Genomic DNA, 56620 nt, shown 5'->3' with positions numbered 1-56620 from the left:
GGACCTCACCGCCCTTGAAGCGTGTGCGCCGGAAATTCACCGTCACGCCGTTCGAGAAATGCAGGCGTGTGAAGCCCGGGGCGGTGATCTCCTCCCGGCGCACCAGCTTGCCTTCGGGACCGAAGCGAACGTAGGGCCAGGTCGGCTCTGCCTTCGCCTTCGCCGAGGTCGCCGGCGCCGCAGCGGTCGCGCCCTGCTCCCAGGCCGCGCGCACAGCGGGCTGGTCGACAACTTCCGTCGAGGTGACCGCCACCAGCGGGCCCCAGCCGGACCAGCTGGTCTGGAACGCCGCCTTCACGTCGGCCGTCGTGACCCCCTCGACCAGTTGGTTGAACGCGCGCATGCCCTCTCGGGCGGCCGGTGACGGCAATCCTTCCAGCAGTTCGCGCATCAGGGTGTCGGCCCGGGCCGGCGCGCGAACCGTCGGCTCCTCCGCGATCAGGCCGCGATAGCCGGAGCGGACCTCGGCGATGGCGGCGTCCAGTTCGGCGTCGGTCGGCCCGTCCCGCTCGAACCGCGCCACCTCGCTCTTGACGATGGCCAGCGCCTCGGCGAGCCGGCCGGGCACCGGGGTCACCTGCACGCAGATGCGTCGAAGGTCGACCAGGCCGTCCGCGGAGGTGTTCGAGAAGAGGATCGCAGGACCCCGGCGCGCCGCCAGCCGCGCGTTCAGCACGTTCATCCAAAGGATCTCCGTGGCGGAGGCCCGGAAGGCGTCGGCCGAGCCCGGCGCGGGACGCGCCGCCTGCAGCCGGCAGGCGCTGGCGGCGTAAGGCGCCTGGGGATCGACGTCGAACAGATAGTCCAGGCCACGCTCGCCCTTCGGTCCCTCGCGGGCGATCCGAACGCCCGCCGGACCCCGACCCTGCCAGTCGGCGAAGGTCGTGCGGACGAGGGCCTCCAGACGTTCCGGCGGCAGGTCGCCGACCGCGATCACCAGAGCGTTCTCGGGTCGATACCATCGGTCATAGAAGGCCTTCAGCCGATCTGCGGTCACCGTTCGGATGATCTCGACGTCGCCGATCGGCTGCCTACGATTCGACCGCAGATCGCGGAAGGCGAAGTCGGAGAGCCTTTCGCGCCAGCCGTCGCCGGCTGCGATGCGCGATTCGCGCTCCGCCAGGATGACTCCTCGCTCCCGATCCACGGCTTCCGGCGCGAACAGCATGCCGTCGGCCGCGTCGCGCAGCCACCTGAGCGCCGGATCGACCTGCTCGGGCGCGACGGACTGCAGGTCGATGTGGAAGCTGGTCCCGCTCAGCGAGGTGAAAGCGTTGTGGTCGCGGCCGAACCCCACGCCGAGGGGCGCGAACACCCGCTCGACCTCGTCTTCGCCGAAGCGGCGGGTGCCGTTGAACGCCATGTGCTCCACGAAGTGGGCCACGCCGCGCTCGTCGTCCTGTTCGTCATAGCTGCCCACCGCGATGGCGAGGCGCAGCGAGAGCGCGCCCTTGGGCGCCGGATGGCTGATCACCGCATAACGGAGGCCGTTGGAAAGCTGGCCCTGGCGAATAGCCGGGTCGGGACTCAGGCTCAGGGCCATCGCCTGCGCCGGGAACGGCGCCAGACCGCAGGCGACAAGCAGCCCGATGACCGTGAACACCTTCAAACCGACACGCCCCCAACCCCGCCCCGCTCCCGGCCGAGGCGCAACAAAAAGAGAACACATACTGCCGGGAATATGAAGCCTCGCGCCGCGATGGCCGCGCAACTTTCTTCCCGCGTACGGCGAGCCTGGCCGAAACTGGGGCGGGAATTTGCGTTCGAACGGCGCCATGCTCTGGCCTATGAGCGCCGATGGCTTTGCGAACGGCCCGCCGCCCGGCGCGCGGGCCGACTGGACGATCGACCAGGGTTGGGAGAGCTACACCCAGGCCGAGCACGACGTCTGGATCACCCTCTACGAACGCCAGGCGAAGCTCCTGCCCGGCCGCGCGGCGGACCCGTTCCTGAAGGGCCTTGAGGCGCTGGACCTGCACCGCGCCGGCATCCCCGACTTCCACCGCATCAACGAGGAGCTTCGCCGGCTGACCGGCTGGAGCGTGGTGGCCGTGCCCGGCCTCGTGCCCGACGACGTCTTCTTCGACCACCTGGCCAACCGGCGCTTCCCGGCCGGCCAGTTCATCCGCAAGCCGGATGAGCTGGACTACCTGCAGGAGCCGGATGTCTTCCACGATGTGTTCGGCCACGTGCCGATGCTCACCGACCCGGTGTTCGCCGATTACATGCAGGCCTACGGCGAGGGCGGCCGCCGGGCGCTGGGCCTCGGCCAGCTCCACAACCTCGCGCGCCTCTACTGGTACACGGTGGAGTTCGGCCTGCTCGACACCGCGCAGGGCCTCAGGATCTACGGCGCGGGCATCGTCTCCAGCTTGGCGGAATCGGTCTTCGCGCTCGACGACCCCTCCCCCAACCGACTGGGCTTCGACCTGGAGCGGGTGATGCGCACGCCCTACCGCATCGACGACTTCCAGCAGGTCTATTTCGTGATCCCGTCGCTGCAGAGCCTTCTGGACGCGACCCTGCAGGACTTCGGGCCAATCTACCGCCGGCTGGAGGGCGCGCAGGAGATCCCGATCGCCGCCATCGAGCCCTCGGACCGGGTCTTCACCCGCGGCACCCAGGCCTATGCGAACGCCGGCGGGCGGGCCGCCTAGTAGTCCCGCCGCCAACGTACGGCAAGCTTGGTCTCGCCCTGCTGGGTGACCCGTGAAATGAGGGCCAGCGTGCGCCGCACGCGCCATTCGACCTGGGCCACGCTGCCCTCGCGGCCGCCGCCGATGATCTCGAGATAGACGTCCTCGGTGATGTACTTGCCGCCGGAGACCGTCAGGGCCGAATCCCCGCCGCCGGCGAAGGCCAGGCGATCGAGCCCAGCGAAGGTCCTGAGGTTGCCGATTACGTCGAAGCCGCCGCCGCCCGCCAGCGCCGAGATGGCGGACGCGAGCTGGGCCGCCTCGATCGGCGAGAGCTGCGACGCCGAACGCCCGAACAGAACCTGGGACAGCACCTCGTCGTTGGGCAGCGTCGGGGACGACGTCAACGTCACCTCTGGGCGGGCCGCCGTCCCGCGGATCCGCACGACGGCGATCAACGACGGGTCGTTGCGGATGGCCTGCAGGTCGACGCGGATCTCCTCGGGCCGGGTCGACAGATAGACGACGCTGCGCGGATCGAACTCGAAGCGCTTGCCCGCGAAGTCGTAGTCCCCGCGCACCACCCGCGCCGTGCCGGTCAGGTCGGGCCGCGACGTGGAGCCCGTCACGCGGGCGTCTAGCGACAGCTCGACGTCCAGTCCCCGGCCCCGCAGGAAGACCCGGCCCGGCGCGCTCAGCTTCACGTCGAGCGCCCAGCCGTCGCCGCGCCGCTTGACGGGCGGCAAGGCGGCGACGAGCTCCACCGGCCGGTTGCGTTCGACGACATCCATGGGCACCACGCCCGACGGGATCGGCAGATCGGCGGCCACGTCGGCGCGGTCGATGGTCAGGTCGCCCGAAAGCCGCACGCGTCCATTGGAGCCCCGGTCGATCGTCACCGGGCCGCTGGCGGAGGCGGTGGCCTGTTCGTTGTCGATCAGCCGGAAGCCGCTGAGGTTCAGGCGGAAGCTGGAGACTCCGTTCTGGGCGAGGCTGATCTTCCCGGCGCCCGCCACCGAGCCGCCGTGCCCGTCGACGCCGCTGGCGCGCGAGACGTTCATCTCGCTCTGGGCGAAGTCGGCCCGAAGCGCGATCTGGCGGAGCGAAAGCCCGGTCTGGCCGTCGTCGAAGCGGCCGTCCGCCACGGTGATCCGGCCCGCGGCCTGCGGCGCGGCCAGCGTGCCGCCGAGCGTGCCGGCGGTCGCGACGTGGCCCTTCAGGCTGCGCTCGCCGCCGACCAGCAGGTCCCACAGCGGTCCGATCTCCCCGTCGGCGGCGAACCGGCCCTGCATCGGCCGTTGCCGGGCGACCGCCAGGCGGAACGGCGCAGCCGACGCCTCCACCGGCAGGACAAGATAGGAGGTCGCCTTCAGGCCCTGCTCGTTGGTCGCCGAGGCCTCCACGGTCATGGAGGCGTCGCTCAGCCGGCCCCGCACCGTGCCGTCGATGCCGGCATTGACCGGCAGCCCCCGGCCGCGCGCGTCGGTCAGGCGGGCGTCGAACTGGCCGGTCAGGGCTTCGCCGCGGCCCTGAAGGCTGAGCGTGCCTTCCACCTGGCCCGCGAGATCCTGGTCGAAGAGGCCAAGACCGAGGCCCGCGACGCGCGCGTCGACATCGGCGGACTGGGCGTCGAGGCGGCCATCGAGGTCGATCCGGCCGCCGTTGCTGGCGGCGAGACGCAGGCGGGCGCTCCGCTCCGGCCCGTTCATGCGCAGGACGGCGGTCTCCACCGTTCGCAGGTCGCGCTCGCCCAGCCGCCCTGAGCCATCGAAGGTGAGCGCATAGCCTGGCCCGGCATCGGACAGCTCGCCGCTGCCGTTGAGGTTCCAGCGCTCCGCTCGGGTGACGCCCTCGGCACGGGCGGCGTAGGGCAGCCGCGCCAGCGGCCCGTCCGCCTGGAAACGGAGCGCCTTGATGCTCGTCCCCCCGACCCCCGCCAGCATCAGGTTCTGGCCGCCGAGGTCCACGTCGGCCCTGGCGCCCCCCGCCCCGTCGACGATCCGCACCGCGCCCTTGACCTCGCCCGCCTGAAGGAACGCTCCGGGGCCGACGGCAAGCGTCAGGTTGGCGGCCGAGGGCGTGCTGCGGCGCAGAGACAGCGACCCGTCCGCCTTCACCCCGCCCGCATCGACCGAGAGGTTGGTGAGGTCGACGCCTCCCGCCGGAAAGCGGAAGTCCGATCGGGCGCGCGCCGGGCCGTAGGCGCTCTGGGCCGCGACCGCCACAGCGCCGGTCGATCCGTCCGCCCGTCTAAGGAAGCTCAGCGTCACCTGGGCGTCGTGCAGCGGCAGGCGCGGGACATCGATCTCGTCGATCCGGGCTGTGAGGTCGGCGCGCGGTTCGCGCAGGGACCCGGCGATGGTGCCGTCGCCGCGGGCCCGGCCGGTGATCTCCACCGGTCCGGCGCGGAATGGTCCGGTGGCGCTCCAGTCCACCTTGAAGGCGAGCCCGCCGTCCGGCGCCAGCGCGCCCGCGGTGTTGGCGTCGAAGGCTGCGCCGTCGAGCGCGGCCTTCGCGACCGTGATGCGCCGATCCTGCCAGCTCGCCTGGCCCGAAAGCCGCGGCGCGGCCCCCAGCAGCCTGTCGAGCTCGGCGAAGCCCAGGGCGAACTTCTCGCCCCGCGCATCCACATCGAACACCCAGGGCTTGCCCGCCCCACCCTGGTTGGCGGACCAGGTGGCGGTGACCTGGCCCGACGCGCCCGGCCGGGCGGCGGCGAGGTTGGACAGCAGAGCTCGTCCCTTGAAGTTCAGGCCGCCCAGCAGGCTGCGTCCGCCGCTGGCGTCCACGTCGAGCCCGCGGCCGTCGACCTCCAGCTCGCGGAAGGCCAGGCGGCCGTCCGCCAACCGGGACCCCACGAACCGCGCCCGGGGATTGCCGCCGAGGAGGGCGGCGATCCAGCCCTGTCCAGCGCCGCCGGCGCCGGAGAGCGTGGCGGCGACATTGACCGCGCCGCCGCGCGTTTCCAGCTGGATCGGGCCCATCACGCGCGACAGGCTGTAGCCTGCGAGCGACAGCCGCTCGACGGCGCCGGTTCCGGCGAATCGGTAGCCCACCCCGCCCCCGGTGAGCACGCCGTTCACCTGCGTCCGGCCCATGGGGGGCCGCCGGTGATCCGTGAGAGGTTCGGGGAGACCGCCACCAGGGTGACGCCCCGCGGCCCGAGCTGGCGCTTGCCCGGGTCGCCCTGCCCGCGGGCCTCGAGGCCGAGGTTCTCGGCGTTCAGCCGGGCGTCGAGGTCGAACAGGTTCTCGCCCGCCCTGCGGCCGGTGACCAGGAATGTGACCTCGGGCCCGAGGCGATCCATCCAGCCCCGGGTGAGCGTCGAGGCCGCGAGCGACAGCCGCCCGCGCGCCTGACCGCCCTGCGGCGTCCACGACCCGCTGGCGTCCAGCGGCCGGGCCGCGCCCGAGGTCGCATAGGCGCTGAACGTCCCCTGGGACTCCTTCCCGTCCGCGTCGATGTCCACGGCGAACGGCTGGTCCGCTGGCAGGCCGATCGCGCCGGCCAGCGCGCCGCCGCGCGCTTCCAGGGCGTCAGCCCGGACCTTCATCGGGCCGTCGCCGCCAATGTCGAGGTCGACGTTGAGGTGATCGCCGGGGTGGAGAACGCTCAGCGCCTTCACCGTCGCCCGCCGCCCCCCGCGCCGCTGGACGTCGAGCGCCACGTCGAGGTCGTAGACGCCGCGGCGCAGGCTGAACTCTGGCAACATCTCCAGTCGCGCCGTCGCCCTGTCGATGCGGAACGACACGGGCAGGCCGCGATCCTTGCCCTTGGGCGTCAGCGTCGGGCGGCGGAGCACCCGGATCGACTGGGCCTCGATGCTCTCGGCATAGAGATCTCCGCCTCAGGAGTTCGAGGTAACGCCATGACATGTGGACATTATCGGCTTCCAGCCACACGCCCTTCTCGTCGCGGATAGTGAGCTTGCGGATCCGGAAGTCGCTCCAGATGTCGCCGGAAAGGCCCTCGACCCTGAGCCGGCCGAAGCGGCCGACCTTGAGGCCGTCCGTGCGCGCCTCGATGAGCAGCCGGGCCTCGGGGAGCAGGACGCCATACCGCGCGCCGGCGAAGATCGCCCCGACAGTCACGACCAGAGCGATGGCGAGCACCACCAGGGCCTTGGGGAGGACCTTGCGCTTCAGCACCTCGGCCGGCGCGGACGTGTCGGCGGCCTCGCTCAAAAGCTCTGCCCGATGCTGACGTAGATGTAGAACGGCGCCCCGCCCTGGCGCTTGGTCACCGGCGCAGCCACATCGACGCGCACCGGCCCGAAGCTCAGATGGTAGCGGACGCCGATCCCGGCGCCGATGGAGACGTCCTGGAAGTCGATGGCCGGGTCGGAACCGACAGCCCCGGCGTCCACGAAGGCCGCCACCTCCCAGGTCTTGGTGAGCTGCCGGCGCAGTTCCACCGAGGTTTCGATCAGCGAGGCGCCGCCCTGCGGCGTGCCATCGTCCAGCTTCGGACCCACGTCCTGATACCCGAAACCGCGCACCGAGCCCCCGCCGCCGGCGTAGAACCGCCGCGACGCCGGAAGCTGCGGAATCTGGCCGTTCAGGATGCTGCCCAGCCGCAGACGGCCCGCGGCCACGGTCCGGCCGCTCTCGAACGGGAAGTAGATGCTGCCCTGCCCCTGGAGCTTCAGGTACGGCAGGTTGGTCTCGCCGACGATCAGCGTGGGTTCGGCCCGCACGTCGCTGCGCCAGCCGCTGCGCGGGTTGAGCGGATCGTTGGTGCGGTCGAGAGCGAAGGCGCCCAGCAGGCCGCCGATCAGCAGGTCGCGGCCCAGCGGATTGAGATCGTCGGGGTCCAGCTCCTGGGTCTGGGTGAGGTCGAGCGTCGCGCCCACCGTCACATAGGATCCCTGGACGAGCGAGGTGGTGCGGCCGTACCGGCGGGTGACGTCTGTGCGGATACCGATGCCGTTCTCGTCGTAGGCGTCCGTGCGCACCCTGTAGCCCGCTGCGCCGAGGGTCAGCGTCTGCTGGGGCCGGCGCCAATGCGGTAGGGTGAGGGTCGGCGCGATCCGGCTGTCCAGTTCCGACAGGCGCCCGAGCGCCGTCAGGGTGTCGGCCCGGCCGAGCCAGTTGTAGCGGGTCCAGCGGGCCTCGGCGCCCGAAGCCCTCCTCGGTGGCGACGCTGGCGCTCAGCTCGATGGTGCGACGGTCCCGCTCGGCGAGGCTGACCACCACGGGCCGCCAGCCTTCCGGCGTGGCCTGCGCCACCGGCGCAAGCGCCACCGTGACGCTGTCGAAGACCCCGGCGTCGAGCAAGCGCCGCTCGAACTCGGCCACCGCCTCGGGATCGTAGGCCTGACCGGGCTTCCACGGGGCCAGCCGGGTGACCCAGTCCCGGTCGGTGCGGCCGTTGGTGGTGAGGTCCACGCCGTCGAGGCGGACGATGCCGCCCGCGGCGATGCGATAGGTAGGCCGGACGGTCTGGTCTGCGTGGTCGACCACCACCTCGCGGGGCTCGGCGCGCACGTCGGCGTAACCGCGCTTCTGGATCGCCGCCACCGCGCGGCCCTCCGCGCCGATCACGTCCGCCGCGCGGCCGGGCTGGCCGGCCTTCAGCGCCAGGGCGTCGGCCGCCGCCTGGCCCGCCGTGGGCTCGGGAGGCTCGCCCACCCAGCTGATCTGCGGCGCGGCGATGCCGAATCGCGGACCCGGCGTGATCCGAACGATGGCGGTCGGGGGTTCGGCCTCGCCGACGTCGGCTTCCACGGAATAGGCGTAGTAGCCCTCCGACCGCAGGACGGCGATGGCGTCCTCGGCGGCGGCCCTGGCGCGGCGACGAGCTTCGAACCGGTTTCCGGTCGGGCGGTCGGCATCGCCCAGCGCGCGCAGGATCGCCGTCCGCAGCTCGGGATCAAGCTCGCCTTCAATGGTGGCCCGAGGCTCCGCCGCCAGCGCCGGCCCAGCCAGGACGGCGCACAGGGCCGCGGAGGCCGACAGGGCGAAAACCAGCCGACTCAAAGCGTTCTTCTCTCCGAGCGCCCCCCGGGTCCGGTGTGTAGCGGCGCGGCCACGGCCTGTCACGGTGGGGGGCGACCGCCCGCGGGCCTCGCAGGCGACGCGAGCTGCGGCGTTCTGCGGCGGCGCGGTCGGCTGGCTAAGCAGCTATGAAATTCAATAAGTAAACAAGCTTGACCTGTTACTGATGTGAGTCAGTCAATTCGTCCGAAATTGGGCGACCTGGCTAATCCGGCTCGATTATCCCCTCACAATAGCTTGTGACGAAAAGAACAAGCGTCGCAACAAACTCGCGTTGCGGCACGGAAACGTGACCCGTATCTCGGGAACATCGCAGGGGGGAGCGCCGCACGGCTGTATGGCCGGCGGGGACTTCCGAACAACTCACCAGAACCAGCAAGGGTTTCCGCATGGCGTATCGGAATTTCGCGGGCGCATGGCTGCCCGACACCAACCAGGCTGGCGTGAAGTACGTGAACGGGTCGTGGTTCGGTGAGACTCTCTACGGGTCCTCTGGCGCAGATCAGTTCGAGGGCGGCGGCGGCCGGGACACCTTCGTCGGCGGCGCAGGGGACGACTTCTACTGGGTGCGCGACACCCGCGATGTCGTTGTCGAGGAGGCCGGCGGCGGTGTCGACACCGTCAAGATCTGGTCCTCCTACGTCCTCAGCGCGAACGTCGAAAACCTCATCGTCTTCGGCCACGGCAGCTACGCGGCCGGCAACGATGGCGACAACATCATCCAGGGCCTGGACGGGGATCAGTTCCTGTACGGCGGCAAGGGCCAGGACGTCCTCATCGGCGGTCCGGGGGCCGACACCTTCATCGTCCGCCAGGGCGAGGGCAACGAGGTCATCGAGGACTTCCAGTCCTGGAGCGACAAGATCCGGCTGATCGGCGGCAGCCTCAACACCTTCGACGAGGTGAAGGCGGCCATGACGCAGCAGGGCGCGGACGTCGTGCTCACCGACGGCGCCACGCAGATCGTGTTCCGCAATGCGACCGTCGGGCAGTTCGCGGCCCGTGACTTCCAGTTGCCGCTGGAATACGGCGCCCTCGGCGCGCCCACCTTTGTCGACAACTTCGACAGCCTGCAGATCGGAAGCGTCTGGAAGACCAACTTCGGGTACGCCGGCGACGGCCTGAACAGCTTCACCCTGCCGCGCAACGGCGAGCAGCAGATCTATGTGTCGCCGGACTTCAAGGGCACGGCGGACTGGTCGCTCGGACTCAATCCCTACGCGGTCAAGGACGGCGTCCTGACCATCACCGCCCAGCCCGTCTCGGCCGAAACGTCCGGCAAGATGTGGGGCTATCAGTACGCCTCGGGCATGCTGGATTCGCACTATCAGCAGACCTACGGCTACTTCGAGATCCGGGCCGAACTGCCGCATGGCCAGGGCCTGTGGCCGGCCTTCTGGCTCCTGGGCGAAAACAACGACGAGATCGACATTCTCGAGGGGCTCGGGTCTGACACCAAGGTCCCCTACAACGCCATCCACTCCAACAGCGTCCCGGCGGCGGGGCTTCAGAATTTCACGCCGGACGACAACGGCTTCCACACCTACGGCGCCCTGTGGAGCCCGCAGGACATCATCTTCTACATCGACGGGACCGAGGTCTGGCGCACGGCCACCCCTGTCGACATGCATGAGCCGATGCACATGATCGTCAACCTTGCGGTCGGCGGGCACTGGGCCGGAGCGCCGGACGCCACCACGCCGTGGCCGGCGGCGATGAAGGTCGACTACGTCAAGGCCTGGAATCTCCCCGATCCGAACTACACCCCCGGGACAGGCGGCCCGCCGCCCAGCCCGCCGCCGGCCGGCGATGCAGGCCGGGTGCTGACCGCCACGCGGGCCGGCGACACGCTCGTGGGTGGAACCGGCGCGGACACGCTCAACGCCAGCCAGGGCGCCGACCAACTGACCGGCGGCGCCGGCGCCGACAGCTTCGTCTTCAGGCAAACCCCGTGGAGCGCCGGGCACATCAAGGACTTCCAGGTCGGCGTGGACCGGCTTGACCTCTCGGCCCTGCCGAACAACGGCGCGGTGACGTTCGAGGGCGACGGCGCGGGCGGGACGAAGGTGATGCTCGACACCGATGGGCCGGGCGGCGAGTGGCCGTTCCACATCGTCACCCTGAACGGCATCGCCCCTGCCGGCCTCACCGCCGCCAGCGTCTACGGACAGGGCGGTGGGACGACACCGCCGACCACGCCGCCGCCGGCCACCACGGGCCAGCATCTCGTCTCGAAGACCTATGGGGACGTCCTGGTAGGCGGCGCGGACGCCGACACCCTGACCGCAGGCCAGGGACCCGACCGGCTGACGGGCGGCGCCGGCGCAGACCGGTTCGACTTCGACGCCCTGCCCTGGACCGCCGGACTCGTGACTGATTTCCGTCCGGGCGAGGATAAGCTTGACCTCACGGGCCTGCGCGGCGTCTACACGGGCGGGAACCTTGCGCGGGACCTGGCCTTCGTGGACGACGGCGCGGGCGGCGCGAAGGTGATGCTGGACATCGACGGACCGGGCGGCGAGTGGCCGTTCCACATCACCACGCTCGGCGGCGTCGCCCCGGGCAATGTGACCGCGGCGGACTGGCTGCTTTGAGACCTAGAGGCCTTGCCTGAAAAACGGGCAGGGCCTCGCCGAAATGCGCGCAAGGGCTCCGCAAGGCCGTTCCAGGCGTTAGGGTCCTTGGACGGGGTATCGGCAGAAAGGTGCGACGGGGCGTGGCAAGGGACGAGCAGATGGTCGAGGCGCGGGTCCCGACGCTCGAACCCTATGACGAAATGCGCGGCCCCGACGGCAAGGTGCGCCCGCACTACGCCGAACTGGCCGCTCGCCTGGACACCCTGAGCGCCCAGGACCTTGCCGAGCGTCAGCGAACCCTCGAGCGCTTCTTCCTGCTCCAGGGCATCACCTTCACGGTCTATGGCGCCGAGAGCTCCACCGAGCGGATCATCCCCACCGACCTGCTCCCACGGATCATCGCCGCCCAGGAATGGGCGGTCATCGAGGCGGGGCTCACCCAGCGCCTGAAGGCGCTGAACATGTTCCTGTCGGACATCTACTCCGAGCAGCAGATCCTGATGGACGGGGGTGGTGCCGCGCGACCTCGTGCTTTGCGCGCCCTCGTACCGGCGCGAGATGCAGAACCTCTATGTGCCGCACGGGGCCTACGCCAACGTCTGCGGCTCGGACCTGATCCGTCAGCCGGACGGCACCTTCGCCGTGCTGGAGGACAATCTGCGCGTCCCGTCCGGCGTCTCCTACATGCTGGCCAACCGCGAGGCGGCCAAGCGCGTGTTCCCGGGCGTGTTCCGCGGCGCGGGCGTACGGTCGATCGACCGCTACCCGGACCTCCTGCTCTCGACGCTGAAGGGGATGGCGGCGGACTGGCGGCCGAACCCGCAGGTCGTGGTGCTGACGCCCGGGGTCTACAACTCCGCCTACTTCGAGCATGCCTACCTGGCCCGCCTGATGGGCGCGCCCCTGGTCGAGGGCCGCGATCTCGTGGTGCACGACAACATGGTCTACATGCGCACCACCACCGGGCTGCGCCGGATCGACGTGATCTACCGCCGTGTGGACGACGATTTCATCGACCCCCTCACCTTCCGGCGGGATTCCGGCCTGGGCTCGGCCGGGCTCTTCAACGCCTACCGGGCCGGGAATGTGGTGATCTGCAACGCCCCCGGAACCGGCGTCGCCGACGATAAGGCGGTCTACGCCTACGTCCCGGAGATCATCCGCTACTACCTGGGCGAGGACCCAATCCTGCCGAACATCGAGACCTTCCTCTGCCGTGAGCCGGCGCAGCTCAGCCACGTGCTGGCCAATCTCGACAAGCTGGTGGTCAAGGCGGTGGGCGCGTCGGGCGGCTACGGCATGCTCATTGGGCCGCATTCGACCCGCGCCGAGCGCGCGGAATTCGCCGACGCCCTGAAGGCCGACCCGGCCAACTACATCGCCCAGCCAACCATCCAGCTTTCGACCGCACCCTGCCTGATCGATTCCGCCATCGAGCCCCGGCACGTCGACCTGCGGCCATTCATCCTGTCCGGGGAGAAGATCGCGGTGACCCCCGGCGCCCTGACGCGCGTGGCGCTCCGGCGGGGCTCCCTGGTCGTCAACTCCAGCCAAGGGGGGCGGCTCGAAGGACACCTGGGTCATCGCCGAAGGCCGTGAAGAGCCCGACATGACCCTCGACGTTTCAAGCCCGGAGGCTTCCGCATGATGCTCGCGCGCGTCGCCGACAGCCTCTACTGGATCGGCCGATACGTGGAGCGGGCCGAGCACATGGCCCGGCTCTCCGACGTCATGCTCACGGCCACGCTCGACCGGACCGAGGCAGCGACAGAGGTCGCCCGCATTGCGCTCGCCGCCGTCGGCGACACCGAGCCCGAGAAGGCGCTGGCGCCCTTCAAGGCCACCCAGGCGCTGGTCCTCGACCGCGAGGACCACGGCTCCATCGCCACCTCGCTGGCCCGCGCCCGCGAAAACGCCCGCCAGGTGCGCGACCAGATCACCACGGAAACCTGGGAGCGGCTGAACCTCGTCCACTTCCGGATGACCGACCCGAACGCGGGCCGCGTGTTCCGCGACGGATCACAGGCCTTCCTGCACGACATCATCGCCGACCTGCACCTGTTCAAGGGCGCGGCGGACGCCACCATGAGCCACGGCGAAGGCTGGCGCTTCCTGCTGCTGGGCGTCTACCTGGAGCGGGCCCAGCTCATCGGGGCCCTGCTGGAGGTCTGCTTCGGCGACGGCAAGCGCAAGCCGATCACCGACCATTTCGCGCTCACCAGCGTGCTGCGCATGGCCTGCGCGCTTGAACCCTACCTCAGGGTCTACACCGCGGACATGCAGCCGCGGTTCATCCTCGAGTTCCTGCTGCTCGACGAGGACTTCCCCCGCTCGCTCAGGTTCTGCACCGACCGCATCGAGGAGCACCTGGCGGTCATCGCCCGCAACGTCGAACCCGGCCATGCCAACCCGGAGCGGGTCGCCGGCCGCCTGCGCGCCCGCCTGCAGTACGCCGACATGGAGGAGATCCAGGCCCAGGGGGCCAGCGCTTTCATCTCCGGCGTCCTGGACGAGTGCGCCGCCATCCACCGGATGGTCTACGAAACCTTCGTCGCCTACCCGCTCGAACAGCGGCTGCCCGCGTGAGAGAGGCCTGATCCGTGCTGCTCGAAGTCCGCCATGTCACCCAGTACCAGTACGAGGAGCCCGTGCGCGAAAGCGTCATGGAGCTCTGGATGCAGCCGCAGCGCGGGGCCAACCAGCGGCTGGTCAGCTTCGAGCTGGAGCTCGACCCGCCGGCCAAGGTGTTCTCCTACGCGGACGCCTTCGGCAACGCCGTCTACCACTTCGACGTGCCCCAGCCGCACGACCGGCTGACGATCACCGCAGTGTCGGCGGTCGAGACCCATGCCCCCGCCCATCTGCCCGAGACCCTGGACACCGGGGAGTGGGATCGGCTGCGCTCGGACTTCGTGCGCGGCGACAACTTCGAGTTCCTGCACGCGCACGGTTTCGCCCGCGAGACCGAGATGCTGCACGCGTTCGTGGAGGAGCATGACCTGAACCGCCTGCGCGCCGCCTGCCCGCTCACCGCCGTGCGCACCCTGTCATCGGAAATCTACCGCGCCTTCGACTACGAGGCCGGCGTCACCCGCGCAGACAGCCCGATCGACGACGTGCTCCAGCACAAGAAGGGCGTCTGCCAGGACTTCGCCCACGTGATGATCGCCATCTGTCGGTCCTGGGGCATCCCGGCGCGCTACGTGTCCGGTTACCTGTTCACCGACCGCAAGCAGGGCGATCGCTCCGACCCGGACGCGACCCATGCCTGGGTGGAGGTCTTCCTGCCGAGCACCCGCTGGATCGGCTTCGACCCGACCAACAACATCCCGGCGGGCGAGCGCCACGTCCCCCTGCGCGGTCGGCCGGGACTATTCCGACGTGCCGCCGTCGAGAGGCGTCTACAAGGGCGAGGCCGAGAGCCAGCTCGCCGTCGGCGTCAGCGTCCGCCGGGCGCGCGCCGCACCCGCCGAGCCTGAGTTCCTGCGGGTCTCGCAGCCGGTGCCGGGCCGCGGCGGCGGGCGGCGCCAGCGCGCAAGCGCCCTGCTGCACGAGCAGCAGCGCCAGCAACAGCAGCAACAGCAACAGTAGGGCGCTGCGGCGGGAGAGCGCGCTTACGCAGGACGCTCTGCCCCTCGGTCCGAGGTGGGGCCGGAAGTGGCGCGCCCGAGGGCCGTCGTAGCCCGCCGCAGCGGTCCGAATGTAGGGCGCGGGCCGCTGCTGCGCCAGCCGCCGGGCTTGGCCCGTCCCGCCGGCCTCGCTAAGCAGTCCCGATGGCAGAGTCCCCCCTACGCGTTCACGACCGACTGGTTCTCCCGGTTCGCGCCGACCTGGCGGGAACTCCTGCGCCGACATCCAGCCTCCTGCATGCTCGAGATCGGCTCCTGGGAAGGGCGATCGGCCTGTTTCCTGGTGGAGACCTGCGCCCAGTCCCGGCCCATCGAGCTGCACTGCGTCGACACATGGGCGGGCGGCATGGAGCACGATCCCGCCCAGATGGCCGCGGTCGAAGCCCGTTTCGACGCCAATGTCCAAGCCGCCATCGACGCGGCGCCCAACCCGGTGACCTTCGCCAAGCACAAGGGACTCTCTCACGACGTCCTGATCCGCCTGCTGGCGGACGGGCGCGCCGGCGACTTCGACCTGGTTTACGTGGACGGTTCCCACCAGGCGCCCGGACGTGCTCACCGACGCCGTCCTGGCTTTCAAGCTCCTGAAAGTGGGCGGGCTCCTGATCTTCGACGACTACCTGTGGAAGCACGAGAAGAACGGCCAGGAAGACTTCTACAACATGCCGAAGCCGGCCATCGACGCCTTCGTGACGCTGTACCAGCGCAAGCTGACCGTGTTCGGAGCGCCGCTCTACCAGCTCTACGTCCGCAAGACCGCCGCCTGATGGGCCCCACGCTCGAGCTTGGACGCTACTTCCCCGACCGCGCGCCGGCCCAGGAGATCGCCGATGTCGCGGTGGTCATCCCGACTTTGATGCGGCCCAGCATCGTCAACGCGGTGCGTTGCATCTACGGCCAGGAGCTTGGCGGCCGACGCGTGCAGATCGTCATCGGCGCTGACCTGAACCCATACCGCACCCAGGACCTGTACGCCGCCCTTGCCAGCCGGCCGGAGCATGTCTCGGCCCTCGTTCTGACCCCGCCGTTCTCCACCTCGGTCCGGCACGGGGCGTGCATATGTCCATGGACGGCGGCGCGCTCCGCTCGATCCTCAGCTTCCTGGCCAACGCCCGCACCGTGGCCTACCTCGACGACGACAACTCGTGGTCACCCAACCACCTGGGCGCCCTGCTGGACGCGATCCAGGGCAAGGCGTGGGCCTTCTCGCACCGGATGCTGGTCGACGAGGAGAGCGGCGCGGAACTGGGCGTCGACCGCTGGGATTCCGTGGGGCCGGGAAAGGGCCGCTTCGCCGCGGATGGGGGATTCGTCGACACCAACTGCCTGCTGGTGGACAAGGTCGCGGTCGGTCCGGCCTTCGGCCTCTGGTCCGATCCAGGCCGCGGCTTCGCGAGCCAGCGGGCCGACCGCCGCTTCGTCCGCGAACTCATGACCCTGCCCTACGGCGAGGTCCCGAAGGCGACGGTCCGCTACGGCATCCGCAAGACCAACATCCTGCAGACCTTCATCCGCGACGGCATCGAGTTCTAGGCATAGGCCCGGGCGATCGAGGCCACGGCCCCCATGGCCTCCTCGCGGTCCACCGTCTCGTTCGGATCGTTGTAGCCCCACGACTCGTCCGGGCCGGTCTGCTGGATGACGATGCCGTCGCGCCGGGCGATCATCGAGACATTGTCGTAGACGATGCCGTAGCTCGCCTCGGGCTGCGGGATCAGCCAGGCGATCTGGCCGCGCACCGGGACAACGCTCTCGTCCTTCCAGAGCGCGCGGGCGCCGTAACCGGTGCAGTTGATCACCACCTTCTGCTTCAGCTTCGAGAGGTCGGCCGGCGTGTGGAACTCCATGGTCTCGATGCGGCCGCCGGCCTGCAGGAATTCCTCGGTGAGCACCCGGCCGAGCTCCGAGATGTTGAACATCGGCAGCGAGGTGCGCCGGGCGATCGGCGCCGGGAACGGATGGCTCCCCCGGGCAGGGCCTCAGTGGGCGGTGTCAGGTCGGCGATCCGGCTGCCGTAGTGGGCGAAACCGACCGGGTCGGCGCGGCGCCCGGGCGGGGCGTCGAACAGCACGTAGCGGTCGATCCACTCCACCGGCGAGCCTGGCAGGCCGAGGTAGTGGTGGAAGGTGCGGAAGCTGTCCCGGGCCATCTGCTCCCAGATCACGGGGAAACCCGCCGGTGCGGCCGCCTCGGTGGAGATCCGCGATTCCGGAGACCACACCCCGGTGGCCCGGGCCGAGCGCACCTCGGGCATTCGGTCCTTGGCGTAGATGGTGACGTTGGCCCCGGCTCGCTGGGCCGTGATCGCCGCGGTCAGCCCCAGCGCGCCGCAGCCGATGACGGCGATGTCCTTCTGGCCCGTCGAAAGCGCCTTCGGGACTACGACCTTCGCCGAACCCCAGGAAAGCGACCAGCCCGAGCCGCCGTGGCCATAGTTATGGACCACGAGCTTGTCGCCGACCGTCTCGGCGTCCAGCCTGGGGCCGGCGGCCCGGAACGGGCGGAGGCAGACGGTAATGTCGAAGATCCGTTCGGGCTTCGCATTGATCCGGGCAAGCGGCGGCACGGGGCGGAACGGCGGGCGCGCGAGGCTCGCCGCTACGGGCGGGGCCGCCGTCGCGCAGCCCCCCAGCCCCAGCATGACGCCGCCCGCCGCGGCCTGCCTCAGAAACGCACGCCGTCCCACCGTCACCGCATCACTCCCCGAAAGCGTCACAGTCCTTTGCCCTAACATGCGTCGGCCCGTCGTCCACCGGGAACCGGCATCCCGGGCTCGCGAGGGGAATCCGTGCGTTTAGGATGCACATCCAGAGGGCGACCAAGATGATCCGCAGCTTTCCTGCCCTGGCGCTGGCCGGCGCCGCGCTGCTCGCGCTCGCCGCCTGCGACGGCCCCGGCGCCCCAAAGGCCGTGCCCCCCACCGCCGCAGACCTCAGGTCCGATCCTGGCGGCTCCGTCGGGCGAGGCGCCGACCTCCTTCGCGCCGATCGTCAAACGGGTCTCGCCGGCCGTGGTCTCCATCGACACCCTGTCGGTCGGCGGGGCGAGCATGCAGCTGCCGCCAGGACTGGCCCCGGTGCGGCGTGGCGCCGGTTCGGGCTTCATCATCAGCGCCGATGGCCTCGTGGTGACCAACAACCACGTGGTGGACGGCGCCCAGCAGATCGTCGTGGCGCTCGCCGACGGACGGCAGTTCCCGGCCAGGCTGGTCGGCCGCGACCCGCCGACCGACCTCGCGGTCCTGAAGCTGGACGCCAGCGACCTTCCCTATGTCCAGTTCGCCGCCGACGCCCTCCCCGAGGTCGGCGACTGGGTGGTGGCCGTCGGCAACCCCTTTGGCCTCGGCGGGACGGCGACGGCCGGCATCGTTTCGGCCCACGGCCGCGAAATCGGCGAGGCCTATGTGAGCTATTTGCAGATCGACGCGCCCATCAACAGCGGCAACTCCGGCGGACCGTCCTTCGATCTCCAGGGCCGGGTGATCGGCGTGAACACCGCCATCTTCTCGCCCAGCGGCGGCTCCGTCGGCATCGGCTTCGCGATTCCCGCCGACCTAGCCCAGAACGTCACCCGTCAGATCGTCGAGACCGGCCGGGTGACCCGCGGCTATCTCGGCGTCGGCGTCATGGACCTCACGCCGGCCCTGGCCTTCCAGCTCAACATCCCCGGACAGCGGGGCGCCCTCATCGCCGAGCTCTCGCGCGGGGGTCCGGCGGCGAGCGCGCTGCGCGCCGGCGACGTGGTCACCACGGTGAACGGCGAGGCGATCATCGGCTCCGGCGGCCTGACCCGCGCCATCGCCGGCGCACAGCCGGGGTCCGACCTGACGCTCGGCGTGATCCGTGACGGCCGCAAACGGGATGTGACGATCAGGGTGGCGCGCCGACCGGACGATCTCGCCCAGTGAGGCGCGCGATGATGGTAGGCCGGGTGAGGTTCGAACTCACGACCATTCGATTAAAAGTCGAATGCTCTACCACTGAGCTACCGGCCCACGTCGCTGGGATGGCGTGGGCCGGCCCGGGCGAAGCGGCGCGGAACCTATGCGCAGGCCCGTGCGGGCGCAAGGCGTCTTCCGCCTTAACTGCGCCACAGGTCGCACTAGGATGGCCGCGATGCGCGACCTTGCCCTTGCCGCCGCCCTGATTCTGTCGGGCGCGACCCTTTCCGCCTGCGCCACCTCCGGGCCCGACGGACGCGTTCAGACGCGCGGCGAGGCCACCCGCGAGGACATCACCGGGGCGGTCTCCGCGCCGCTCCGCGACGTGAACGTGCTGCGCTCGAAGATCCCGGTCGTACTGCTGAAGGCCATGGCCGATCCCTACGAGCGGCCGCCGAACACCCGGTGCGCGACGCTGATCGCGCTGATCCAGCCGATCGACCAGGCGATGGGCGCGGACATCGACACCCCGACCACCGACGAGGAATCGCTGATGAGCCGGGAGACGGCCTATGGCGCGGTCGCCAGCGTGGCCAGCAGCGCCATCCCGTTCCGCGGCTTCGTTCGCACCCTCTCCGGCGCCGAGCGCCACGACGCGTTTGTCCAGCAGGCGATCCTGGCCGGCTCCGTCCGCCGCGCCTACCTGAAGGGCCTGGGGGAGGCCAAGGGCTGCAAGCCCCCCGCGACCCCCAGCCACGTGAAGGCCGGCTCCTCGGTTCCCGAGGTGTCGGGCGAGCTCAAGCCGCGCTATCCGACCCGGCGGCCCGGGACCTGAAGGCGGCTCGGAAGGCGTCCAGCCGTCCCTCGGCGATCGCCGTCCGCATCTCGGCCATGAGGCGCTGGAAGAAGGCGATGTTGTGCCAGGAGAGCAGCACCTGGCCGAGGATCTCGTCCGACTTCACCAGGTGGTGGAGGTAGGCCTTGGAATAGTCCCGGCTGGCGGGGACGTCGCTCGCGGGGTCGAGGGCGTCATCGTCCTCGGCGAAGCGGGCGTTCTTCAGATTGACCGGGCCGTCCCAGGTCCAGGCCTGGCCGTGGCGGCCGGAGCGGGTGGGCAGGACACAGTCGAACATGTCGACGCCGCGATAGACCGCCTCCACGATGTCGATGGGCTTGCCGACGCCCATCAGGTAGCGGGGCCGCTCGGCGGGAAGCTGGCCCGGCGCGAAGTCGAGCACCTCGCACATCGCCTCGTGGCCCTCGCCGACCGCCAGGCCGCCGATGGCGTAGCCGTCGTATTCAGTTTCGATCAGGCGGTCGGCGGATTCCTTGCGGAGGATCTCGGAGGTTCCGCCCTGCTGGATGGCGAACAGCGCTTGCGTATCACGTTCTCCGAACGCGTTCTTCGAACGTGTTCCCCAACGTGCGGAGAGGCGCATGGCCTCGGCGACCTTCTCCTCAGGGGCCGGGAGGCCGACGAGCTGGTCGAGCTGCATGACGATGTCCGAGCCGAGCAGGTCGGCCTGGATCTCGATGGAGCGTTCGGGCGAGAGGACGTGGCGCGAGCCGTCGAGGTGGCTCTGGAAGGTCACGGCCTCCTCGGTGACCTTGGCGATCTTCGAGAGGCTCATGACCTGGAAACCGCCGGAATCGGTCAGGATCGGCTTCTCCCAGCGCATGAACCGATGGAGGCCACCGAGCCGCCGGACGCGCTCGGCCGTGGGCCGCAGCATCAGGTGGTAGGTGTTGCCGAGGATGATGTCCGCGCCGGTCGCCGCCACCTGGTCGACGGTCAGCGCCTTGACGGTGCCCGCCGTCCCCACCGGCATGAAGGCGGGCGTGCGGATTTCGCCGCGCGGGGGTCGAGAGCACGCCGGTGCGCGCCTTGCCGTCGGTCGCCTGGATAGTGAAGGGAAAGGCGGCCATCAGGCCCTCCAGAGCAGGGACGAGTCCCCGTACGAGTAGAAGCGGTAACCGGTGTCGATGGCGTGGGCGTAGGCCGCGCGCATCGTCTCCACGCCCGCCAGCGCCGAGACCAGCATGAAGAGCGTCGATTTCGGCAGGTGGAAATTGGTCATCAGCCCGTCCGCAGCGCGGAAGCGGTAGCCCGGCGTGATGAAGATCGCCGTCTCGTCCAGGAACGGCCGCACCACCCCGTCCTCGCCGGTGGCGGACTCCAGCAGCCGGAGCGACGTGGTGCCCACGCAGATGATCCGGCCGCCGGCCGCGCGGGCGGCGTTCAGCCGGTCGCAGGTCGCCTGATCCACCTCGCCCCATTCGGCGTGCATCCGGTGTTCGGCCAGGTTCTCGGTCTTCACCGGCAGGAAGGTGCCCGCGCCCACGTGCAGGGTGACGAAGGCGGTCCCGACGCCCGCCGCCTCGAGCCGTTCGAACAGCTCCGGCGTGAAGTGCAGGCCGGCGGTCGGCGCGGCGACCGAGCCGTCCTCCTGGGCATAGACGGTCTGGTAGTCGGCCCGGTCCTGGGCGTCCTCGGCCCGCTTGGCGGCGATATAGGGTGGCAGCGGCATGTCGCCCCGCTCGGCGATCGCGGCGTCGAGGTCCGGCCCGGCCAGGTCGAAGGCCAGCGTGATCTCCCCGCCGTCGCCCTTGTCCTTCACCGTGGCGCCGAGAGACCCCAGGAAGCAGGCTCTGTCCTCGGGGTCACCGAAGGTGATCCGATCGCCGGGCTGCAGCTTCTTTCCCGGCCGCATGAAGGCGGTCCAGACGCTCGGCGAGACCCGCTTGTGAAGGGTGGCCTCGCAGGCGATCCGGCTCTCGCCCCGGACACGCACGCCCTTCAGCCGGGCGGGGATCACGCGGGTGTCGTTGAGCACCAGGATGTCGCCCGGGCGCAGCTCGCCGGGCAGGTCGCGGACCTGCAGGTCCCGCATCGGCTGGCCGGGCGTCACCACCAGCAGGCGCGCCGAATCGCGCGGGACCGCGGGGCGGAGCGCGATCGCCGTCTCGGGCAGGTCGAAGTCGAAGTCGGCCAGTTGCATGGAGGCGGGTGAAGGCCACGGGGCCGCAGTCGCGTCAAGCGTCCGCCGTGCTAGAGGCCGGACATGCGCTTCGTGCGACTCGCCGCCCTGGCCCTCGTGGCGCCGCCGCTGTTCCTCGGGACCGCGCTCTGCGCGGGCGCGGCGGTGGCCTCGCATTTCGGCCGGACGAGCCTCCAGTGGGACATCCTCGCCCATTTCGCGCCGATCTGGTTCGGCGGCGCCCTGGCGGGCGTCCTCGCCGGCCTGCTGTTCCGGGGCTATGCCCGTGCCCTGATCGTCAGCATGGGCGCGGTGGGCCTGGTCGCGGCCGGCCTGCTGATCGCCCCGGAGCTTCTCCGCGACACCGGGCCGAAGGCGCCCGCCGATGCGCCCGGGCAGTTGAAGCTCGTCCAGTTCAACGCCTGGTACCGCACCGGCGCGGCCGACCGCTCCGTCGACTGGCTGATCGCGCAGGACCCGGACATCGTGGTGCTGGAGGAATCGTCGCCGGCCATCCGCCGCGTGATCGCCGCGCGCACCGACTGGCACGCCACCTGCGCCGAGTGCGAGACGACGATCTACAGCAAGGCCGCGCCGATCCGGCAGGGCTCGCCCCGCGTCCTGGGCGCGCCCGGGCCCTCACCCGCGCCCGCTACCGCGACGCCCGCGGCGAATACACGGTCATCGGTGTGCACTATGCGTGGCCGACCGATCCGCAAGACCAGCAGCCGCAGGAGGAACGCCTCGCCCGGGTGCTGGCGCAGACGGACCGGTCGCGCGCCATCGTCGCCGGAGACCTCAACTCCGCGCCCTGGTCGTTCTATCGGCGGAAGTGGGACGCCGAGTTCGGGGTGATCCGGCGCGACCGCGCGCTCTTCACCTGGCCGGCCCGGCAGTACAAGCGGCTGCGCTGGCTGGGCGTCTTCCCGTTCCTGGCCATCGACCACGTCTACGCGGGATCCGACTGGGCCACGGTGAAGGTGGAGCGCGGTCCCCGGCTGGGCTCGGACCACTATCCGGTGGTCGTCACCCTAGCGCCCGTCGCGCAGCGCTGAGGGCATCCTCGATCCGCGCGCGCTGGCCCGCGTGCTCCTCGCGCGCGGCGGCCAGGTCTTCGGCGATCCGCGCCTGCTGCCGCTCGAGCTTTGCGATCGCCTTCTCATGGTCGGCGTCGAGAGCCGCCAGGCGCGTCTCCAGGTCGGCGACCTTCTTCAGCGCCGCCTTCGATGGCCCGGCCGGAGCGGAGGCCTTCTTCGCGGGCTTCAGCTTTGCGAGCTCCCCGCGCGAGTTCGCGGGCCGGCGCAGCACTTCGCCGGGCTGCGCCGTCGCGGCCTTCACGAGCGCCGCGTCGTCGGTCTCATGGGCGAGACCGGTCTTGAACAGATCCTGATGGCTCCCCCCAGGCGGCCAGCGCCTTCGCCTTCGAGCTCACCGCCACGATGTAGTCGGTGAGCCCGTCGGACGTGACGAAGACCTTGAGCCTGCGGGCCATGGACGCCTCAGGCGTCCGCGCCGACCTTCATGGAGACGATCTTGCCCGGGGAGCGCGGCGGCTCGCCCTTCGGCAGGGCGTCGACGTTCTCCATGCCTTCCACGACCTCGCCCCAGACGGTGTACTGGCCGTCGAGGAAGGTAGCGTCGTCGAAGCAGATGAAGAACTGGCTGTTGGCCGAGTTCGGGTTCGGCGTGCGGGCCATCGAGCAGACGCCGCGCACGTGCGGCTCGCGGCTGAACTCCGCCTTCAGGTTCGGCTTGTCCGAGCCTCCCGAGCCGGTGCCCGTCGGGTCGCCGCCCTGGGCCATGAAGCCCGGGATCACCCGGTGGAAGACGACGCCGTCATAGAAGCCCTCGCGGGCCAGTTCCTTGATCCGCTCCACGTGGCCGGGGGCCAGATCGGGGCGCAGCTTGATGGTCACCGGACCGGTATCCAGCGTCATGACCAGGGTGTTCTCGGGATCCATCACTTCACCTCGACAGGAATGTTGACGTCACAGGCCGTGAAATCGGCCCCGCGGGCCGCACGGACCCGGGCGATCTCGGCCTTGAACCACGCGCCCTTCGGATCGATCACGCGAATCTTCGGGCGCTCCGCCTCGGGCAAATCGGCGAGCAGGCGAACCCGTTCCATGTAGTCCTGCGGATCGGCGACCGGCTCGCCCACCTTGATCGCGCGCACGGCCTCCTGGCCCGAGATCACCCGGCCCCAGGCGGTGTAACGCTTCTCGAGCGACGGATAGGCCTGGCGCATCAGGAAGAACTGGCTGTTGGCCGAGTTCTCGGCCTCGGCCCGGGCCATGCCGGCGACACCGGGGCAATAGAGCGCCCAGGCGGAAATCTTGCCGTCCCGGGTCATGGGGGCCAGCATCATCGACTGGGTCATCACCGGCAGGGACTTGATGAAGCCGATCTCGGCCACGGCCTGGTCGGCGGCGAGCACGAAGGGAGTCTCCGGCCCGCGGCGGAACATGAACTCCGCGGCGATATCCGGCTGGGAGGAGCCCCCCTGGCCGCTGTTCTGCGGGTCGCCGGTCTGGGCCATGAAGGCGTCGATGACGCGGAAGAAGCGATGGCCGTCGTAAAACTTCTCGCGAACCAGGCCGCGCACGCGCTCCACGTGGCCGGGCGCCACCTCGGGCAGCATCTCGAGGATGATCCGGCCCTTGTTGGTGTCGATCACCAGGACATCGTTGGGATCCGGCGTCCGCCAGTCGGCGGCGGTCGGCGCGGCAGGTCCGGCGGCGGCCGCGGCCGGCGCGGCTTTCGGCGCCGGGCGGCGCTGGGCCACGGCGGAGGTCGCGGCGAGCGCCAGCGCCGCGGCAAGGAGAACAGTCGTCTTCATGGGCGCACCGTTAGCGGGACGCGCCGTGAGACGCTAGCCCCGGCCGACCTTGGCCAGCAGCTTCTGCTTCACCGGCTCGCTGACGAACTTGGTGACGTCGCCGCCCAGGACGGCGATCTCCTTCACCAGCTTTGACGCGATGGCCTGGTGGCGCGGATCGGCCATCAGGAACACCGTCTCGATCTCGCGGTCGAGCTGCTGGTTCATCGCGGTCATCTGGAACTCGAACTCGAAGTCCGCCACGGCGCGCAGACCGCGGACGATCACCGAGGCCCCGCATTCGCGCGCGAAGTGCATGGTCAGGCCCTCGAAGGGCTGGACCACGATCTCGGTGCGGTTGCGGAGCGGGGCCACCGCCTCCTCGACGATCGCCACCCGCTCTTCCAGCGAGAAAAGCGGGCCCTTGCCGGCGTTGATCGCCACGCCAAGGACGAGCTTATCGACCAGCTTCACCGCACGCCCGATGATATCGGTGTGCCCATTGTGGATGGGATCGAACGTGCCCGGATAGAGCCCGATGCGCGTCATGCGGCGTGGTCCCCCAACTGTCCGTCCCTGGCCTTTCGCCGTCGTCGCGCGATCTGGCAAGCGCAATCTTGCGACAGGCGAACGCGACGGCAAGCGGCCACCCCCGGGGAACAGGATGGTCGCCTGAGGCTTTTCACGGGCCGAACCCTCCGGAGGATTATCAAATGAACGTCAGCGACGTCATGACCGCCCAGGTGGCCACCGCCACGCCCCGTACGACGATCGCCGAGGTGGCCCGCACCATGGCGAAGATCGAGACCGGCGCCGTGCCGGTGACCGACGACGGCAAGGTGGTCGGCCTGATCACCGACCGGGACATCGTGCTCAGGGTCGTCGCCGAGCAACTGGGGCTCGACACCCCCGTCGCGGAGGTGATGACCGAGGGCGTCGAGACCTGCCGCGAGAGCGACAACGTCGCCGACGCCGTGGCGAAGATGGGCTCCAAACAGATCCGCCGGCTGATCGTGCTCGACGAACGTGGCGACCTCGCCGGGATCCTGTCGCTGGGCGACGTGGCGCAGGACTACGGCGCCAAGGCGGTCGGCAAGACCCTCGAAGAGATCTCCGAGAACACGCCGGCGTCCCACTAGGGCTGGAGGCCGCCGGGCCCTAGCCCGAAATCCACCGAACCGTCCGAAAAAGTACTGTCATCCCGGCCGGAGGGCCGTCTGCGGCCTGACGGGCCGGGATGACAGCGCTTATCTATCTCAATCGATCTTCATCTCAGGCGACCCGGGCAGGCGCCCTCAGCCTTCCCCGGGGCCCGTGTCGGGCGCATCGCCTTCGGGCGCATCGCCCTCCGGCGCGGGGTCGACGCCGATCTCGTCAGGCGCCGCCTCGTCCTCGCCGGTGTCGGCCAGGCGCTCCACGGAGACCACGTGCTCGTCCGCCGAGGTGCGGAAGATGATCACGCCCGAGGTGTTGCGGCCGACCATGCGGACCTGCCGGACCGGCGTGCGGATCAACTGGCCCTGGTCGGTGACGAGCAGGATCTGGTCGCTCTCCTCCACCGGGAAGGAGGCGGCGAGCTTGCCGCCGCGCTTGGTGAGGTCCTGGGCCAGCAGGCCCTGACCGCCGCGGCCCGTGCGGCGGAACTCATAGGCCGAGGTCCGCTTGCCGTAGCCTTCGGTCGAGACCGTGAGGATGACCTCCTCGGCGGCGCCCAGTTCGGCGATCCGCTCGGGCGACAGGGCCGCGTCGCCGGCGGCTTCCTCCTCGTCGTCCGCCGCGGCCGCGACGTCCTCGGCGTCCTCGCCCTCGCCGACCGCGCGGCGCATGGCGTTGGCGTGCTTGACGTAGGCCGCGCGCTCGTCGGGCGTCGCCGCCACCGAGCGCAGGATGGCCATGGAGATGACCGTGTCGCCCTCCGCCAGGCGGATGCCGCGCACGCCGGTGGAATCCCGGCCCGCGAACACCCGCACCTCTTCCGTGGCGAAGCGGATGGCGCGGCCGAGCGCCGTCGTCAGCAGGATGTCGTTCTGCGACGCGTTGCAGACCCCGACCCCGACGATGGCGTCGCCCTCGTCGAGCTTCATGGCGATCTTGCCGTTGCGCTTGATGCCGATGAAGTCGCTGAGCTTGTTCCGGCGGACGTTCCCCGACCGGGTGGCGAACATCACGTCGTACTGGTCCCAGGTGGCCTCGTCCTCGGGCAGCGGGAGGATCGAGGTGATGCTCTCGCCGGGCTCGATGGGCAGCAGGTTGACCCAGGCCTTGCCGCGGCTGGTCGGCGTGCCGATCGGCAGGCGCCACACCTTGAGCTGGAACGCCTTGCCGCCGGAGGAGAAGAACAGCATCGGCGTGTGGGTGTTGGCCGAGAACACGCGCGTCACGGCGTCCTCGTCCTTGGTCGCCATGCCCGAGCGGCCCTTCCCGCCCCGGTGCTGGGTCCGGTAGATGGCCAGCGGCGTGCGCTTCACATAGCCGCCGTGGGTCACGGTGATGACCATGTCCTCGCGGGCGATGAGGTCCTCGTCCTCGACGTCGGCGTCGCCTTCGACGATCTCGGTGCGGCGCGGCACGGCGAACTGGTCGCGGACCGCCACCAGCTCCTCGCGCACGATGGCCATGACCCGCTCGCGGCTGGCCAGGATCTCCAGGTGCCCGCTGATGGCGCCAGCGAGTTCCCGGGCCTCGCCGAAGATCTCGTCGCGGCCAAGGCCGGTCAGGCGGGACAGCGTCAGCGCCAGGATGGCCCGGGCCTGTTCGTCGGTGAGGCGGATCCGCTCGGCCTCGACGATCACGGTGCGCGGATCGGCGATCAGGTCGACGAGCGGCATCATGTCGCCCGCCGGCCAGTCGCGCGCCACCAGGCGCTCGCGGGCCTCGGTGGGGTCCTTGGACGAGCGGATGATGTGGATGAACTCGTCGATGTTCGCGACGGCGATCGCCAGGCCGACCAGGACGTGGCCGCGGTCGCGGGCCTTCGAGAGCTCGAACTTGGTCCGGCGGACCACCACCTCCTCGCGGAAATCCACGAAGGCGGTGATCATCTCCTTCAGGCCCATCTGCTCGGGCCGGCCGCGGTTCAGCGCCAGCATGTTGACCCCGAACGAGGACTGCAGCGGCGTGTAGCGGTAGAGCTGGTTGAGGATCACCTCGGCCGAGGCGTCGCGCTTCATCTCCACGACGATGCGCATGCCGTCGCGGTCGCTCTCGTCGCGCAGGTCGGCAATGCCCTCGACGCGCTTCTCGCGCACCAGTTCGGCGATCCGCTCGACGAGGCCGGCCTTGTTCACCTGGTAGGGGATCGAGTGGATGACGATCGCTTCGCGATCCTTGCGGATCTCCTCGATCGAGGCCTTGCCGCGCATGACCACCGAGCCGCGGCCGGTCATCAGCGCATTGCGCGCGCCGGTCCGGCCGATGATCTCGCCGCCGGTCGGGAAGTCGGGGCCCGGCACGATGTCCAGCAGGTCGTCGAGGCTGACGTCCGGGTTGTCCACATAGGCCAGGCAGGCGTCGACCACCTCGCCGAGATTGTGCGGCGGGATGTTGGTGGCCATGCCGACGGCGATGCCGCCGGCGCCGTTGACCAGCAGGTTCGGGACGCGCGACGGCAGGACCACGGGCTCCTGCTCGGAGCCGTCGTAGTTCTCCTTGAAGTCGACCGTGTCCTTGTCGAGGTCCGCCAGGATCGCCATGGCGGCGCGGGTCATGCGGCTCTCGGTATAGCGCATGGCCGCCGGCGGATCGTTGTCCACCGAGCCGAAGTTCCCCTGGCCGTCGATCAGCAGCAGGTTCATCGAGAACGGCTGCGCCAGGCGCACCAGGGTGTCGTAGATCGCGACGTCGCCGTGCGGGTGATACTTACCCATCACGTCCCCGACGATCCGCGCCGATTTCACATAGCTGCGGTCAGGCGTATGCCCCTGCTCGTTCATCGAGAACAGGATGCGGCGGTGGACGGGCTTCAGGCCGTCGCGAACGTCCGGCAGCGCGCGGCTGACGATCACGCTCATGGCGTAGTCGAGATACGAGCGCTTCAGCTCGTCTTCGATCGCGATAGGGGCGATGCCCCCGCGGCGTTCTTCCGGAGGGGTCGTGTGCTGATCGGTCAAGGGAGGGATTAAGCCGTTAGAATCGGACGGGTTACGTAAGCATTCCTGTTAGCATTTGCGAGCCGCCAGCGCCAACGCTCGCGCGTGCGCACGCGCGAGGCTTCAACGGTGCGGGCGCCGAAGGAGGCGTGACCTCGCGCGCCGGGGCCACTAGGTTCCGCGCCATGCCGCTCAAGCCCGGGGAGCCGGCGCCGTGGTTCACGGCCCCCACCCCTCCAATCCCGAGTTCGTCTTCGACACCGCCGCCGGACGCTACGTCCTGCTGGTGTTCCTGCCCCTGGACGAGGACGCCCGGCGGCCGGTGCTGATGGAGCTGGCCGCCCGCCAGCGGCTGTTCGACGGCCGCCATGCGGCCGCCTTCGCGGTGGCGCGCGATCCGCAGACCATCGCCTCGGCCAAGGACATGCTGGGGCTGCGCTGGTTCCTCGACGCCGACGGCGCGATCAGCCGGCGCTACGAGGTCGCGGGCCCGGCGGACGGCGACCGTCCGGTGGCCCTGCTGCTCGACCCGTCCCTGCGCATCCTCGCCGTCGAGCCGGCCGCTCGCCTGTCGGTGGTCCTCGACCGGCTGGAGCAGTCGCCGCCGCCCGGGGAGCATGCGGGGGTGCCACTGCACGCGCCGGTGCTGATCTGCCCGCGCATCTTCGAGCCGGAGCTATGCCGCGACCTGATCGCCCAGCACGAGGCGGGCGGCGGCCAGTTCACCGGCGTGATGCGCGACAAGGGCGGCCGGACCGTGATGGTGATGGACGACCTCAAGAAGCGGCGCGACGTCCTGATCGAGAATCCGGACCTGAAGGCCGCCATCCGCGAACGCCTGGAGCAGCGGGTCTTCCCGCTGATCGAACGGGCGATGGTCGCCAGGATGACCCGGATTGAGCGCTACCTGGTGAGCTGCTACGACGCCGCCGACGAGGCGGTCTTCCACGCCCACCGCGACAACACCACGCTCGGCACCGCGCACCGCGCCTTCGCCTGTTCGATCAACCTGAACGACGACTTCGAGGGCGGCGACCTCCGCTTCACCGAGTTCGGCCCGGCCACCTACCGTCCGCCGGTGGGCGGCGGGATCGCCTTCTCCTGCAGCCTGATGCACGAGGCCACGCGGGTGACCCGTGGCCGCCGCTACGCCTTCCTGCCGTTCTTCTACGACGAGGCGGGCGCGGCGGTGCGGGCGGCCTATGAGGCGGGCCTGGCGGAGGACTGATCGCCGCTCCGGTGGGCCTCGGAGCCCTCGACGGTCATCGGGAGTTCAGGCAAGAGGCGCCACGCTGTCGCCCATGGATGCCCCCAAGGACCACCGGATGAAGCTCGTCCTCCCTGCCCTCGCCGCCCTCGCGGTCGCCGCGCCGGCGTTCGCCGAGACCCCGATCGCGCCCGGCTACTGGGAGACCACCAGCCAGGTCATCTCGCCGATCCCGACCAAGAAGACCGAGAAGCGCTGCATCCGCGAGGAGGACGTGGAGAAGTTCATGGGCGGCGCGCCGAACCGCCATTACACCTGCACCTACCCCACCCGCGAGGTCGCCGGGGGCAAGATCCGCCTGATCGGCAGCTGCAAGACCAAGAACAGCGCCCCGGTGCCGGTCACCGGCGAAGGGGTCTACACCCGCGACAGCCTGCGCCTGGACGCCCGCATCGAAGCGAAGCTGGGCGGCATGACCGTGCCCGTCAGGGCGCGCACCAGCGGCAAGCGGATCGGCGACACCTGCCCGGCGCCGCCGGTGTCCGACGGCCGCTAGGCCGTCGCGGCGTCCGGCTCGAGGCCGCCGGGCCCGGCTCGCCCCATAGGAAACGGCCGGCCTCCGCCAGGAAGCCGGCCGCGTCCTGCCCGGCGATGATCCGGGCCTAGAACGGAATCTCGTCGTCCAGATCGGCCGAGAAGTCCTCGCGCGGGGCCGAGGAGGTGTTGCGCGGGCCCGACGAGAAGCCGCCGCCCGAATAGCCGCCGCCTTCGCTCGCCCCGCCGCCTTCGCCGCGGCCGTCCAGCATGGTGAGTTCGCCGCGGAACTTCTGCAGCACGATCTCGGTGGAGTACTTCTCCTGGCCCGACTGGTCGGTCCACTTGCGGGTCTGGATCGAGCCCTCGATGTACACCTTGGCGCCCTTGCGCAGGTACTGCTCGCAGACCTTCACGATGTTCTCGTTGAACACGACGACCCGGTGCCACTCGGTCTTTTCCTTGCGCTCGCCCGAGTTGCGGTCGCGCCAGGTCTCCGACGTGGCGATGCGCAGGTTGGCCACGCGCTCGCCGGAGGGAAGGTTGCGGATCTCGGGGTCCGCCCCGAGGTTGCCGATGAGGATGACCTTGTTGACGCTGCCCGCCATGCGATGTCCTGAGCTTCCGTGGTTGCGGGCCCGCCAAGCGCGGGCCGAAGGCGGGAAGCTAGCGAACCCTTAACGGAACATCAAGCAGATGTTCCGCTTCTGTTCCAGGCCGTCCACAGCTATTGACCGGCCGGATCCTGCGGCATTGCGCCCGGGATGGCGAGGCGGCCGTCGCCCGTCCGCACCAGGGCCACGAACCGCGGTCCCTCCAGGGAGGTGGAGGTGAACACCCCTTCCTTCTGCAGGAACAGGAAGTTCGACTGGTAGGCGCCGTAGATCTCCTGCTGGCTGCCGCCGAGGCGCAGGAACTTGATCCGCATGGCTTCGAGGTTGGCCGCGCACGTCTCCAGGTTCGGGGCCTGGACGAGCTTGTTGTACTTCATCGTCCCGTCCTTCTGCGGAACGACATGGAAGCAGACGCCCGCGTCGCCGGGCGGGCGCGTACGCTGGGTGCAGGCGGCGAGCGCGGCCGTGGCGGCCAGGGCGAGGATCAGGGCGGTGCGCGACATGCGGCGACCCTACACGGCGCTGGCGGCCGGCTCTAGGGGATGACGCAGCCCGGCTGCTGCTCCACGAGCGTCCGGAAGCTCCGGTTGTCGTCGGAGACCTCCACGCGGCCCGGCACCAGGCGCAGCGTCTGCTGCCCCCAGCGGCCGTAGGTGGCCGAACCGGTCGTCTCGCAGCGCCCCGCGAACAGCGTCTGGGCGCAGGCCATCCGCGCCATGTCCGGCATCTTGCGCCAGCGTCCCTGGGCGTAGCGCCAGCAGGCCGCGAGCGGTTCATCGGCCGGAATGGCGACGGCCTCGGGGGCGGCGCCCTCGGCGCGCTCCACCGGCGTCTCGGCGGTCTCGTCCGGCGGCAGCGGGGTCAGCATGGTGCCGGCCTGTTCGGCGGCGGCCAGCGCGCCGGTCTCGTCCACGCCGACGTCCAGGGCGTCGGTGGCCACGCCGTTCCGGCGGGCGCATTCGGCCAGGGTGAACTCGCCCACGAACTGTCCCGCCACGAAGCACCGCAGCGGCCGCGCCGGGTCGAGGGTGTCGTCCTGCGCGGCCAGAATCGATCACCAGCCCGCCCTGGGAGGCCGGCGGATCCGGCGCACGCCCCCCCTGCCCCTGGCTGACCAGCACCCAGGCGATGGCGGCGCCGGCGACGAGCGCGGCCACGCCGCCCAGCACGACGAGACCGGTGCGGCGCGCGGGCGGCGCGGGCTCGGTGGGCGGCGGAGTCGGGTTCATGACGCTGGCCTAGACCGGCCGTTGGCCGGATTCAAGGCGGCCGCCAAGGTCGGTCAGCCTCCGCCGGTCAGGCGGTCGAGCGCAGCCTGGTAGTTGGCGATCTGATTGGTCAGGTAGGTGGGGACGGTCCCCTTCCTCGCCGCCGCCGCGGCGGCCTGCTGCTGGCGGATGTATTCCGGCGTCGCAGCCTCCTTCATGTCCTTGTAGACCGACCGCAGGACGCCCATCGCGCCGGCCACCTCGGCCAGGGCATGGCTGATCTGGTCGGCGTTGGAGAGATTGAGGTCGCGGGGCAGGCCGAGGCCATAGATCTGCGCCCTGCCGTCGGCCGGCAGGGTCTTGTCGCCCTTGGTGACCGTGCCCCGGATAATGCTCTCCGAGATGCCCAGGGTGGCGAGCGCGTCCCTGGCGGCCGTTCCCGGGGCGATCTCGATGACCGAGCGGGGATTGATCGGCTCGATCTTCAGGCTGCGCACCCCCTCAGCGGTGGTGACCGAGACCTTGGCCTGGAATCCGGCGGCGCGGCGGATCTTCTGGGCCAGGGTGTCCAGGGTGTCGTTCGCCTCGATGGTGACCGTCTTGGTGGCGCTGCCGACCTGGACGGTGAACTGCTCGCCGGCCCGGACGGCGCTCTGGGCGGTCAGCTTCTCGGAGTCGGCCAGGTCGAGCTCGCCGTTCGGCAGGCCCAGGCGGTCGAGCACGCTCGCGCCCTTCGTATCGACGGCGATGGCGGTGGGCGCGGCGTAGCCGTCCTTGCCGGAGTACCGGCGCGACCAGGCGACGGCGCCCGAGCCGATGTCGAGCCGGGTCAGGAAGGCGTCCTTGGTCCCCACCGCCTCCTGGTCTCCCAGGTCGGAGCCGACGGAGCCTGCGATCCAGACCTGGCCGTCCGAGACCGACAGCGCCGTGGCCTTGTCGTCGCCCGAGCCGCCGTAATAGGCGATGCGATCCGCTGCCGAGCCCGCGAGCGTCGTCGACAGCCGCGCGGCGAACGCGTCGGTCCCCCCGGAGTGGTTGCGGCTGACCATGCCGGCGGACAGGAAGCTGTTCTGGGTGGTGCCGGCGATCACCAGCTGGCCGCCGGTGTCGAGTCCGATCCCGGCGATGTCGCCGCCCTGCAGGTCACCGAGGTCGCGGACCGTCCCGGCCGTCGCGCTGCCGCCGGTCACGTCGAAACGGCGCAGGACCGCGTGGCCCTTCTCGACGCTGGCCACCACGACCGCGTTTCCGTCCACCACCAGGCCGCGGGGCCTGTCGGATCCGTCCGTGCCGAAGGTCTGGGTGAACAGCGCCTGGACCTTGCCCTGGTCGTCGGCCTTGAAGGCCTCGAGATAGCCGTCGTAGTCGCCGAGCGGAGACCCGCTGCCGGGCATCGCCGACTTGGCGCGGCCGGTGACATAGACCGTTCCGTCGGCGCCGAACGCCACGCCGGTGGCCTCGTCCTCCTGGCGGGCGCCGCGCCGCTGCGTCCAGAGCTCGTCGCCATTCGCATCGTAGAGGGTGACGAAGCTGTCCGCCTTGTCCGCATAGGTCCCGGACGCGCCCGAATTCAGCGCCCCCTCGGTCGCCCCGTTCAGCCCGCCGGTGACCGCGCCGGCGACCGCCACCTTGCCGTCGGCCGACACCGACAGGGCGAGGCCGGAAGCGCTCTCCGACGCCCCGAGGGTGCGGGTGTAGAGAAGCTTCCCCGCGGAATCGTATTTCATCAGGGCCACGTCCTGCGCGCCCTTGATCGACTGGCCGTCGGTCGCCGCCGTCACGTCCGCCAGCATATAGACCGAGCCGTCGGGGCCGACCTGCTGGGCGCGCACCGCCTTCACCTCGGGGCCGAGGCTTTCGGCGAACACCCGCCCCTCGACCCAGTTCGCCTCGCCCTCCCCCTGCACCGGCGACGGCACGCTGCTGGAATCGGTCTGGAACTTCAGGAACTGGCGCTCGACCCGGCCGTCGTTGGTCGAGGCCTTGCCGTCGGGATCGGGATTGCCGACCTCCTGGGCGACATAGACCGCCGGGGCCGTCGTCTGGGCCGCGAAGGTGACGGTCTCGCTGGTGCCGATCTTCACCTTCAGCGCCCACTGGTCGGAGCTGGCCGGCAGGGTCACGGTCTTGCCCGCCACGGTCACCTGCCGCGGCTGGCCGGGAATCCGCTGCGTCTGGATGCGCGTCTCCACGCCCTCGGCCTGCAGCTTCTCATTGATGTGGTTGATGACATTGCCGATCGTCCGGGGCGTCGAGCCCATCTCGGCGAGGTCGATCTGCACGTCGTGGACGTTGTTCACCTTCTTCACCGAGATGGTGAAGCTGACCGCCCCCTCGAACGCCGGCACCGGCTCGGTGTTCGAGCTGGTCAGCGGCTGGGTGACGTACTCCGTCGGCGTCTTGGGCGTCGTGAGCTTCGCCTTCACCAGGCTTGTCGTCTCGCCCTGAGCCAGACGCGATTCCTCGAGGCGGGCGGCGTCGATGTAGGCGGTGACCTCGGCCAGGCCCCCTGGCGAAGCTTGCCTCGACCCGGGACTTCTCGACAGTGGTGAGCTTGCCCTTGCTGTATTCGGCCAGATCATTGAGCGCCGTCAGGCCCTGGTACAGCGCGAAGAGCTTCTTGTAGTCGGTGCTCGCGCCGGTCATGTCGAGCTTGGCGGCGCCCTCGTCGATCAGCTTGCGGCCGGCCAGGGCCGCGCGCACCGCCTCGCTCGCCTTGGCCTTCGTCTCGCTGGCCGACAGGATGACGGACCAGGGGGCCGTCGGCGCGTACTTCTTGCTCGCCGCAATCTGGGCGGCGAGATCGGCCGTGGAGTCGCTGCTCGTGGTGTCCGCTCCGAAGAGCTGGAGCAGCGCGCTGCCGGAAATCTGGTTTATGGCCATGCCAACACGCCCGCGGCCCTAAGCTGCCGCGCCACGGAGAGTGACACGACAGGGTGGCTCGACCGTTAAGGGATGGGAAAAGACCCGGACGCGTGGCGCCCGGGTCCTCGTTACGCCCCAACGGATACTCGAGCTCCTCATCAGCCCTTGAAGAGCGAGAGGATGATCTGCGGCGCCTGGTTCGCGATCGACAGCGCCTGGGCGCCGAGTTGCTGCTGGACCTGCAGGGCCTGCAGCTTCGCGCTTTCCTTGGCGAGGTCCGCATCGACCAGGTTGCCCACCCCGGTCTCCAGCACATCGGTCAGCTTGGAGACGAAATTGGCGTGGGCGGCGATCTGCTTGGCCTGGGAGCCGAGGTTGCCGAGCGACTGGTTCACGTTCGCGATCGACGCGTTCAGGAACACCAGCGCCGACTGGGCGAGGGTCACCGTCGACAGCGACCAGCTGTCGGGGATGGTCACGATGCTGCCGCCCAGGCTCATGTTCTGGCCGCTGAGCGTGATGTACGAGTTGGCCTCGGCGTTCGCCAGGAACTGGATGTCGGGAGCGATCGTCCCGTTCAGCATGTTGGCGCCGTCGAAACTGGCGTTGTCGGTGATCTGCCGGATCTGCCGCAGGATCGCCTTGAAGTCCGAGTCGAGCGCCAGGCGGGAGTTGCTGTCCAGCGACGTGTCCATCGCCGCGACGACCTTCTCCTTCAGCTGGACCAGAAGGTCCGAGACGGACTCGCCGGCGGTCATCGAGACCTCGGCGATGGAGTTGGCGCGATCCAGGCTCATTTTCACGGCGGCAAGGGCGCCGATGTCGGCCCGCTGCCCCTGGGCGATCGACCAAATCGCGGCGTTGTCCCGCGCGTTGGCGATCTTCAAGCCGGTGTTGATCTTGTTCTGAGTGTCACCGAGCTTGTCGTTGGTCGTGTTAAGGTTCTGGAGCGCGACCAGCGCAGACTTGTTCGTATGCACGCTGATCGACATCGCGGATTCTCCTCAGTCGTCTTGGCCCAGGACCCGCTTTGGCGAGTCGCTTCGGGGTTCCATGAGGAGAGTTGGCGGTTATGGTAAGCAAGAGGTTAACGACATTAACGCCGTTCGCCGCCGCCGGCCTGCGCCGGGGCGGTTAACAGTCGCAGCCTTGGGCTCCCCAGGACGGGGGCCCGGATCTCAGGCGCTGGTGCGGATCACCACGCCGGCGACGTATTCGGACGCCTCCCGCATCTTCAGGACCTCTTCCCGCTGAAGCTGGAGGATGACCTCGCCGGTCCGGCGGTCGATCGTCTTATAGACGTAGGCGCCGGTCGCCTGGTCCTCTTCGATAATCAGTCGCAGGTCGGCCTGATCCTCGCTCGCGCCGCCCGGTTCTCCGGTCCGCCCCTGCTCGGGGTTCTGGGAGGTATGGCGGCCAAAGGTCGGATCCGGCGTGGCTGCGTAGGGCGCAACCTTGCTCTGCATGGCTCCTGCCGCTGCCCTGGGCAGCGCTCCGGAATGAGCGTGAGCGGCGGGAAGGTCGCCCTCCCCGCCGCCACGTCAGGCCGCGAAACCGGATGGATCCGCGGCCGGCGGGCCCTTAGCGGAAGAGGCCAAGGAGGATCGACGACGACTGGTTCGCGATCGAAAGAGCCTGGATGCCCAGCTGCTGCTTGGTCTGCAGAGCCTGAAGCTTGGCGCTTTCCTTCGCGAGGTCGGCATCGACGAGGTTGCCCACCCCGGCGTCCAGGGTGTCCTGAAGCTTCATCACGAAGTTCAGGTGCGACTGCAGGGACTTCGAGCCCGTGCCGAGCTTCGACAGCTTGCTGGACACGTCGGTGATCGCCGAGTTGAGGGTCGTGATCATGGCCGACGCGGCCGAGGTGGTGCCGATCGAAGAGCCGCTGCTCAGGCCAATGCCGCTGAGCGACAGGTCCTGCGCCGCCACAGTGATCACCGAGCTGGCGTCCGCGTTGGCGATCGCCTCGACGGTGGTGCCGCTCGCCTCGACCATGTTCGCGCCGTTGAACACGGCGTTGTCCACGGCCTTGGTGATCTGGTCGCGCAGCGACGTGAAGTCGTCGTTGAGCGCCGCCAGGCTGTTGGCGTCGAGCGTGGTGTCCGAAGCGGCCAGGGCCTTCTCCTTCATCTGCAGGAGCAGCTCGGAGATGGTTTCACCGGCAGAAATGGCCACATCCGTGGTCGATTGACCGCGCTGCAGCGATTCCTTGACCGCGTTCAGGGAGTTGGAGGTTGCGCGCTGGTTCTGGGCGATGGCCCAGATGGCGCCGTTGTCCTTGGCGGACGCAACGCGCTTGCCCGTGTTGATCCGGGCTTGGGTAGTCATCAGCTCGCCGTTGGTCTGGTTCAGATTCTGAAGCGCGACCATCGCGCCGACGTTGGTATTGACGCTGTTAAAAGGCATTCCACTGGTTCCTTGTTTCAAGGTCGCCGGCGGTCGTTCTGACTGCCGGGGGCTTTTTGCCCGGCAGAATCAGCAGCAAGGCGCGGGCCAACTCGGCAATTTTGGCCGAGCCGCGCATCTTGCTGTTTTTACAGCGTTATATGTCTGTTAGGCATGCCGCGAATCGGCATTTTCTGCCCACTTCGGGAAGATCAATCGGCAGAAATTGCCCCGCCGCCCGGCAAGAATTGCCGCGCATGAAAAACGCGGCCGAAACGGCCGCGGGACGGAAACGCTTGGAATCTGGAGGGGCTGGAAAAGGTCCGCCGGGCGGGCGGCGGGCGCCCGCCCGGCGTCGCGACTATCGGCCGAACAGTGACAGCAACGACGAGGACGCTTGGTTGGCGATCGAGAGCGCCTGGATCCCAAGCTGCTGCTTTGTCTGCAGCGCCTGGAGTTTGGCACTTTCCTTCGCCAGGTCGGCGTCGACGAGGTTCCCAATCCCGGCATCGACAGTGTCCTGAAGCTTGTTGATGAACGTGAGGTGCGAAGCCAGGGACTTCGACCCGGTTCCAAGCTTCGAAAGCGCGCTCGAAACGTTGATGATCGCCGTGTTGAGGGCGGCGATCATGCTGAAGGCGGCCGATTGCGTCCCGATGGACGCGTCCGCCGCCAGACCAGCCAGCGCCCCGGTTCCCAGATCCATGGACTGCGCCAGAACCGTGATGGTGGAGGTGCCATCGCCGTTGGCGATAGCGGCCACCTCGGTCGGGCTCGTCCCCTTCAGCATGTTGGCGCCGTTGAATTCGGCGTTGTTCACGGCCTTGGAGATCTGGTCGCGCAACGAGATGAAATCGTCGTTGAGCGCCGTTCGGCTGTTCGTGTCGAGCGTGGTGTCGGAAGCCGCCAGGGCCTTCTCCTTCATGAGAACGAGAAGATCCGAGACGGACTCGCCGGCGGAAACCGCTACGTCGACGGTCGACTGACCGCGCTGCAGGGATTCACGAACGGCATTGAGCGAATTGGACGTCGCACGCTGGTTCTGGGCGATGGCCCAGATGGCGCCGTTGTCCTTAACGCTCCCAACCCGCTTTCCGGTGTTGATACGTGATTGAGTGCTTGCCAGCTCCGCGTTAGTCGCATTCAGGTTCTGGAGCGCCACCATGGCGCCCACGTTCGTATTCACCGAATTGTACGGCATCTCTCGTCCTTCCATTCTGGAGGTAATCGTCCGGCTTTTGCCGACAGGCGCTTTTCCGCCTTGAGAGAACTCCGCAAGCCGCGGGCCAACCCGGTAACCTTTTATGTTGTTGTTTTTACTAGTGGTTTTTGGCGCGCCCCACCGGGCCGCTTAACCATATGGGACGTTTGTGCCCGGCGGCCGGAATCTACTGCCGAGCCATCCCCCGCCCGCCGGCGAGTCGTCCGAGCGTCAATGAAAAAGGCCGCGGGGTCACCGCGGCCTCCAGGTCCCTGGTTGTGCAGTTGGGCGGCTAGGCCGCGACGGCGCCTGGACCGGCGCCGGGATGGGCGCCTGCGCCTGGCCCGGTGGACAGGCCCTGCATGATCATCCGGTTCACGTCGATCAGCGGCTCGATGTCCTCCTGGCGGCGGATCACGGCGCTGGTGTGCTTGCCGACCCAGATGCTCAGCGAGATGATCGAGGCGCGCAGCTCTGGCGGCAGCTTGTTGTCGGGATGCGAGCAGTCGTCGCCCAGGAAGTTCCAGACGCGGCGGTTCCAGTCGAGCGCGTCGATCCGCCCGCCGATATCCATCGGGTCGCGCTTGGACGCTTCCATCAGCGCGAGCGTCACCTGCGCGAAGAGACGGTACTCCGTCTCGCGCGGGCTCTCGGCGCTAGTCGCCGTGCGCTGATACGCCTGAAGGGACATTGCCCAACCTCTCGTCTTCGTACTCGATAAGCTTTCGGCAGAGCATGAGCGCCTTGTACCACTCACGTTCCATGCAGAACTTCGAGATCTGGACGCATTCCGCGAGGACCTCAGGGTTGCGGATCACCCCCATGAACTCGGTCAGCCGGACCACGAACTCGTCGTAGTACCGGGCCACCCCGGGCTCATCGAGGTACATCATCATGACCGGGAAGTAGATGCGGCGGGCGGGCGTGTTGGCGTCCTCCTGCTGCATGATGTCCTTCTCCCGCAGGACCGAAGCCTTGTTCTGCAGGACAAGCACGCCCCGGCGGTCGCCGTTCTGAACGACGGCGCCGTTCAGGACGAACTTCTCCCCGGGCTTGAGCGACAATTTTAGCGGCAAGACCGCCTCCCGATCCCTGCGTCCACAGAATCTACGTCATGATTCGAATGACCCATTGTCGCTTTGTGCTGGGCCGAACGCACCCTCAGGGATAGGCGGCATCCGTTAACGGGGCCTTGCCAAGGGTGTGGCCCAAGGCCGCGGTTAAGGTCTCGCTAACCATAACACCGCGATCTCATGGGCAGTCCTTAAGCAAGAGAGTCTCCATGACCGCTCCGGCCGCCGCCAGCGCCGTCTCCGCCGCCGCGCTCCAGGCCGCCCAGGCCCCGGTGGCCAAGGCCGGGCTGGTCAGCGGCGCTATGGGCCAGGCGGGCTCCCGCGACGCCCTCGAACGTCTCAACGAGGCGATGCGCGAACTTCGGGCCGCGGCCGTTCAGCCGATGCTCCAGCGCGCCGTCGTCGCCCTGCAGGCCGACGATTTCCAGACCGGCCGCGAGTGGGCGCTGAAAGCCCTGGAGAAGGACGAGCGCAGCGGCCCCGGCTGGTACCTGCTGGCTATTTCGCTCGAGCGCGCCGGCGACTTCGCCAACTCCATCCAGGCCTATGAGTCGGCGCTGAAGCTGCTGCCCGACCACGCGGAGGTGGCCAACGACCTCGGCCGCCTCGCCTTCCGGCTGGGCATGTCGCCGGTCTCTGAGAAACTGTTCCGACACTTCCTTGACCGCTACCCGGACCATCCGGAGGGGGCGAACAACCTCGCCTGCGCGCTGCGCGACCAGTCAAAGCTCGACGAGGCGGTGGATGTCCTGAAGCCGGCGCTCCTGCTGCATCCCGAGGTGGCGATGCTCTGGAACACCATGGGCACGGTGATGGGCGAACGGGGCGACTTCGAGAACGCCCACGTCTTCTTCGGCGAGGCCATGCGCCTCGACCCGACCCTGGCCAAGGCGCTCTACAACTACGGCAACAGCCTGCTGGCGCTGGGCGACGCCGCCGGTGCGCTGGAGGCCGTCGAAGCCGCCATCGCCATGGACGTGCCCGAGGACGAGCGGCAGATGATGCGGCTCGCGCGCTCGACCATCCTGATCGCGCTCGGCCGGATCGGCGAAGGCTTCGACGAGTACGAGGCGCGGCTGCATCACCTCTACGCCGACGTCACCCTCTACGCGATCCCCAGGCCCCGCTGGGCCCGGCGCGGACCTCGCGGGCCAGCGCCTGCTGGTCGTCGGCGAGCAGGGCCTGGGCGACGAGGTGCTGTTCGCCAATGTGCTCTCGGACATCGCCGACCGCCTGGGCCCCGACGGGCACATGAGCATCGCCGTGGAGCCGCGCCTCATTCCGCTTTTCCAGCGGAGCTTCCCCGACGCCACCGTCGGCCGCCACGTCACGGGCCTCCTCAAGGGCCGCCACGCCCGCCAGGCGCCGTTCATCAAGGACCTGGCGGAGATCGACCTCTTCGCGCCGATGGCGTCCCTGCTGCGGGAATACCGCCGCGAGGTCGGCGCCTTCCCGGAGCGCGACCGCTTCCTGGTCGCCGATCCCGAGCGGGTGGCGCACTGGCGGGAGGTGCTGCAGGGCGCGGGCGACGGTCCGAAGGTCGGCCTGCTGTGGAAGAGCGCCCTCAAGCGCTCGGGCCGGGCGCGCTACTTCTCGCCGTTCGAGGCCTGGGCGCCGATCCTGCGGCAGGAGGGCGTCGCCTTCGTCAATCTCCAGTACGGCGACTGCGCGGAAGAACTGGCCTTCGTGAAGAAGACGCTGGGCGTCGACATCTGGCAGCCGCCCGGCATCGACCTGAAGCAGGACCTCGACGACGTGGCCGCGCTGTGCTGCGCCATGGACCTGACGATCGGCTTCTCGAACGCCACCTTCAACCTGGCCGCGGCCTGCGGCGCGCCCGCCTGGCTGATCACCACGCCGGCCGCCTGGACCCTGCTCGGCACCGAGCGCTACCCCTGGTACCCGCAGGCCCGGGTCTTCAAGCCCGAAGGCTTCGGCGCCTGGGACGATGTGATGGCCGAGATCGGCGACGCGCTGGGGGCCTGGGCCTCGGAACGCTGACAGGTCCGGGGGATTACTCCATAGTCGGCCCCGCGGGCCGGCCAGAAGTGGAGGATCCCGCATGCCCGGCACGAGCGACTACGAGTTCGACGATCAGGACCAGTCCGAGGCGTTCGACGAGACGAACACGGACGACGCCGAAGAGCTCAACGAAATGAAGACGTTCGAGGAGCTCCCCGAGGTCCTCGACATGACCCGCGCTCGTGGCGACCGGGACGACGACGAGGCCCTGGCCCTCGACGCCGACGAGTTCGACGAAGACGCCATCGACGACAGCGACTTCGAGGAAGACGACGAACTCGACTACCGCGCCTCGGACGAGGAGCACGAGGATGACCTCGACGGCCTCGGGCCCGAGGGCGGCTCGCTGGGGATCGACGAGGACCGCATCGAGGCCTCCGAGATCGAGGGCCTCGACACCGTCCTGGACGCCGACGCCGTCTCCGGCGGCGAGGACGACTTCACCAACTTCCAGGCGAAGAACCTCTCGGACGAGGACCTCCAGCGCATGGGCTATTCCGAGAACCGCGGCGGCGAGACGCGGGCGAAACCCAACCGCTAGGGCGCGGCCAGCTCCCGCCGGAGGAAGGCCGTCACCTCCGCGTTGAACCGCCGGTGGAAGGCCTCACGGTCGAAGCCCGGCGGGTCGGCGCACAGCGGCCCCATGACCGCGCGCGCCTGCGCCGAACAGGGCGCGAGGAAGCTGAAGTGCGTCGCCCCCGGCACGATATGCCACGCGGGCGGCCTCGGCAGGTTGGCGCGCACCGCGTCGGCGTAGAAGGGCGACGGCAGGATCTCGTCGTTCTCGGCCCGCCAGAGCTGAACCGGCGCGGCGACGCCGGCCAGCGCCGACTTGGTCAGCGACCAGCCCATGGCCGGTGCCGCGGACACCACTGCCCGGATCCGCGGATCGGCGACGAAGACCCCCGGCGCGCCGGGCGGACGCTGGCCCATCAGCCGGCAGTCATAGAAAGCCGGGTGCTCCCGGCAGTGCGCCGCCACCCCGGTCATGTCCGGTTTCGCGCCTGCGGCCGCCAGCACCGTGAAGCCGCCGGACGAGAAGCCGAAGGCGCCGACCCGCTTCGGATCGACGACGCCGGGCCGCCAGACGCCTGTCATGTGGTCGATCAGCACCTTGAGCTGCCGGGGCCGTTCCCACATCGCCGTGGCCCGGCTCTGGTCCCGATAGTTGTCGCCGGTGTGCGTCAGGGCCGCGACCACGAAACCGGCCTCGGCCAGCGCCACGGCGGTGTCGTAGTGCCCGCCGTAGGATCCGCCGTTGCCGTGCGAGATCACCACCAGCGGCAGCCCCCTGCCCTTCACCGGCGCGCCCACCGCCACGTCCTGGACGCTCAGGCCCAGGTGCGTCGGCTTCGCCGGGGCGTCGCTCGGGTACCAGACGCCCACCTCGATCGGCGGCCCGCCGGGGTCCGGCATGCTGAAGCTCTCGACGCCGACGCCTGCCTGAGCCGCCGTCCCGGCGAGCGCCATCGCCAGCGCCGCCACCACTCCCCATCGCCGCATGATCCGTCCTCCGCCCGTTGTTCGAGGCGGTCTGGATCGGCCGCCGCCGGGCCCCGCGCCAGCCGGCTTTCGCGAACGGGCGAACGGGTTCGCAGATCGGCGAGCGGTCGCTAGAACTGCGCCATGAGTCACGCCGCGACGCGCGCGCTCCACCCGTGGGCGGTCTACCTCGCCGTCGCCACCGCGACGGGCGCCTTCCTGGGCGCGCTCGGTCCCTACGGCAGCTATCTCAACGGGCCGGCGGCGGAGCGGATCGTCTACTGGGTCCTGACCGCCTGGCTCGGCGTCGCCGTCGTGGGCGGAGCCGCCGTGGGGTCCACGCGGCTCGCCCGGCGCCTGAACTGGCCGACGTGGCCCACGGTCGCCGGCGCGGTCCTGGTCGCCTGCCTGCCCCTCTCCCAGCTCATCGCCGCCATCGCGCGCCGCACCTGGCCGGGCATAGACGCCATCGCCGCCATGGCCCCCCTGGGACTGGTATGCCCAGACGGCCGCGGTCACGCTCTTCCAGCTCGCCGCCTTCGCCCTCACCGCCATGGCCCTCCGGCGGCGGCGGACGCCCGCCCCGGCGATCGAGGCCCCGGCCCTGGCCGCTGCGGCCCTCTCCGACGTCCTCTGCCTCCAGATGGAAGATCACTACGTCCGCATCCACACGGCCCAGGGCTCGAGGCTGGCCCATGGGACCCTGGGCCAGGCCATGGCCGCCCAGGCCGGTCGCGAGGGATTGCAGGTCCACAGATCCTGGTGGGTGGCCCGCGACGCGGTCCGCGGTCACGTCTGGGATGGCCGCAACCTGCGGCTCGAGCTCGTCAACGGCGTCCAGGCGCCCGTCTCGCGGGCGGCGGTCGCCCGCCTTCGGGGCCGCCGGGTGGCTGCCGCCCGAGTGACGCAACGGCAGGCGGCCGCGGCGATGGAACCCGCTTGATCCTCCAGCGCGGCCCTATAGGCTGTCTCCAAACAACTGTTCGAACGCGGGCGCGCGCGCCCGTGCAGGGAGCCGGAATGAGCCAGCGTTTTGAGGGCACCGAGAACTACGTCGCCACCGAGGACCTGAAGGTGGCCGTCAACGCCGCCATCGCCCTCGAGCGCCCGCTGCTGATCAAGGGCGAGCCGGGCACCGGCAAGACGGTCCTGGCCTACGAGATCGCCGAGGCGCTGAAGGCCCCGCTGATCACCTGGCACATCAAGTCGACCACCAAGGCCCACCAGGGCCTCTATGAATACGACGCGGTGACCCGCCTGCGGGACAGCCAGCTCGGCGACGAGCGGGTCAAGGACGTCAAGAACTACATCAAGAAGGGCAAGCTCTGGGAGGCCTTCGACAGCCCGGTGCGCCCCGTGCTGCTGATCGACGAGATCGACAAGGCCGACATCGAGTTCCCGAACGACCTCCTGCAGGAGCTCGATCGGATGGAATTCTACGTCTACGAGACCAACGAGACCATCAAGGCCAAGGTGCGCCCGGTGGTGGTCATCACCTCCAACAACGAGAAGGAGCTGCCGGACGCGTTCCTGCGCCGCTGCTTCTTCCACTACATCCGCTTCCCGGAAGCCGAGACGATGAACCAGATCGTCGAGGTCCACTATCCGGGCATCAAGCAGAAGCTCGTCGCCGAGGCGTTGCGCATCTTCTACGACATGCGCAAGGTGCCGGGCCTGAAGAAGAAGCCTTCGACCTCCGAACTGCTCGACTGGCTGAAGCTCCTGATGGTCGAGGACATCGACGAGAACGCCCTGCGCGAGAAGGACCCCACCAAGCTGATCCCGCCGCTGCACGGCGCGCTCCTGAAGAATGAGCAGGACGTGCACCTCTTCGAGCGCCTGGCCTTCCTCGCGCGGCGCGAGGGCGCGGGCTCCAGCCGTCCGGGTCAATGACGGTTACGGCGTAGCGGCCCTTACCGCGAATTCACTCGCCTTTTGAACGGGCTCCAGCCACCCTTTCAGGGAACGGACTGGAGCCCTTTTCACATGAAGCCCCTGCTCTATCTGGCGGCCTCGACCCTGGCGCTGACGACCCTTACGGCCTGCGCCTCCGGCGAGCCCGCCCAGCGCGCCAAGCTGGAATGTCCCGCCACCCAGGGCGAGCTCACCCGCACGGGCGTCGCCGCCGACGGCAAGAGCTGCACCTACGTCACGCAGGGCGGCGCCGAGGTGTCGCTGCAGCTGGTCTCGACCGGCGGCGACCCGCAGGGCGCCCTGCAGAGGATCGAGGCCGGACTGACGCCGGCGATGACCGACGCGGAGCGCGAGGCCGCCGCCAAGGCCGCGGAGACCGCCGCGGTCGCCACGCCGGCCGCCGAGGGCAGCGCCAGCGACGCCGCCAGCGTCGCCCGCCAGGCGGAGGCCGACGCCGCCCGCGCCGCCGACACGGCGGTACGGGCGGAGGAGAAGGCCGGCGGGAGGAGCCGGTCGGCCACCGCCACCATCGATATCGGGGACGACAAGGTCGACATCGCGGCCGACAACGACAAGGCGCACGTCCGCCTGCCCGGCATCCGGATCGACGCCGACGGCGACAATGCGAAGGTTCAGGTGGGCGGCATCACCATCGACGCCAACGACGGCGAGGCGACCATCCGGCGCTACGACACCGCGCGGCTGAGGGGCGAATCCCTGTCGTTCGAGAAGCGCGGCATCAAGGCGATGTTCATCCGCACCGGCGAGTTCGCCGGCGGCTACCGCGTGGTGGGCTACGAGGCCGGGGGCCCGAAGACCGGGCCGATCACCGTCGCCACCGTCCGCTCGAAGACCGAACTCGATCACCAGGGCGGCGACCTCTATGACGACATCAAGCGCCTCGTGAGGAAGAACAGCGGGGTCTAGGCCCCGCACTTCGCCCTACCCGGCCGGCTGGACCTCGACGACCTTGTAGGTCAGCGGCCGGCCGTCCTCGTCGGTGACAGTCACATACTCGCCTACGGCGAAGCGGTGCTCGCCCAGGCGGTGCACGGGCTCGTCGTCGGCCGCGTCGTCCTCGTCGTAGTCGAAGAACCAGCGCGGGCCGCGGCGGTTCAGGCGGCCGTCCAGCGGATCCTCGTCGGGCGCGAAGCGGCGGACCGAGCACTTGTCCCGGGCTTTCGAGAACGCCGCCTCATCGAGCAGACCATCCTCGGTCAGCGGGGCGGTGAGCGAATAGCCGCGGTGGTCGTCGCCGCCGGCGAACTCGGTGCCAGGGTTGCGGGCAAGCCGCATGACGATGCGCGACAGCATGGAAGTCACCTTCTCAATCCTAGTGAGACAAGAACAACGAGGGCTGGTCGGAATTCAAGAGCGTCCGGGTCGTCCCCCCGAAGATGAATTCCTGCAGCCTCGGGTGGCCGAAGGCCCCGGCGACCAGGATCTCCGCTCCAGCCGCCTTGGCGGCCTTGAGCAACGCAGGCGCCGCGTCTCCGGTTTCCGACAGCACCTGCAATTCCGCCGTGACGCCGCGGGTCGCGTAGTAAGCCTGGAGGCGCGCGGGATCGAATGTGCGTGAACTGGCCTTCGGCGCGCCGAGGATCACCACCTTCTGGGCCTTTTCGAGCAGCGGAACGGCCAGGCGGGCGGCGCGGCTGGCCTCCTTGCCGCCGTCCCAGGCGACGGCCACCGTGCCGCCGACCTTGAAGCCCTCGCGAGCGATCAGCACCGGCCGCTGCTCGTCGGCGACCATCTGCTGGAAGGCCTCCGCCAGCGGCCCGCGGCCACGCGCCGGATCGGAATTGAACACCACGACGTCGGAGAGCCGGCTTTCCGCCGACAGGCCCGCCCAGACCGGCGTCTGAAGCGCCACGAACTGCGACTTCGCGTAGGGCACGCCGGCCATGGCGGCCCGTGCGTTCTTCTCGCCGGCCGCGGCGGCCTCCTTCAGGGATTCCAGGGCCGTGGTCTGCACGCCGCCCAGGAAGCCCTCGCCCATCCAGGGCATGACATCGGCGACATCGGCGGGCGTGTAGACGCAGGCCACCTCGGCGCCGAACGGCTCGGCCAGCATGACCGCCGCGGCCACCGCCGCGGGATCGCCCTGGCCACCCGACAGAGGCGCCATGATCCGGGCCCAGCTCATGTCTTGCGTCCCTTCATCCTTTCGGACCTTGGACCTGATCGTATCAGGCCGCATTGATCTTTCTCAGGCTCTGGGTCAGTTCACCAGCCTGACCATGGAGGGAATGCGTCGGTGAGGAAAGGGCTGCGTCGCGGCAAGCAGGAGCCTCGCGCCTGGCAGCGCATGCTGTCGGGCCGCCGGCTCGACCTGCTGGACCCCTCCCCGATGGACATCGAGATCGAGGATATCGCCCACGGCCTCGCCCGTGTGGCGCGCTGGAACGGCCAGACGGTGGGCGAGCACGCCTTCTCCGTCGCCCAGCATTCGATCGTGGTCGAGGAGATCATGGCCCACATCCAGCCCGACCTGGAGCCCCGCTGGCGGCTGGCCGGCCTGCTGCACGACGCTTCGGAATATGTGATCGGCGACATGATCTCGCCGTTCAAAGCAGCGCTCGGGGTGGACTACAAGACCTTCGAGGAGCGGCTGGAGAACGCCATCCATATCCGCTTCGGCCTGCCGGCCAAGACGCCGCTCGCCATCAAGAAGCTGATCAAGCAGGCCGACCGCGCCTGCGCCTACTTCGAGGCGACCCAGCTTGCCGGCTTCGGCCGCGAAGAGGCGCTGGAGATCTTCGACAGCCCGCCCGAGGGCTATCTGCTGCACATCGAGCCCTGGTCCGCGAACCTCGCCCAGGAACGCTATGTCCAGCGCTTCCACACTCTCTCCGGCGCCGCCGGCTACGAGAGCGGTCCCGTGGCCTTCGAGACGGAATGAGCGGCATGGGGACCGCCGTCGTCATCGGCCTCTCCGCCGTCGTCATGGCCATCCGCGACGGCGAGGCCGTGGTGCTCACCGTGCGCCGGCCGGGCGAGGACCTGCTCGGCCTGCCCTTCGGCCCCTTCGATCCCGAGGGCCACCGGACCTTTGAACTGGCGCTGAGGGCCTTCGTGCGCGAGCAGACCCGGTTCGATCCGGGCTATGTGGAGCAGCTCTACACCTTCGGCGACAAGGGCCGCGACGCGCCGGTCGCCGACATGGGCGCGGGCGCGGCGCGGGTGATCTCGGTGGGCTACCTGGGCCTTGCCCCGGCCGCGCTCGCGGGCTCGGCGGCCTCCGGCTGGCAACCCTGGACGCGGTTCTTCCCCTACGAGGACTGGCGCGACGGCCGGCCGGCGGCGCTCGGAACGATCGAGACGGCGCTGCGGAGCTGGGCGACCACGGCCGACCGCCTGGCGCGGGCCCGCCTGCTCTTCGCCCTCGACGGCGCGCCCTGGAACGAGGAGCGGGTGCTGGAGCGCTACGAACTGCTCTACGAGGCCGGCCTCGTCCGCGAGGCGGCCCGCGACCGGGGCGAGGTCCAGCCGGTCGTCCTGCCGCCGACCGGCGAGCCGATGATCTCCGACCACCGCCGCATCCTGGCCACCGCGCTTTCCCGCCTGCGCGGCAAGCTCAAGTACCGCCCGGTGGTCTTCGAGCTGATGCCGGAGGCGTTCACGCTCTCCACCTTGCAGCGGGCCGTGGAGGCCATCGCCGGCGTGCCGCTGCACAAGCAGAACTTCCGCCGGGCGCTGGAGCGCACCGACCTCGTGGAGGGCCTGGGCCGCATGGACGCCGGCACCGGCGGGCGGCCGGCGGAGCTGTTCCGCTTCCGCCGTGAGCTCCTGGCCGCCCGGCCCGTCGGCGGGATGAGCCTGCCGCTGCTCCGCGAGTAGCGGTCAGGCGGCTTCGCGCCGGCCTTGCGGGGCCGGCTCCGCCTGGCGCCGCGCCTCCCAGTCGGCCTTCAGCATGGCGCTCGTCTCACGGCTGCCGTCCGGGCTCCACCCGGGCGGGCCGAACATCCACCTGAGCACGTGCCGCGGTTGGCGGAAGATGTCCTGGGCCATGCCGATCCATTCGTGGAAGGCCACGCGCACGATGTTGAAGGTGCCGAGGTTCTTCACCAGGCCGTAGCGGCACGGCTCCTCGTCCAGCTCGGGCTGGAAGGTGCCGAACAGGCGGTCCCAGACGATCAGGATCCCGGCGTAGTTCTTGTCCAGGTAGCGCGGGTTGCGGGCGTGGTGCACCCGGTGGTGCGACGGCGTGTTGAACACCGCCTCGAACCAGGCCGGCAGCCTTTTGATCGCCTCGGTGTGGATCCAGTACTGGTAGACAAGGCTGATCCCCTTCTGGATGGCGATCATCGCCGGGTGGAAGCCCAGGAACGCCATCGGCAGCCAGAGCAGCCAAGTGCCGGCCACGCCGCCCGTCCAGGTCTGCCGGAGCGCGGTGGACAGGTTGTAGTGCTGGCTGGAGTGGTGGTTCACGTGGCTGGCCCACCAGAAACGCCGCTCGTGGGCGAGGCGGTGGAACCAGTAGTAGGTCAGGTCCTCGATCAGGAAGATCGCCAGCCAGGCCCAGGCGGCGGTCATCGGGATCGTGAAGATACGGTGCTCATAGGCCCAGACGCTGGCCGCGAAGGTCACCGAGGCCGTCAGGATGCCGGCCACCGTCGAGCCCAGGCCCATGCCGAGCGATGTGGCAGTGTCCTTCCACTCGTAGTGGGCGTCGGCCTTCTTCAGCCGGCCCAGCACGATCTCCAGGATGATGGTGAGGATGAAGAACGGGGTCGCCAGCGTCACCGGGTCGAAGTCCGGCTTCATGCGGCGAGATCCTTCCCGCCGAGGTCGGTGGGCGGCCAGGAGCGGAGGGCCAGCACGGCGCGCGGCGCGGCGATGTCGGCCAGGTCGATGCAGAGCTCGCCCTTGCGGAACGCCGAGGCCAGGGCCTGGCCCCAGGGGATCTGGCGGGCCACGAAGCCGTCGCCGAAGCGGCAGAGCACCAGGGCCGCGGCGCCGGACTTGGCGAGCGCGCCCTTTCCGTCCTCGGCCACCCAGACGCCGTCGAGCGCGCGGCCGGGAAACTCCTCGTCGAACAGGGACCGCGCCTTGGCGTCCGTGAGCGGCTGGTTCGGCCGTCCGATGCTCGCCCAGGCGGCGAGACCCACGAGGAGCGCGACAGCCAGTCCGGAGGCCGCCAGCTGAATCAGGAACGCGTCGCTCAAATCCGTATCCTCCCCCGCCCGGAAGCTGCGCGCGAAGGCGTGGGGAGGTCAAAGAAAAAGGCCCCCGTGCGACACGGAGGGCCTCTTCTCATCAGAAGTGGCGGGGGACGTGAAGCCGCCCCGCACTCCCGTCCCGCTTAGAACTTGCGGGTGTAGCCGATCGACCAGACGTCGGCATGGCCGGCGCCATCGTCACGGAAGTCGTGGCGGGTCCAGTCGACGCGGACGCCGTTCTGGCCGTCGAAGTGGTGCTGGGCGCCGACGCCGAAGTTGAAGCTGTCGCCGTCCTCAGAGGCCGAGACGCCCGCGGCCGCCGCCTTGATCTTCGACGTGCCGTAGCCGATCCGGGCGATCAGGTCGGTGTTCTCCGAAAGCGGCGCAAAGCCCACGGCGTAGGCGGCGAGCTGGTGCTTCAGCTCCACCTTGGCGTCCGTGCCGACGCCGATGTCGATGTCGTCGTCCTTCACACCGAAGGCGGCCTCGCCTTCGACGCCCAGCCAGGGGCTGAACCGGTAGCCGAGGCGGCCCTGCAGGGCGCCAAGGTTCACGTCGTCGGCGTCAACGGCCGCATAGCCGACGCCGCCGTAGACGCCGGTCGTGGCCGCGGTCTGGGCCTGGGCGATCGCAGGGACGACAAAGGCCATGGCGGCAGCCGAGGCCGCGGCGAGAAGAATTTTCATGAGAGAGGTACTCCACTTGTAGGGTCGAACAGCCCTTAGTTCGCAAGTGGGGTCCCAACTCCGGCATCGCCATGGAGGTTCTACGGCTTGACTATGGCGGCCAACGGAGTGTGTCCCTCAGGCCACAATGGACGCTGACGCCCCGCTCCATCGTGCTATCAAGCCCGCTTCGTCTTCGTGGAGGCCCGCTTGCCTGACGCCGTCATCGCCGCCACCGGCCTCTACACCCCGCCCAACAGCCTCTCGAACGCCGAGCTGGTGGAGACCTTCAACACCTGGGTGGAGCGGGAGAACGCGCGGAACGCCAAGGCCATCAAGGCCGGCGAGATGGAGCCGCTGACGGCCTCGTCCGCCGAGTTCATCGAGAAGGCGTCCGGCATCAAGAGCCGGTTCGTGATGGACAAGACGGGTCTGCTCGATCCCGACCTGATGCGGCCGATCCTGCCCGAGCGGCCCAACGACCAGATCTCGATCCTGGCCGAGATGGCCGTCGAGGCGGCCATGGACGCCCTGGTGTCCTGGGACAAGCCGGCCTCGGAGATCGGCGCGGTGATCTGCGCCGCCTCGAACATGCAGCGCGCCTATCCCGCCATGGCCATCGAGGTGCAGAACGCGCTGGGCATCGAGGGCTTCGCCTTCGACATGAACGTCGCCTGCTCCTCGGCGACCTTCGGGATCAAGACCGCGGCCGACTTCATCGCCTCGCGCTCGGCCAAGGCGGTGCTGGTGGTCAATCCGGAGATCTGCTCGGGCCACCTGAACTTCCGCGACCGCGACAGCCACTTCATCTTCGGCGACGTGGCCACGGCCGTGATCGTCGAGGCGTCGGACCAGGCGGTCGGCGGCTGGGAGATCCTCGGCACGCGGCTGAAGACCCAGTTCTCCAACAACATCCGCAACAACTTCGGCTTCCTCAACCGCGCGGATCCGGACGGCGTCGGCAAGCCGGACAAGCTGTTCGTGCAGGAGGGCCGCAAGGTGTTCCGCGAGGTCGTGCCGATGGTCTCGGAGATGATCGTCGAGCACGCGGGTGCCCTCGGCCTCGACCCCACGAAGCTGAAGCGCCTGTGGCTGCACCAGGCGAACATCAATATGAACGAGATGATCGGCCGCCGGGTCCTGGGCCGCGCCCCGGCGCCGGGCGAGAACGTGATCATCCTCGACGAGTACGCCAACACCTCCTCGGCCGGTTCGGTGATCGCCTTCCACAAGCACAACGCCGACTTCCAGCGGGGCGACCTGGGCCTGATCTGCTCCTTCGGCGCGGGCTATTCGGCCGGGACCGTGTTCGTCCGGAAGCGCTGACCCCCATCCGCTCATCCCGGCGAAGGCCGGGACCCAAGCGGCCGCGCGCTGAACGCAGGGCGTCGGTTCCTGCCCCCGACTCAGCATGGATCCCGGCTTTCGCCGGGATGATAGATATTCATTAATATATTGTTTTCCCACACCATTTTGGATAGATTCATCACGCACAAGCCCTGCACACACACGGCGAATCAATGACTTAGCGCCGCGATCTGCACGGAACCTGCACAGCGTGAGGGTTTTCCCATGGCGTTCGTGACCGACAAGGAAGAGATCAAGCCCGGCCTCATCATCTTCCGCCGAGCCGACGTGGACCATCGCAACTGGTACTGCCGCGTCAAGCTCCCCAAAGCTGACCGCTACAAGACCGTATCCCTCAAGACCAGCGACATCGGCGTGGCCCGCCATCTCGCCACCGAACAGGAGATCAAGGTCCGCGTCCGCCTTGAGAGCGACATCCCGGTCTTCAATCACCCTTTCCGCGCCGTGGCGAAGGAGTACCTGGCCACCCAGGAGGCGCGCGCCAAGCGCGGCGAGATCAGCAAGGAGCGACCGAAGAAGCTCAAGGCCGTGATCGAGGGCGCGCTGGAGGATTACGTCGGCTCGGTTCAGGTGCATCGGATCGGCGACGAGCTTTGGGCGGGCTACCCCGCTTGGCGCCGAGAGAACGGCGCCGGCCGCAACCTGCGCAACGGCGTGCGCGAAGTCTCGGCCGAGGAGGCGGCGGAGCTGGACGCCCGTGACGCCGCTTCACGCGCCAGGGCGATGGCGAAGCGCGGCTTCACCAAGCTCCGGCCCGTCGCCCCCGCGCCGGCCAAGGCCCGCACCGTGGCTTTCATCAGCGACTCCACCATCCGCTTCGAGATGTCGATCTTCGGGGCGGTGATGAACTACGCGATCAAGAAGCGGTACGCCCCCCGCCAGCCAGCGGTTCGAGGATCGCCCCAAGCTGAAGACCATGCGGCGGGACGAGTTCACCCTGGAGGAATACCGCCACCTCCACACCGTGGCGCGGTCATGGGTGAAGGACGCGATCCGGCCGTCCAGCACCTGGTATCGAACGGTCGCCTACAACTTCATCCTGATCATGTGCAACACAGGGATGCGCCCGTCCGAGGCCAAGAACCTGCGCTGGCGCGACATCACCACCGGCAAGGATCGGGAGGGCCGCGAGCTGGTCATCCTGTTCGTCCAGGGCAAGGGCAAGTCGCGCAAGCTGGTCGCGCCTAAGAGCGTCGGCGACTACTTCGAGCGCATCCGCGAGGCCACCCGTGAATATCGGCGCCAAGCGGCAGAGGCCGAAGAACGAGAGGCGCCAGGGGTCGAGTTTCGGCCCGAGGATCGGGTGTTCACCACCATCACCGGCGAGCCGGCCAAGTCTCTCTATCAAGCCATGATCGAACACCTCCTGATCAAGGCCAAGTTGCGCGAGGGCGCCTCTGGCGTCCCTCGCTCCACCTATTGCTTCCGACATACCTATGCGACCTTCCGGCTCGCCGAAGGCGTGGACGTGTATTTCCTGGCCGAGCAGATGGGGACATCGGTCAAGATGATCGAGGAGCACTATGGCCACGTGAACACGGTCAAGCACGCCGACTTGGTGCTCCAGGGCATGGGCGGGTGGGACCCCGGCGGGGCCCTCGGCGAGGCCGAAGCCGACAGCGCCAGGGTTGTACGAACCCCACGGGCGAGGGCCAGGACGGCCGAGCCCAGCGGCAAGGCTCGCAGCCGCAAGTCCTAGATGGACCGTCCGGTGGGCGTCGGGCTCCGACGCCGCACTGTCTCAACCCTTTTCTCGACGGGCGCGCCCGAGGGCGTTCTTGGCCCGACAGGACTGTCAACCCTCGCGGGATGAAGCCGCGCCGAGTTCAGCGCCGCTGCGACAAATAGCGGACTACCTGGGAGCGACCCAAAAGCGATGTGCCGGACGCGGGGTGTGACAAGCATCTTGACCACACGGTGCTAGCGCGCGAGAGTTCCGACAGCGTTGTCAAAAATAGAGTCCATGGCGACGGAGCGGAGGACGTGGGCTTCAGAAGTTGTCAACCGCATATCGGGGAGGACACATGCTTTCAATAAGATGCACCCTGCGGGGTTCACTTCTGCTCGGAGTGGCCACGTTGGCAGTTTCCGCTGGCTCTACCCAAGCTGCGGAGCAGCAGCCAAACTCCCAAAAGAGTTCGAGTGGGAGCTCTCCTATGCGCGCTCCGGCGGCGACCAAAGGTCTCCACAGTTCACAACGCTTTGGACGACTATTCGCTGGCCTTGACGCAGTGGCTGGCCCAGGCGGCCAAATCGTCTGCAATGTCACGCTTACCCATCCAGGCCTCTATCCCGGTTGCGTTCCGATAAATCCCTTCGGAGCCAACACCATCAGCCGAACATTCGCCAGGTCGGTCCGCGATGATGGCGCGGCAGGCTGAGAGGCGGACGAGAGAGTTGGACTGAGACCAGATGGCGAGATTTTCTAGACGGACCATGTTGGCGGCCAGCGTGGCTTCGGCAGCCTCAGGATCAGGTCGCGCGGCGGCGCCGGGCGATCGGCCCAACATTCTCTGGCTCGTCAGTGAGGACAACAACCCCTACATCGGCGCCTACGGGGACAAACTGGCCCACACGCCGACGCTGGATGGGCTCGCCCGTCGCGGGATACTCTACCGCAACGTCTACAGCGCCGCTCCCGTGTGTGCTCCGTCTCGCTTCGGGCTGATCACCGGCGCCTATGCGGAGAGTTGTGCTCCGGCCAACCATATGCGCGCCCAGGCACGCCTTCCCGATGGCTGGAGGACGACGCCACAGTTCATGCGGGAGGCGGGCTACTACTGCACCAACAATTCGAAAACAGACTACAATTGCGACGTGGATCCCTCTCGGGTCTGGAACGAATCCAGTAACGACGCGCACTGGCGCAACCGGTCGGCGGGGCAGCCGTTCTTCAGCGTCTTCAACCACATGACGACCCATGAGTCGGAGGTGTTCCGCACCTTCGAAGGCAGGGTGAAACCGGAGGACATCAAGGTCCCAGCCTATCTGCCGGACACCCTTGAAATCCGGCGCGATTTCGCCACTTACTACAACCTGATAGAGAAGATGGACGGCGAGCTCGGCGCGAAGCTCGCGGAACTCGACCAGGCCGGTCTCACCGACGACACCATCGTCTTCTACTACTCAGATAACGGGGGCGTGCTGCCGCGCTCGAAGCGCTACTGCTACGACGAAGGCGTTCGCTGTGCGCTGATCGCCTACCTTCCGCCCAAGTGGGCGCACTTGGCGCCGGGCCGCCCGGGTTCGGTTGTCGAGAGCCCCGTTAGCTTGATCGATCTGCCGCCGACGGTGCTCGCCCTCGCTGGCCAGCCGAAGCCGCCGCAGATGCACGGGACGCCCCTCTTCGGGACGGTTGCCCCGACCCCGCAGCGCTATGCCTTCAGCATGCGTAATCGGATGGATGAGCGCTACGACATGGTCCGCACGGTCACAGACGGCCGCTGGCGCTACATCCGCAATTACATGCCCCACCTACCGGCGGGACAGCAGCAGGCCTATGCGTGGTTAGCGAAGGGCTATCAGTCCTTTGAGGCGGAGCACCTCGCCGGGCGGCTCATGCCGGAGCAAGAGCGGTTCTTTCAGCCGCGACCGTTTGAGGAGCTGTACGATCTGCGGACGGATCCGGCCGAGATCAATAACCTGGCCGCAGCGCCCGCTGGGCAAGCTAAGCTGCGGGAGCTCCGGCGGGCGCTCGATAGCCAGATGCTCAAAATCAATGACAACGGCTTCATCCCAGAGGATTCTTCCCTTGAGGCGCAGATCGCTGGACGCGGGGCGAACTCCGCCTATCCGCTGCCGAGGCTGATGGCGCTGGCCGCGCTCGCCTGCGGCCGCAACGCCGCCAATCTGATGGCGCTGCGGCGAGATCTTGGGCACGACAACGAGGCGGTGCGCTACTGGGCAGCCATGGGACTCCTGATGCTTGGGCGTGGCGCGGCTCCGGCGCTCGGCGCAGTTCGTGCTCGGCTCCGCTCCGAGACGTCTCCGCAGGTGAAGGTGGTACTGGCCGAGGCGCTCGGTCAGGCGGGCCATCCCGCCGAGGCGGTGGCGCTCCTGGCTCGTGTTCTCGACAACGACCGTTCGCGCCGGGTGAAACTGCAGGCGATCAACGCGCTGCAACGATTGGGCGCCGCGGCTCGTCCCGCACTTCCGGCGGCTGAGAGAGCAGCCGCTACGGGCGACGAATACCTGAAGAATAGCGCGCGGTACCTGAAACTCAAGCTGAACGGGCATTACACGCCCAGCACCCCGATATTTGACACCTCAACTTTGGCCAACCTCTCGTCGAGGCAGGTGCGGCTGCGCCTTTAACGGGC

At 69.2% G+C, this 56620-nt stretch carries 54 protein-coding genes, 1 tRNA gene and 4 pseudogenes (1 of these 59 cut by a window edge); 28 read left to right on the top strand and 31 right to left on the bottom strand.

Annotated features, from left to right (window positions below; genetic code table 11):
* On the bottom strand, positions 1-1603 hold the 5' portion of the coding sequence (locus tag LRS04_RS18740) for a pitrilysin family protein (RefSeq protein WP_257819188.1). The gene continues 1184 nt to the left of window position 1, outside the view; only the first 1603 of its 2787 coding nucleotides appear in the window; its start codon is at positions 1601-1603; its stop codon lies beyond the left edge, outside the window.
* Between the two features lie 184 nt (positions 1604-1787).
* Here LRS04_RS18740 and phhA point away from each other — a divergent pair, with 184 nt between their 5' ends.
* Positions 1788-2657, top strand: coding sequence for a phenylalanine 4-monooxygenase (gene phhA / locus LRS04_RS18735; protein ID WP_257819187.1), 870 nt, complete (start codon positions 1788-1790; stop codon positions 2655-2657).
* On the opposite strand, the gene LRS04_RS18730 is transcribed toward phhA, so the two are convergent.
* Entirely contained in the window at positions 2654-5734 is a 3081-nt protein-coding gene (locus LRS04_RS18730) for a translocation/assembly module TamB domain-containing protein (protein WP_257817625.1), read from the bottom strand. The two genes, phhA and LRS04_RS18730, sit on opposite strands and share 4 nt — an antisense overlap.
* Positions 5716-6438, bottom strand: coding sequence for a hypothetical protein (locus LRS04_RS18725; protein ID WP_257817624.1), 723 nt, complete (start codon positions 6436-6438; stop codon positions 5716-5718). The genes LRS04_RS18730 and LRS04_RS18725 overlap by 19 nt, the downstream gene beginning before the upstream one ends.
* A 73-nt stretch (positions 6439-6511) precedes the next feature.
* Between LRS04_RS18725 and LRS04_RS18720 the strand changes: the two genes are divergently transcribed.
* Complete coding sequence (locus LRS04_RS18720) at positions 6512-6844, top strand: hypothetical protein (protein WP_257817623.1); 333 nt, start codon at positions 6512-6514, stop codon at positions 6842-6844.
* On the opposite strand, the gene LRS04_RS27110 is transcribed toward LRS04_RS18720, so the two are convergent.
* The gene (locus LRS04_RS27110) at positions 6817-7677 is read right to left on the bottom strand and encodes a BamA/TamA family outer membrane protein (protein ID WP_308238394.1); all 861 of its coding nucleotides are present in this window, start codon (positions 7675-7677) and stop codon (positions 6817-6819) included. The two genes, LRS04_RS18720 and LRS04_RS27110, sit on opposite strands and share 28 nt — an antisense overlap.
* A gap of 116 nt (positions 7678-7793) precedes the next feature.
* Here LRS04_RS27110 and LRS04_RS27105 point away from each other — a divergent pair, with 116 nt between their 5' ends.
* The 9 genes and pseudogenes from LRS04_RS27105 (at position 7794) to LRS04_RS18685 (ending at position 16370) form a co-directional block, all read left to right on the top strand.
* The gene (locus LRS04_RS27105; protein WP_308238182.1) at positions 7794-7949 is read left to right on the top strand and encodes a hypothetical protein; all 156 of its coding nucleotides are present in this window, start codon (positions 7794-7796) and stop codon (positions 7947-7949) included.
* 137 nt (positions 7950-8086) lie between these two features.
* Entirely contained in the window at positions 8087-8764 is a 678-nt protein-coding gene (locus LRS04_RS27100) for a hypothetical protein (protein WP_308238181.1), read from the top strand.
* A gap of 257 nt (positions 8765-9021) precedes the next feature.
* Entirely contained in the window at positions 9022-11226 is a 2205-nt protein-coding gene (locus LRS04_RS18710; RefSeq protein ID WP_257817622.1) for a family 16 glycosylhydrolase, read from the top strand.
* Positions 11227-11366: 140 nt separating this feature from the next.
* Positions 11367-12856, top strand: a pseudogene (locus tag LRS04_RS18705) (circularly permuted type 2 ATP-grasp protein).
* Positions 12856-13794, top strand: a complete 939-nt coding sequence (locus LRS04_RS18700; RefSeq protein WP_257817621.1) for an alpha-E domain-containing protein — start codon at positions 12856-12858, stop codon at positions 13792-13794. Before LRS04_RS18705 ends, LRS04_RS18700 begins: the two are co-directional and overlap by 1 nt.
* Before the next feature lie 14 nt (positions 13795-13808).
* On the top strand, positions 13809-14687 hold the full coding sequence (locus tag LRS04_RS18695; RefSeq protein WP_257817620.1) for a transglutaminase family protein: 879 nt from the start codon (positions 13809-13811) through the stop codon (positions 14685-14687).
* A gap of 388 nt (positions 14688-15075) precedes the next feature.
* A pseudogene (locus LRS04_RS28285) lies at positions 15076-15375 on the top strand (class I SAM-dependent methyltransferase); the annotation flags it as partial.
* A 13-nt stretch (positions 15376-15388) separates the two neighbouring features.
* Positions 15389-15604, top strand: coding sequence for a hypothetical protein (locus LRS04_RS18690; protein ID WP_257817619.1), 216 nt, complete (start codon positions 15389-15391; stop codon positions 15602-15604).
* Positions 15605-15896: 292 nt separating this feature from the next.
* The gene (locus LRS04_RS18685) at positions 15897-16370 is read left to right on the top strand and encodes a hypothetical protein (RefSeq protein WP_257817618.1); all 474 of its coding nucleotides are present in this window, start codon (positions 15897-15899) and stop codon (positions 16368-16370) included.
* Here LRS04_RS18685 and LRS04_RS18680 read toward each other — a convergent pair.
* A complete protein-coding gene (locus LRS04_RS18680; RefSeq protein WP_257817617.1) occupies positions 16367-16729 on the bottom strand; it encodes a hypothetical protein in 363 nt (120 codons plus the stop codon). The genes LRS04_RS18685 and LRS04_RS18680 overlap by 4 nt on opposite strands.
* Positions 16648-17478: an FAD-dependent oxidoreductase gene (locus tag LRS04_RS18675; RefSeq protein WP_257817616.1), complete on the bottom strand. Its 831-nt coding sequence runs from the start codon at positions 17476-17478 to the stop codon at positions 16648-16650. Before LRS04_RS18675 ends, LRS04_RS18680 begins: the two co-directional genes overlap by 82 nt.
* Positions 17479-17847: 369 nt before the next feature.
* Here LRS04_RS18675 and LRS04_RS18670 point away from each other — a divergent pair, with 369 nt between their 5' ends.
* A complete protein-coding gene (locus LRS04_RS18670) occupies positions 17848-18744 on the top strand; it encodes a S1C family serine protease (protein ID WP_257817615.1) in 897 nt (298 codons plus the stop codon).
* 12 nt (positions 18745-18756) lie between these two features.
* On the opposite strand, the gene LRS04_RS18665 is transcribed toward LRS04_RS18670, so the two are convergent.
* Positions 18757-18831, bottom strand: a tRNA-Lys gene (locus LRS04_RS18665).
* A gap of 121 nt (positions 18832-18952) precedes the next feature.
* On the opposite strand from LRS04_RS18665, the gene LRS04_RS18660 reads away from it, so the two are divergent.
* Positions 18953-19552, top strand: a complete 600-nt coding sequence (locus LRS04_RS18660) for a hypothetical protein (protein ID WP_257817614.1) — start codon at positions 18953-18955, stop codon at positions 19550-19552.
* On the opposite strand, the pseudogene tgt reads toward LRS04_RS18660, so the two are convergent.
* Positions 19515-20643 (bottom strand): annotated as a pseudogene (gene tgt, locus LRS04_RS18655) (tRNA guanosine(34) transglycosylase Tgt). The gene LRS04_RS18660 and the pseudogene tgt overlap by 38 nt on opposite strands.
* A complete protein-coding gene (gene queA / locus LRS04_RS18650) occupies positions 20643-21716 on the bottom strand; it encodes a tRNA preQ1(34) S-adenosylmethionine ribosyltransferase-isomerase QueA (RefSeq protein WP_257817613.1) in 1074 nt (357 codons plus the stop codon). Before queA ends, tgt begins: the two are co-directional and overlap by 1 nt.
* 8 nt (positions 21717-21724) lie before the next feature.
* Here queA and LRS04_RS27095 point away from each other — a divergent pair, with 8 nt between their 5' ends.
* On the top strand, positions 21725-22750 hold the full coding sequence (locus tag LRS04_RS27095) for an endonuclease/exonuclease/phosphatase family protein (RefSeq protein WP_308238180.1): 1026 nt from the start codon (positions 21725-21727) through the stop codon (positions 22748-22750).
* Here the strand turns inward: LRS04_RS27095 and LRS04_RS18640 are convergent.
* Genes LRS04_RS18640 through coaD form a run of 5 tightly spaced genes read right to left on the bottom strand, consistent with a single transcriptional unit; the run spans position 22722 to position 25062 of the window.
* Entirely contained in the window at positions 22722-23033 is a 312-nt protein-coding gene (locus tag LRS04_RS18640; protein WP_257817611.1) for a hypothetical protein, read from the bottom strand. The two genes, LRS04_RS27095 and LRS04_RS18640, sit on opposite strands and share 29 nt — an antisense overlap.
* Positions 23034-23052: 19 nt before the next feature.
* Entirely contained in the window at positions 23053-23187 is a 135-nt protein-coding gene (locus tag LRS04_RS18635) for a hypothetical protein (RefSeq protein WP_257817610.1), read from the bottom strand.
* A gap of 7 nt (positions 23188-23194) precedes the next feature.
* Complete coding sequence (locus LRS04_RS18630; RefSeq protein ID WP_257817609.1) at positions 23195-23656, bottom strand: peptidylprolyl isomerase; 462 nt, start codon at positions 23654-23656, stop codon at positions 23195-23197.
* Positions 23656-24534: a peptidylprolyl isomerase gene (locus tag LRS04_RS18625; RefSeq protein WP_257817608.1), complete on the bottom strand. Its 879-nt coding sequence runs from the start codon at positions 24532-24534 to the stop codon at positions 23656-23658. Before LRS04_RS18625 ends, LRS04_RS18630 begins: the two co-directional genes overlap by 1 nt.
* A gap of 33 nt (positions 24535-24567) precedes the next feature.
* Positions 24568-25062: a pantetheine-phosphate adenylyltransferase gene (gene coaD, locus LRS04_RS18620; RefSeq protein WP_257817607.1), complete on the bottom strand. Its 495-nt coding sequence runs from the start codon at positions 25060-25062 to the stop codon at positions 24568-24570.
* Between the two features lie 164 nt (positions 25063-25226).
* Between coaD and LRS04_RS18615 the strand changes: the two genes are divergently transcribed.
* Positions 25227-25652, top strand: a complete 426-nt coding sequence (locus LRS04_RS18615) for a CBS domain-containing protein (RefSeq protein WP_257817606.1) — start codon at positions 25227-25229, stop codon at positions 25650-25652.
* Between the two features lie 156 nt (positions 25653-25808).
* On the opposite strand, the gene gyrA is transcribed toward LRS04_RS18615, so the two are convergent.
* Entirely contained in the window at positions 25809-28622 is a 2814-nt protein-coding gene (gene gyrA, locus LRS04_RS18610) for a DNA gyrase subunit A (RefSeq protein WP_257817605.1), read from the bottom strand.
* 193 nt (positions 28623-28815) lie between these two features.
* Between gyrA and LRS04_RS18605 the strand changes: the two genes are divergently transcribed.
* Positions 28816-29829 carry a 2OG-Fe(II) oxygenase gene (locus tag LRS04_RS18605; RefSeq protein ID WP_257817604.1) on the top strand — a complete coding sequence of 338 codons (1014 nt, stop codon included), beginning with the start codon at positions 28816-28818 and terminating at the stop codon, positions 29827-29829.
* A 97-nt stretch (positions 29830-29926) separates the two neighbouring features.
* Positions 29927-30364 carry a DUF3617 domain-containing protein gene (locus LRS04_RS18600; RefSeq protein ID WP_257817603.1) on the top strand — a complete coding sequence of 146 codons (438 nt, stop codon included), beginning with the start codon at positions 29927-29929 and terminating at the stop codon, positions 30362-30364.
* A 106-nt stretch (positions 30365-30470) separates the two neighbouring features.
* On the opposite strand, the gene LRS04_RS18595 is transcribed toward LRS04_RS18600, so the two are convergent.
* The 10 genes from LRS04_RS18595 to flbT form a co-directional block, all read right to left on the bottom strand.
* Entirely contained in the window at positions 30471-30950 is a 480-nt protein-coding gene (locus tag LRS04_RS18595; RefSeq protein WP_257817602.1) for a single-stranded DNA-binding protein, read from the bottom strand.
* Between the two features lie 119 nt (positions 30951-31069).
* The gene (locus LRS04_RS18590) at positions 31070-31459 is read right to left on the bottom strand and encodes a hypothetical protein (RefSeq protein ID WP_257817601.1); all 390 of its coding nucleotides are present in this window, start codon (positions 31457-31459) and stop codon (positions 31070-31072) included.
* A 32-nt stretch (positions 31460-31491) separates the two neighbouring features.
* The gene (locus tag LRS04_RS18585) at positions 31492-31953 is read right to left on the bottom strand and encodes a hypothetical protein (protein ID WP_308238179.1); all 462 of its coding nucleotides are present in this window, start codon (positions 31951-31953) and stop codon (positions 31492-31494) included.
* Between the two features lie 285 nt (positions 31954-32238).
* The gene (locus tag LRS04_RS18580) at positions 32239-34590 is read right to left on the bottom strand and encodes a hypothetical protein (protein ID WP_257817600.1); all 2352 of its coding nucleotides are present in this window, start codon (positions 34588-34590) and stop codon (positions 32239-32241) included.
* A gap of 597 nt (positions 34591-35187) precedes the next feature.
* Positions 35188-36021 carry a flagellin gene (locus LRS04_RS18575; protein WP_257817599.1) on the bottom strand — a complete coding sequence of 278 codons (834 nt, stop codon included), beginning with the start codon at positions 36019-36021 and terminating at the stop codon, positions 35188-35190.
* Between the two features lie 186 nt (positions 36022-36207).
* The gene (locus tag LRS04_RS18570) at positions 36208-36495 is read right to left on the bottom strand and encodes a flagellar protein FlaG (RefSeq protein ID WP_257817598.1); all 288 of its coding nucleotides are present in this window, start codon (positions 36493-36495) and stop codon (positions 36208-36210) included.
* A 115-nt stretch (positions 36496-36610) separates the two neighbouring features.
* A complete protein-coding gene (locus LRS04_RS18565; protein ID WP_257819186.1) occupies positions 36611-37435 on the bottom strand; it encodes a flagellin in 825 nt (274 codons plus the stop codon).
* 340 nt (positions 37436-37775) lie between these two features.
* Complete coding sequence (locus LRS04_RS18560) at positions 37776-38615, bottom strand: flagellin (RefSeq protein ID WP_257817597.1); 840 nt, start codon at positions 38613-38615, stop codon at positions 37776-37778.
* Positions 38616-38907: 292 nt separating this feature from the next.
* A complete protein-coding gene (gene flaF / locus LRS04_RS18555; protein WP_257817596.1) occupies positions 38908-39306 on the bottom strand; it encodes a flagellar biosynthesis regulator FlaF in 399 nt (132 codons plus the stop codon).
* A complete protein-coding gene (gene flbT, locus LRS04_RS18550; RefSeq protein ID WP_257817595.1) occupies positions 39272-39691 on the bottom strand; it encodes a flagellar biosynthesis repressor FlbT in 420 nt (139 codons plus the stop codon). Before flbT ends, flaF begins: the two co-directional genes overlap by 35 nt.
* 206 nt (positions 39692-39897) lie before the next feature.
* Between flbT and LRS04_RS18545 the strand changes: the two are divergent.
* The 3 genes and pseudogenes from LRS04_RS18545 to LRS04_RS18535 all read left to right on the top strand — a co-directional run.
* A pseudogene (locus tag LRS04_RS18545) lies at positions 39898-40686 on the top strand (tetratricopeptide repeat protein); the annotation flags it as partial.
* A gap of 196 nt (positions 40687-40882) precedes the next feature.
* Positions 40883-41689, top strand: a complete 807-nt coding sequence (locus tag LRS04_RS18540; RefSeq protein ID WP_257817594.1) for a hypothetical protein — start codon at positions 40883-40885, stop codon at positions 41687-41689.
* Between the two features lie 61 nt (positions 41690-41750).
* Positions 41751-42251 carry a hypothetical protein gene (locus tag LRS04_RS18535; RefSeq protein WP_257817593.1) on the top strand — a complete coding sequence of 167 codons (501 nt, stop codon included), beginning with the start codon at positions 41751-41753 and terminating at the stop codon, positions 42249-42251.
* Here LRS04_RS18535 and LRS04_RS18530 read toward each other — a convergent pair.
* Complete coding sequence (locus LRS04_RS18530) at positions 42248-43213, bottom strand: prolyl oligopeptidase family serine peptidase (protein WP_257817592.1); 966 nt, start codon at positions 43211-43213, stop codon at positions 42248-42250. The two genes, LRS04_RS18535 and LRS04_RS18530, sit on opposite strands and share 4 nt — an antisense overlap.
* Positions 43214-43745: 532 nt before the next feature.
* Here LRS04_RS18530 and LRS04_RS18525 point away from each other — a divergent pair.
* The 3 genes from LRS04_RS18525 to LRS04_RS18515 all read left to right on the top strand — a co-directional run bounded on the left by LRS04_RS18525 (position 43746) and on the right by LRS04_RS18515 (position 46033).
* On the top strand, positions 43746-44135 hold the full coding sequence (locus LRS04_RS18525; protein ID WP_257817591.1) for a LytTR family DNA-binding domain-containing protein: 390 nt from the start codon (positions 43746-43748) through the stop codon (positions 44133-44135).
* A gap of 77 nt (positions 44136-44212) precedes the next feature.
* The gene (locus LRS04_RS18520) at positions 44213-45085 is read left to right on the top strand and encodes a MoxR family ATPase (RefSeq protein ID WP_257817590.1); all 873 of its coding nucleotides are present in this window, start codon (positions 44213-44215) and stop codon (positions 45083-45085) included.
* Positions 45086-45178: 93 nt separating this feature from the next.
* The gene (locus LRS04_RS18515; RefSeq protein WP_257817589.1) at positions 45179-46033 is read left to right on the top strand and encodes a hypothetical protein; all 855 of its coding nucleotides are present in this window, start codon (positions 45179-45181) and stop codon (positions 46031-46033) included.
* A gap of 15 nt (positions 46034-46048) precedes the next feature.
* Here LRS04_RS18515 and LRS04_RS18510 read toward each other — a convergent pair whose 3' ends face one another.
* Both LRS04_RS18510 and LRS04_RS18505 read right to left on the bottom strand, forming a co-directional pair.
* Positions 46049-46420, bottom strand: coding sequence for a hypothetical protein (locus tag LRS04_RS18510; RefSeq protein ID WP_257817588.1), 372 nt, complete (start codon positions 46418-46420; stop codon positions 46049-46051).
* A 19-nt stretch (positions 46421-46439) separates the two neighbouring features.
* A complete protein-coding gene (locus LRS04_RS18505; RefSeq protein ID WP_257817587.1) occupies positions 46440-47252 on the bottom strand; it encodes a universal stress protein in 813 nt (270 codons plus the stop codon).
* 111 nt (positions 47253-47363) lie between these two features.
* Here LRS04_RS18505 and LRS04_RS18500 point away from each other — a divergent pair, with 111 nt between their 5' ends.
* Positions 47364-48008: an HD family hydrolase gene (locus tag LRS04_RS18500; RefSeq protein WP_257817586.1), complete on the top strand. Its 645-nt coding sequence runs from the start codon at positions 47364-47366 to the stop codon at positions 48006-48008.
* A gap of 5 nt (positions 48009-48013) precedes the next feature.
* Complete coding sequence (locus tag LRS04_RS18495) at positions 48014-48946, top strand: NAD regulator (protein WP_374576605.1); 933 nt, start codon at positions 48014-48016, stop codon at positions 48944-48946.
* A gap of 3 nt (positions 48947-48949) precedes the next feature.
* Here LRS04_RS18495 and LRS04_RS18490 read toward each other — a convergent pair whose 3' ends face one another.
* The 3 genes from LRS04_RS18490 to LRS04_RS18480 form a co-directional block, all read right to left on the bottom strand.
* Complete coding sequence (locus tag LRS04_RS18490; RefSeq protein ID WP_257817584.1) at positions 48950-49873, bottom strand: sterol desaturase family protein; 924 nt, start codon at positions 49871-49873, stop codon at positions 48950-48952.
* Complete coding sequence (locus tag LRS04_RS18485; protein WP_257817583.1) at positions 49870-50274, bottom strand: hypothetical protein; 405 nt, start codon at positions 50272-50274, stop codon at positions 49870-49872. Before LRS04_RS18485 ends, LRS04_RS18490 begins: the two co-directional genes overlap by 4 nt.
* A 137-nt stretch (positions 50275-50411) precedes the next feature.
* Positions 50412-50954 carry a porin family protein gene (locus tag LRS04_RS18480; protein ID WP_257817582.1) on the bottom strand — a complete coding sequence of 181 codons (543 nt, stop codon included), beginning with the start codon at positions 50952-50954 and terminating at the stop codon, positions 50412-50414.
* 189 nt (positions 50955-51143) lie between these two features.
* Between LRS04_RS18480 and LRS04_RS18475 the strand changes: the two genes are divergently transcribed.
* From LRS04_RS18475 to LRS04_RS18460, 3 genes are all read left to right on the top strand, one after another.
* The gene (locus tag LRS04_RS18475) at positions 51144-52259 is read left to right on the top strand and encodes a beta-ketoacyl-ACP synthase III (RefSeq protein WP_257817581.1); all 1116 of its coding nucleotides are present in this window, start codon (positions 51144-51146) and stop codon (positions 52257-52259) included.
* 958 nt (positions 52260-53217) lie between these two features.
* Complete coding sequence (locus LRS04_RS18465) at positions 53218-54000, top strand: tyrosine-type recombinase/integrase (RefSeq protein ID WP_374576604.1); 783 nt, start codon at positions 53218-53220, stop codon at positions 53998-54000.
* A gap of 740 nt (positions 54001-54740) precedes the next feature.
* Positions 54741-56615: a sulfatase-like hydrolase/transferase gene (locus LRS04_RS18460; RefSeq protein ID WP_257817579.1), complete on the top strand. Its 1875-nt coding sequence runs from the start codon at positions 54741-54743 to the stop codon at positions 56613-56615.
* Positions 56616-56620 lie beyond the last annotated feature (5 nt).

This window comes from Phenylobacterium sp. J367, assembly GCF_024699985.1.
In the GTDB taxonomy this organism is placed as follows: domain Bacteria; phylum Pseudomonadota; class Alphaproteobacteria; order Caulobacterales; family Caulobacteraceae; genus Phenylobacterium.
The sequence above is the reverse complement of the archived record's forward strand: the minus strand, read 5'-3'. Positions and strand labels throughout refer to the sequence as shown.

Coding starts and splice junctions, on each gene's coding strand:
- phhA (WP_257819187.1), top strand. CDS start 1,788: ATGAGCGCCGATGGCTTTGCGAACGGCCCGCCGCCCGGCGCGCGGGCC.
- LRS04_RS18730 (WP_257817625.1), bottom strand. CDS start 5,734: ATGGGCCGGACGCAGGTGAACGGCGTGCTCACCGGGGGCGGGGTGGGC.
- LRS04_RS27105 (WP_308238182.1), top strand. CDS start 7,794: ATGGTGCGACGGTCCCGCTCGGCGAGGCTGACCACCACGGGCCGCCAG.
- LRS04_RS18710 (WP_257817622.1), top strand. CDS start 9,022: ATGGCGTATCGGAATTTCGCGGGCGCATGGCTGCCCGACACCAACCAG.
- LRS04_RS18700 (WP_257817621.1), top strand. CDS start 12,856: ATGCTCGCGCGCGTCGCCGACAGCCTCTACTGGATCGGCCGATACGTG.
- LRS04_RS18685 (WP_257817618.1), top strand. CDS start 15,897: ATGTCCATGGACGGCGGCGCGCTCCGCTCGATCCTCAGCTTCCTGGCC.
- LRS04_RS18675 (WP_257817616.1), bottom strand. CDS start 17,478: ATGCTGGGGCTGGGGGGCTGCGCGACGGCGGCCCCGCCCGTAGCGGCG.
- LRS04_RS18660 (WP_257817614.1), top strand. CDS start 18,953: ATGCGCGACCTTGCCCTTGCCGCCGCCCTGATTCTGTCGGGCGCGACC.
- queA (WP_257817613.1), bottom strand. CDS start 21,716: ATGCAACTGGCCGACTTCGACTTCGACCTGCCCGAGACGGCGATCGCG.
- LRS04_RS18635 (WP_257817610.1), bottom strand. CDS start 23,187: ATGGCCCGCAGGCTCAAGGTCTTCGTCACGTCCGACGGGCTCACCGAC.
- LRS04_RS18630 (WP_257817609.1), bottom strand. CDS start 23,656: ATGGATCCCGAGAACACCCTGGTCATGACGCTGGATACCGGTCCGGTG.
- LRS04_RS18625 (WP_257817608.1), bottom strand. CDS start 24,534: ATGAAGACGACTGTTCTCCTTGCCGCGGCGCTGGCGCTCGCCGCGACC.
- coaD (WP_257817607.1), bottom strand. CDS start 25,062: ATGACGCGCATCGGGCTCTATCCGGGCACGTTCGATCCCATCCACAAT.
- LRS04_RS18615 (WP_257817606.1), top strand. CDS start 25,227: ATGAACGTCAGCGACGTCATGACCGCCCAGGTGGCCACCGCCACGCCC.
- LRS04_RS18600 (WP_257817603.1), top strand. CDS start 29,927: ATGAAGCTCGTCCTCCCTGCCCTCGCCGCCCTCGCGGTCGCCGCGCCG.
- LRS04_RS18595 (WP_257817602.1), bottom strand. CDS start 30,950: ATGGCGGGCAGCGTCAACAAGGTCATCCTCATCGGCAACCTCGGGGCG.
- LRS04_RS18590 (WP_257817601.1), bottom strand. CDS start 31,459: ATGTCGCGCACCGCCCTGATCCTCGCCCTGGCCGCCACGGCCGCGCTC.
- LRS04_RS18575 (WP_257817599.1), bottom strand. CDS start 36,021: ATGTCGATCAGCGTGCATACGAACAAGTCTGCGCTGGTCGCGCTCCAG.
- LRS04_RS18570 (WP_257817598.1), bottom strand. CDS start 36,495: ATGCAGAGCAAGGTTGCGCCCTACGCAGCCACGCCGGATCCGACCTTT.
- LRS04_RS18565 (WP_257819186.1), bottom strand. CDS start 37,435: ATGCCTTTTAACAGCGTCAATACCAACGTCGGCGCGATGGTCGCGCTT.
- LRS04_RS18560 (WP_257817597.1), bottom strand. CDS start 38,615: ATGCCGTACAATTCGGTGAATACGAACGTGGGCGCCATGGTGGCGCTC.
- flaF (WP_257817596.1), bottom strand. CDS start 39,306: ATGTCCCTTCAGGCGTATCAGCGCACGGCGACTAGCGCCGAGAGCCCG.
- LRS04_RS18535 (WP_257817593.1), top strand. CDS start 41,751: ATGCCCGGCACGAGCGACTACGAGTTCGACGATCAGGACCAGTCCGAG.
- LRS04_RS18530 (WP_257817592.1), bottom strand. CDS start 43,213: ATGCGGCGATGGGGAGTGGTGGCGGCGCTGGCGATGGCGCTCGCCGGG.
- LRS04_RS18525 (WP_257817591.1), top strand. CDS start 43,746: ATGGCCCTCCGGCGGCGGCGGACGCCCGCCCCGGCGATCGAGGCCCCG.
- LRS04_RS18520 (WP_257817590.1), top strand. CDS start 44,213: ATGAGCCAGCGTTTTGAGGGCACCGAGAACTACGTCGCCACCGAGGAC.
- LRS04_RS18515 (WP_257817589.1), top strand. CDS start 45,179: ATGAAGCCCCTGCTCTATCTGGCGGCCTCGACCCTGGCGCTGACGACC.
- LRS04_RS18510 (WP_257817588.1), bottom strand. CDS start 46,420: ATGCTGTCGCGCATCGTCATGCGGCTTGCCCGCAACCCTGGCACCGAG.
- LRS04_RS18505 (WP_257817587.1), bottom strand. CDS start 47,252: ATGAGCTGGGCCCGGATCATGGCGCCTCTGTCGGGTGGCCAGGGCGAT.
- LRS04_RS18495 (WP_374576605.1), top strand. CDS start 48,014: ATGGGGACCGCCGTCGTCATCGGCCTCTCCGCCGTCGTCATGGCCATC.
- LRS04_RS18490 (WP_257817584.1), bottom strand. CDS start 49,873: ATGAAGCCGGACTTCGACCCGGTGACGCTGGCGACCCCGTTCTTCATC.
- LRS04_RS18480 (WP_257817582.1), bottom strand. CDS start 50,954: ATGAAAATTCTTCTCGCCGCGGCCTCGGCTGCCGCCATGGCCTTTGTC.
- LRS04_RS18465 (WP_374576604.1), top strand. CDS start 53,218: ATGCGGCGGGACGAGTTCACCCTGGAGGAATACCGCCACCTCCACACC.